Origin of the sequence: Plantimonas leprariae (assembly GCF_008802405.1) — a bacterium.
Taxonomy (GTDB): domain Bacteria; phylum Pseudomonadota; class Alphaproteobacteria; order Rhizobiales; family Rhizobiaceae; genus Plantimonas; species Plantimonas leprariae.
Genome location: NZ_VZDO01000002.1, coordinates 168739 through 224180 on the forward strand (window position 1 = coordinate 168739; position 55442 = coordinate 224180).

Sequence of the window (55442 nt, forward strand, 5' to 3'; positions counted from 1 at the left end):
GTCGACGGCCGGACGGCGGGTCCGGCCGCAGCGGTGGTGCTGCTCCGCGAGGTGCTGAAGCACTGCGAAGCGGAAGGCTTCACCCGCATCGTCGGCCGCACCGCCAGCTCGAACGCCGCGATGCGCTCGCTCTACGAGCTTGCCGGCTTTTCGGAGCGACACATCGTCTACGAGCTCGATATCGGCGCGGGACGGAAGCTCGGTTGAGGCGTCAGATCGAGCCGGCTTCGACCATGTAGTTGTTGGCCGTGCACATCGCGGCATCGTCGGATGCGAGGAACAGCACCATCCGCGCGAGATAGACCGGCTCGATCTCGACCGGGATGCACTGGCGTTCGAGATTGGCGGCGATGGCCTCCGGGGTGACCCATAGTTCCCGCTGCCGCTCGGTCATCACCCAGCCGGGCACGACCGTGTTGACCCGGATGCGGTGCCTGCCGAGATCGCGTGCGAAGGAGCGCGTCAGCCCGTGCACGGCGGATTTGGCCGTGGCGTAGACCGGCATGTTGCCGACAGCCTGCCACCACGAATTCGAGCCGAAGTTGACGATCGAACCCTTTCTGGCGGCGATCATTCCCGGTGCGACCGCCTGGATCGCGAAGAACATATGGCGGAGATTCGTGGCGATCCGCTCGTCGTAGTAGTCCGGCGTCACATCCTCCCAGCCGTGCCGGTCGTCGCGCGCCGCGTTGTTGACGAGCACCAGCGCGTCGCCATGCGCCGCTCCGAGCCGCGCGAAGGCGTTGCGCAGCGCGTCGATGTCTCGCAGATCGCACGCCTCGAACCTGACGTTCGCTTCGCCGCCGCCGAGTTCCGCCGCCAGCGCTTCGCCGCGCGCTGCGTCGAGATCGACGAATCCGACCTTGGAGCCCTGCGCCGCGAAGGCGCGAACGACATCCGCGCCGATCCCCGACGCGCCGCCGGTGACGATCACCGGCACGCCCTTCAGGCTTGGGTAGATTGCGAAGCTCATGAGTCCCTCACCGCCGTTCGGTGCGAGTGCTGCCTTCTGCGCGATCGGCGGTCAAGAGATCGGGCGTTCACGCCGCATCCGTCCGATGCCGAAAATCGTGACGCGACCGGCGCACCCTCCCCGTTTGAAAATTCGCGCGCGACGCGCTAGCCGCTTCGCCGGACGAACCGCTCGGATCCGCCATGCAGCAACCCATCGCCTTCATCGATCTCGGGCCGCAACGCGACCGCGTGCGCGAGCGGATCGAGGCGCGCTTCAAGCGCATCTTCGATACCGGCGCCTTCATCATGGGCCCGGACGTCGAGGAGCTGGAAACGGCCCTTTGCGAATTCGGCGGCATGCGCGAGACGATCTCCTGCGGCTCCGGCACCGATGCGCTGCTGCTGCCGCTGGCCGCCTGGGGCATCCGGCCGGGCGACGCGGTGTTCGTGCCGAGCTTCACGTTCGCTGCATCGGCGGAAGTGGTCGCGATGCTCGGCGCAACGCCGGTCTTCGTGGATTGCCTGCCGCACACCTTCAACCTCGATCTGGACAGCCTGCAGGCGGCGCTCGACGACGTGCGGCGAGAGGGCAAGCTGCGGCCGGCCTGCGTCATGCCGGTCGATCTGTTCGGACAGGCCGCCGACTACGAAAGCGTGCGGCGGATCGCCGACGCGCACGGGATGAAGGTGCTCTCGGACGCGGCACAGGGCTTCGGCGCGACGACGCAGGGACACATGGCCGGGCACTGGGCCGACGCGGTGGCGACGAGCTTCTACCCGGCAAAGCCGCTCGGCTGCTACGGCGACGGCGGGATGGTGCAGACGAACGACGCGGATCTCGCGGCGGTCATGCGCTCGCTGCGCGTCCACGGCTCCGGCGCCGATCGCTACGACAACGTCCGGATCGGCATGAACGCCCGCATGGATACGCTGCAGGCGGCGGTGGTGATCGAGAAGCTGCAGATTTTCCCGGACGAGATCGAGGCGCGGATGCGCATCGCGCGCCGCTATACCGCCGCGCTATCCGGCGCGGTGACGCCGCAGGCGCTGCCGAACGGCATGGTATCCACCTGGGCGCAGTATACGGTGCGCGTTCCGGACGGTCGCCGCGATGCGTTCATGACCGAGATGAAGCGGCAAGGCGTGCCGACCGTCATCTACTACGGCAAGCCGCTGCACCGGCAGTCCGCCTACCAGCATTTTCCGGCGGCCGGCGGCGACCTCCCCGTTTCCGATGAGCTGAGCCGGGAGGTCGTCAGCCTGCCGATGCACGCCTATCTCGACGAGGCGACGCAAAATCGCATCATCGAGGCGGTGCACGCCTCGATGAGGGCCGTTTCCTGAACCTGCCAGCTCGCGTTCAGCGGTCCTGCATGATCAGCCGAACCTCGCGCTCGGCGCGTTTCAGCACCTCGTAGGCTGCGAATTTCTTCGCATGGAAGTCGGCCATCGCGCCGGCGGCCGGCGCGATCTCCTCGCCGATCCGGCACATCGCGGCGGCCGCTTCCTTCAGGTTCGCATAAGTGCCGCCGGCCACCGCGCCGAGCATCGCGCCGCCGAGCAGGACCGGCTCCGGCGTCACCGGCAGCGCCACCTTCGAGCCGGTGGCATCGGCGAGGATGCGCCGCAGCAGCGCGCTGCGCGCCGCGCCGCCGCTGACGACCACCGTGTCGATCGCGATGCCCTTGGCGCGCGTCGCCTCCAAAATCTGGCGGGTGCCGTAGCAGAGGCCGCACAGAGCCGCGACGAACAGGCGCACGAGGCTGTCGGTGCTGGTCTGAAGCGTCAGGCCGGCGAGCACAGCCGTCGCCCTCGGATCGGCTTCGGGCGCGCGGTTGCCGAGGAACTCCGGCACGATCTGGATGCCTTCCGCCAGCCGCGCCGCCTCCTCGACCGAGCCGGCGAGCGCGACCGCGCGCCGCTCCAGAAAGTCGAGCACGGACGCGCCTTCCGCGGCGGCCGCATCGCGCGCGGCCGGAAAGGCCGGATGCATCGCGACGACGTAGTCGAGCGCCGCGCCGTAGGCCGACTGCCCACCTTCGAGCAGCCAGTAACCCGGCAGCATCGCCCCGTGATATGGCCCCCATACGCCGTCGACGAAGGCCGCGTCGCGGGTGAGCGCCATCGCGCAGGACGAGGTGCCCATGATCATCGCGAGTTCGCCGGACGGGTCTTCGGCATGGCCGTTCGGCCGGCTGGCGCCGAGCGTGCCGACGCCGCCGGAATGGGCGTCGATCAGCGACGCGCCGACCGGCACGCCTGGCGGCAGCCCGAGTTCGTCCGCCGCCTGCTGCGTCAGTCCCTGCCCGAGCGGCGTCGCGATATCGACGATCTCCGTGCCGATGCGCTCGAAGCCCTCGTCGGCGAGTTCGCCGAGGCCGATGGTGCGGAAGTAGTCGGCGTCCCAGCGGCCCTCGTGCGCGAGGTACGTCCACTTGCAGGTCACGGTGCAGACCGAGCGCTGCAGGCTACCCGTCGCGCGCCACGACAGGAAATCGGCGAGGTCGAAGAAGTGTCCCGCCGCGGCGAACGTCTCGGGCCGATGCTCCTTCAACCAGAGCAGCTTCGGCGTCTCCATCTCCGGCGAGATGGCGCCGCCGACATATTTCAGGACGGGATGGCCGGTCGCGTTGATCCGGCGCGTCTGGTCGATGGCGCGATGGTCCATCCAGACCACGACATCGCGCTCGGCATCCTCCGACGGACCGACGGCGAGCGGGCGCCCTTGGGGATCGAGAACGACGAGCGAGCAGGTGGCATCGAAGCCCATGCCGCGCACGGCGCGCGGCTCGGCCCCGGAAAGTTGCATCGCCTCGCGCACCGAAGCGACGATGGCCGCCCAAATGTCGGCGGAGGACTGCTCGACGATCGAGCCATCCTCGCGCCAGATGCGGATCGGCCGCTTCGCGGTTCCGAGCAGGTTGCCGCCCGCGTCGAACACGCCGGCGCGGGCGCTGCCGGTGCCGACATCGACGCCGATGAACACGCTATCCATGGAACCTCCCGAGTTCTGCTCGAGAAGTCAGGTAGCGGTTTTTCAGCGGCTGCGAAACGGCGACCGCATCCGGAAATGCGGTCGCAGGCTCACGAGGGATCGTACAGCCGGCAGCCTCAGGCCGCGAGAGCCGATCCGGCCTGATCGAAACGATGGATGCGGTTCGTTTCCGGCGTGAGATAGACCGGATCGCCATGGCTTACGCGGTAATCGCCGAGGCCGCGCGCCGTCACCTGCTCGCCGTTGTCGAGCTTGACGTGGACGAAGGTATCCGAGCCGAGATGCTCCGACACGCCGGCCGTGCCCTTCAGCTCGCCGCCATCCTTCGAGATGGCGAGGTGCTCCGGCCGGACGCCGATCGTGTTGGCGCGGTACTTCTCCGCCGCGGCGCCGCTGAGGAAGTTCATCTTCGGCGAGCCGATGAAGCCGGCGACGAAGAGGTTCCGCGGATTCTCGTAAAGCTCCAGCGGCGAGCCGACCTGCTCGACGTTGCCGCGGTTGAGAACCACGATCTTGTCGGCCATCGTCATCGCCTCGACCTGGTCGTGCGTGACATAGATCATCGTCGTCTTGAGCTGCGCGTGCAGTTCGGAAATCTCGAGGCGCATGTTGACGCGCAGCGCCGCATCGAGGTTCGACAACGGCTCGTCGAACAGGAAGCCCTTCGGCGAGCGCACGATGGCACGGCCGATGGCGACGCGCTGGCGCTGGCCGCCGGAAAGCTCGCGCGGCTTCCTGTGGAGATAATCGGTGAGGTTCAGCGTCCCCGCCGCACCCTTCACCTTCTTGTCGATCGTCTCCTTGCTCTCGCCCGCCATCTTCAGCGGGAAGGCGATGTTCTGCTCCACCGTCATGTGCGGATAGAGCGCGTAGCTCTGGAACACCATCGCGAGCTGCCGACCGGCCGGCGGAACGTTGGTCACGTCCTTGCCGTCGATCGAGATCGTACCCCCCGATACGTCCTCCAGGCCGGCGATCAGCCGCAAGAGCGTGGACTTGCCGCAGCCGGACGGCCCGACGAACACGACGAACTCGCCGTGCTGGATGTCCAGATTGATGTTCGGAATGATGTTGGCGTCGCCGAACCGCTTCTGAACGTCCTTGAGGTTGATGGAAGCCATCGAGTTTTCCTCCTTACTTGACGGCGCCGAAGGTCAGGCCGCGCACCAACTGCTTCTGCGAGAACCAACCTATGATGAGAATCGGGGCGATGGCCAGCGTCGAAGCCGCCGAGAGCTTCGCGTAGAACAGACCCTGCGGACTGGAGAACGACGCGATGAAGGCGGTGAGCGGCGCGGCGTTCGTGGTGGTGAGGTAGAGCGTCCAGAACGCCTCGTTCCAGGCAAGGATGACGTTGAGAAGGATGGTCGAGGCGATGCCGGGGACCGCCATCGGCGCGAGCACCTTGAAGAGCTCCTGCCGAAGGTTCGCCCCGTCCATGCGCGACGCCTCGAGGATCTCGCCCGGGATCTCCTTAAAGTAGGTGTAGAGCATCCACACCACGATCGGCAGGTTGATCACGAACAGGACGACGATCAGGCCGATGCGGCTGTCCAGCAGGCCGAACCGCACGAACAGGAGGTAGATCGGAACGAGCGCGCCGACCGCCGGCATCATCTTGGTCGACAGCATCCAGAGCAGCACGTCCTTCGTCCGCTTCGTCGGCGAGAAGGCCATCGCCCACGCCGCCGGGATGGCGAAGATCAAGCCGAGCAGCGTCGAGCCGAGCGAGAGGTAGACCGAATTCATCAGGAACGCGAAGTAGTTCCGCTGTTCCTGGATCGCGACGTAGTTCTCTCCGGTCCAGGTGAAGCCGAGGAACTTCGAGGGGTCGATCGCATCGTTCTCCGTCTTGAACGACGTCAGGATCGTCCAGAGGATCGGAAAGAAGATCAGGAAGCCGACGGCCCATGCCAGGATCGTCATCCCGGTCTTCCATTGCGGTGTTACGCGGCGCGCCATGGCTCAGGCCTCCAGGTTCTTGCCGACGAGGCGGACGAGAAAGAACGCGACGATGTTGGCGAGCACCACCGCCACGATCCCGCCGGCGGACGCGGTGCCGACGTCACCGCTCTGCTGGATGAGATTCGCGACGAGGAACGGGATGTTGGTGGATTGGGCGCCCGGTCCGCCGCCGGTGGTGACGAATATCTCCGCGTAGACCGACAGGAGGAAGATCGTCTGGATCAGGATGACGACCGTGATCGCGCGCTTCATGTGCGGCAGCGTGATGTACCAGAAGATCGAGAGCGCCCCGGCGCCGTCCATCTCCGCCGCCTCCTTCTGGTCCTCGGCGAGCGACTGCAGCGAGGTGAGGAGGATCAGCGTCGAGAAGGGCAGCCATTGCCAGGCGACGATGATGACGACCGACAGCAGCGGCGCGGTGGTGAGCCAGTCGATCGCGCCGATCCCGACCGAGTTCAGAACGTAGCCGATCACCCCGTAGACCGGGTTCATCATCATGTTCTTCCACACGAGCGCAGCGACCGTGGGCATGACGAAGAATGGGGCCAGGACCAGCAGCCGTACGACCGTCTGGCCGTAGAATTCCTGATCCATCAGGAGTGCGACGAGAATGCCGCCCAGAATGGTGATCAGCAGGACACCGCCGACCAGAAGCAGCGTATTCTTGAACGATTCGAGGAACGTCGGATCGCTGAGAAAGTACGTGTAGTTCTCGAAGCCGATAAACGGCGCGTCGATAGGATTGTAGAGGCTGTAGTTGAGCGTCGAGAAGTAGAGGGTCAGGACGAGCGGAACGATCATCCACGCGAAAAGCGCGATCACCGACGGCGCCAACATCGCGCGTGCGGCGGACTTCGTATGAGTTGTCGCCATTGAAATCATCCGACTTCAGGCCGCGCGCTCTCCCCTGGGGCGGCCGAACACCAGTCTTCGGGTCGGACGCGGCGGCCTCCCGTCGCGGCGATCTGCTTCGAGGATCGACGTATGACCGCCGCGGAACCGCGTCGGATGGTGCTCCCCTCCCTTCGAAACCCGGCCGGCGCGAAGGCGCCGGCCGGGTTCGTTCATGCGGCTACTTGATGTAGCCGGCGCGGGTCATCTCGCGCGTCGCCTGGCTCTGCGCGGCCTTCAGCGCCTGATCGACGGTCGCCGAACCCGACAGGGCCGCCGCCATTTGCTGCCCGACCGCGGTGCCGAGACCCTGGAATTCCGGGATCGCGGCGAACTGCAGGCCGACATAGGGCTTGTCGCCCGATGCGGACGGATCGGCGTTGTTGATCGAGTCGATCGTCTGCTGCGCGAAAGGCGCGGCCTTCAGGTAGTCGGCGTTCTTGTAGAGCGACTGACGCGTGCCCGGAGGAACGTTCGACAGGCCCTTCTCCTTCGCCACGAGGTCGATATACGCCTTCGAGGTCGCCCAGGAGATGAACTGCTCCGCCGCTTCCTTCTTCTGCGAGGATGCGGGGATCGCGAGCGACCAAGCCCAGAGCCAGTTGGCGCCCTGATTCGGGCAGTTCTCGGTGCCGCAGGGAGCCGGCGCGAAGCCGACCTTGTCCGGAACCTGGCTCTGCTTCGGGTCGGTGACGAAGGAAGCCGCGACGGTGGCGTCCATCCACATGCCGCACTTGCCCTGGCCGAACAGCGACAGGTTCTCGTTGAAGCCGTTCGAGGCGGCGCCCGGAGGACCGTACTTGGTCATCAGGTCGACGTAGAGGGTGACGGCCTTCTTCCAGCCTTCCGACTCGAACTGGGGCTTCCAGGAAGCGTCGAAGTAGTTCGACCCGAACTCGCGCGCCATATTGCCGAGGAAGGCCATGTTCTCGCCCCAGCCCGGCTTGCCGCGCAGGCAGATGCCGTAGACGCCCGCCGACTTGTCGGTCATCTTCTCGGCGGCCTGGGCGATGAAGTCCCAGGTCGGCTTCTCGGGCATCTTGAGACCAGCCTTCTCGAGCAGGTCCTTGCGATACATCGTCATGACGCTTTCGGCGTAGAACGGCGCGGCGTAGAGCTTGCCGTCGGTCGAGAGCGCGTTCTTGATCGGCGGCAGCAGGTCGTCGGCGTCGTAGTCCGAGCCGAGGTTGTCGAGCGGCGACAGCCACGCCTGCTTCGACCAGATCGGAACCTCGTAGGTGCCGATGGTCATGATGTCGAACTGGCCGCCCTTGGTGGCGATGTCCGTCGTAACCCGCTGGCGGAGAACGTTCTCCTCGAGCGTCACCCAGTTCACCTGGATGTCCGGGTGCTGCTTGGTGAATTCGCCCGTCAGGCTCTGCATGACGATCATGTCGTTGTTGTTGACGGTGCCGATCGTCAGCGTGGTCGACTGCGCCTGCGCAGCCGCCGTCAGCGCGAGAAGCGACAGCGCGCCCATCGCGGTTTGCATTACTTTCATTCCTAGCCTCCCAGCCCCATTGATGAGCAAATGATCAGTGGTAGGGCAAATTCTCACCGCCGAATTTCCCTGTCAAACGAATCTCGTACCGCAGCGCAGCAAATCGTTCATCGCACCCCCATCGCATGGTCGGCTTTCCACGCAGTCCCGGCTTTGCGGGTCGCCGGATTGCGCAGGAGCACGTCGGCGGTCGCCTCATCGGTGATGAGACCGTTGGCCAAGCGGCCCTTCAGCGCCGCGCGGATGCCGGGCGCCTTCAGCGGTCCCATGCCGACGACGATCACCTCGGTGTTCGCCGTATCGGGGATCGGCGCGCTGGCGACCCGTTCGTTGTAGGCGCAGGGAATGATTCGGCCGTCGCGGTCGAAGGCCCAGCCGACGATCTCGCCGACCGCACCGAGCGCATCCAGTTCGTCGCGATCCTCCGCCGTGATGAAGTTGTCGGCGACGAGCGGAGCGTTGGCGCCCAGCTCGCCGAGCCCGACGAAGGTCACCTCCGCGACGGCGGCGAGTTTCAGCGTCGACTGCACCACCTTCTGCTCGTGCAGGAGCGCGCGCTCCTCCGCGCTCGACACCACGACCGGCAGCGACATCGGGTAGTGCCGCGCCTGCACCACGTCGGCCATGGTGAAGATCGTGTTGTAGACCGAAACGGCCCCGTCGAGCGCGATGTTGCCGGTGAGAGAAACGATCCGGTGCTGGCTCGCGACCATCGCCGGCAACCGCTCCACGGCGGCCTTCAGGGTGCGGCCGGTGCCGATCGCGATGACGAGCGGGTCCGGCTGGCGCAGACGCCGTTCCATTTCCGCGGCGCAGGCTTCCGCGACGCCGAGCGTCGTCGAGGCCGATTCGGGATCGCTCGGCACCACCGTGCAGTGCCGGAGGCCGTAGCGGTCCTTCAGCGCCAGCGCCGCTTCGAGGCAGGTCGCGATGGGGTGGTCGATGCGGACCTTAACTAGGCCGGCCGACATCGACAGCGACACGAGCCGCTGTGCCGATTGCCGGGAAATGCCGAGCTTCGAGGCGATCTGGTCCTGCGTGTTGCCCGCGACGTAGTAGAGCCAGCCCGCGCGGGCGGCATCGTCCAATCGCGTCAGATCCTCTCCCCGAACCTTGGGCAACGTCGGTCTCTCCCCGCCGGAATGATTACGGCGAGATCGGCGGACTCGGCAACCACCACCGCGAAACAATCGGCGGATTTCGCCGCTTCCCATCGGTGCTGTGCGGAAGGCCGCCCCGCGGCGAAGACCCTGCCGAACAAACGGGCACACGGATACGCTTGCTTTTCGCGCGGGCAGCTTCTTCTCTGTCCGGGCGGGAAGAAGGAGCGTGCCTAGGTGAAACCCTTCGACGAGATGCTGGTCGCCGACAGCGGGGTGAGGTCGCCCTACGAGCGCTTCCACGGCTGGTTCCGGCAGCAGGATCCCGAATCGCTCGTCGAGAAAGCCGGCGAGGCCGAAGGTTTCTTCCGCCGCACCGGCATCACCTTCGCGGTCTACGGTCAGGCCGATGCGTCGGAGCGGCTCATCCCCTTCGATCTGGTGCCGCGCATCATCGCCGGCCGCGAATGGGAGCGGCTCGCCGAAGGCATCGAGCAGCGCGTGCGGGCGCTGAACGCCTTTCTGCACGACATCTACCACGACCAGGAGATCGTCCGTGCCGGCAAGGTGCCGCGATCGCTGATCGAAGGGAACGAGGCCTTCCTGCCGCAGATGGCCGGCTTCTCGCCGCCGGGCGGCGTCTACACCCACATCATCGGTGTCGATCTCGTGCGGGTCGGCGAGGACGAGTTCTTCGTGCTCGAAGACAATGCACGCACGCCGTCCGGCGTCTCGTACATGATCGAGAACCGGGAAACGATGATGCAGATGTTCCCGGAGCTCTTCGCGCAGAACCGAGTGCGACCGGTGGAAACCTATCCGCGGCACCTCCGCCGCTCGCTCGAAGCCGTTGCGCCACCGGCTTGCAACGGCGACCCGGTGATTGCGGTCCTCACCCCCGGCATCCACAACTCGGCCTTCTACGAACACGCCTTCCTTGCAGACCAGATGGGCGTCGAACTGGTGGAGGGGCAGGACCTGAAGCTGGCGGACGGGCGTATCGCCATGCGCACGACGGAAGGCTTCAAGCCGATCGACGTCCTCTATCGCCGCGTCGACGACGCCTTCCTGGACCCCCTCGCCTTCCGCCCGGACAGCATGCTCGGCGTTCCCGGCATCATGGACGTCTACCGGAACGGCGGCATCACGCTCGCCAACGCGCCGGGCACCGGCATCGCTGACGACAAGGCGATCTACTCCTACATGCCGGACATCGTGGAGTTCTACACCGGCGAGAAGGCGAAGCTCGCGAACGTTCCGACGTTCCGCTGCGCCGAGCCGGACAGCCTCGCCTACGTGCTGGACCGCCTCGGCGAACTCGTCGTCAAGGAAGTGCACGGCTCCGGCGGCTACGGCATGCTCGTCGGCCCGACCGCGACGAGGGACGAGCGGGAGCTGTTCGCGGCCAAGCTGAAGGAGAACCCCGGCAACTACATCGCCCAGCCGACGCTGGCGCTTTCGACAGTCCCTATTCTCGTGGAGAAGGGATTGGCACCCCGACACGTCGATCTTCGCCCCTTCGTGCTCGTCTCGGACGAGGTGAAGATCATTCCGGGCGGGCTGACCCGCGTCGCGCTGAAGGAGGGATCGCTCGTCGTGAATTCGAGCCAGGGCGGCGGGACGAAGGATACCTGGGTGCTGGAGGACTGATCGATGGCACTCCTCGGACGCACCGCCCAAGGCCTCTTCTGGATGCAGCGCTACATCGAGCGAGCCGAGAACATGGCCCGCCTGATGGATGCCGGGCTGCGCCTGTCGCTGACCAATCTCGTTTCCGACGGCGACGAGTGGCATTCGGTGCTGACCAGCGCCGGCGTCGAGCAGCTCTACCGCGCGAAATACCCGGACTTCGATCCGCACAACATCATCTCGTTCCTGCTGAGCGACCTCGACAATCCGTCGAGCATCCTGTCGTCGATCGAGACGGCGCGCACCAACGGGCGCATGGTCCGCACGGCGCTGACGCGCGACGTGTGGGAAGCGTTGAACGAGGGCTGGATGGTGCTGAAGCGCCGGTTGCAGATGCCGCTGCGCGACGGACAGCTTCCGACCGTGCTCGAGATGGTGAAGAAGCACACCTCCAACATGCGCGGCGCGTTCTACGGCACGATGCTGCGCAACGAGATCTTCGACTTCTGCAACCTCGGCACCTTCGTGGAACGGGCCGACAACACGGCCCGCATCCTCGACGTGAAGTACTGGCTGCTCCTGCCCGAGCACTCCTCGGTCGGATCGTCCTTCGACAACCTGCAGTGGGGCTCGATCCTGCGCTCGGTCTCGGCGCACCGCTCGTACACCTGGGTCTACAACGCCGAGTACCGGCCGATCGACATCATCGATTTCCTGATCTTCAACAAGCGGATGCCTCGCTCGCTGGCCTATTGCTACAAGTGCATCGCCGATAGCCTCGACTACCTGAACGAGGCCTATGGCACGCGTCACGATTGTCACGCGACGGCGGACGCGATCCGCGGCGACCTGATGGACGGAAACGTCAGGACCGTCATCGAGCGCGGCCTCCACGAATTCCTCACCGGCTTCATCGCCGATCACAACCGCATGGCGATCGAGATCGCGCGGAGCTATCGCTTCTACGCTTGAGAGATCGTGCCGTCCGGAACGGTTCCGGCCCTTGTCCGCGCGGCGTATCCTTCGTTAAGCGTTCGCCGACGGCTGCCGGATCGGGAAGCGCGGACCGGCCGTCTGGAGGATGCGCCCCATGACGTACTGCGTCGGACTGCTCGTCGACCGAGGTCTGGTGTTCATGTCCGATACGAGGACGAATGCCGGCGTCGACAACATCTCGGTGGTCTCGAAGATGCATACGTTCGAGGTGCCGGGCGAGCGCTTCCTGTGCCTCCTTTCCGCCGGCAACCTCGCGACCACGCAATCGACGATCTCGCTCCTCAAGCAGCGCGAGGTCGAGCCGGACAAGCGCAAGCCGCCCATCCTCAGCCAGCCGTCGATGTTCGCCACCGCCAAGCTCGTCGGCGATACGTTGAAGGAGGTCATCGCCCGCTCGAAGCCGACGGGCAGCGAATCGTCCGAGCCGCGCTTCACGGGCTCGTTCATCCTGGGCGGCCAGATCAAGGGCGGCCGCCCGCGCCTGTTCATGGTCTATCCGGAAGGCAACTTCATCGAGGCCGGCGCCGACAATCCGTTCTTCCAGATCGGCGAGCACAAGTACGGCCGCCCGATCATCATCCGGACCTACGACCCGAAGATGGAACTGGCCGACGTCGCCAAGCTGCTCGTGGTCTCGTTCGACTCGACGATCCGTTCCAATCTTTCGGTCGGCCTGCCGATCGACATGCAGTTCTACGAGGCGGGCCACCTGACGGCGGGTTACCGCCATCGCTTCGACCACCGCGACGCCTATTACCGGCAGGTTTCGGAAGGCTGGTCGGAAGCGTTGAAGACGGCGTTCGACCGCCTGCCGCCATTCGAGTTCACCTCGACCGAGCGAGCGGGATAACCCCGTCCCGATCGTCAGCCTTAAGCGCATCGAAAGCTATTCGGGTTAGCTTCCCTGAAAAAGGTGGGAAGCGTCCATGGGGGAAGAGGCGGCACAGGAATCGCGGGGCAAGCGCGATGCCTGGAAGCTCGTGTCGATCAACGTCGCCGGCGTGACGCTCTGCGTCCTGGTATCGCTGGCGTTCAATGCCGTGCTGTTCTGGCACTCGGACGCCGCCGTCTTCGCCAAGGGGATGATCTCGGCGGTCGCGCTGCCGCTCCTGCTCGGCATCCCGCTGTTTCTCTACCTCTCGCTGCAGATGCGCAATCTGTCGAAGTTGAATGCCCACCTGACCGATTCCGCGGCTCGCGACGGGCTGACGCGCTTGCTGAACCGCGGCGCCTTCGTCTCGCAGGTGACCGCCAAGCTCGCCGAGATGGAGCAGCTCGACGCGCCGCGCGGCGCACTCCTCGTGATCGACGCGGATTTCTTCAAGCTGATCAACGACCGCCACGGCCACGCGAAAGGCGACGAGGCGCTGTGTCAGATCGCGGCCGCGATCGGCCGGCTGACGCGTGGCGGCGACCTTGCGGGTCGTCTGGGCGGCGAAGAGTTCGCCGTGTTCCTCTACGGATCCAGTCCGACCGCCGCGCGTGCCGCCGCCGAGCGGCTGCGGAGCACGGTCGAGGGGATCGAGCTCTTCTCGGGCGAGGAACGCGTTTCCCTCACGATCAGCGTCGGCGCGGTGCATTTCCGTGAGGTTCTGCCGTTCAGCACCTTCTACCAGCTCGCCGACCGCATGCTCTACGAAGCCAAGGGTAACGGCCGGAACCGCGTGGAATTCGAGCATCTTAGCGCGGATGCGTCGGTGGAGGTCGCCGCCTAACGGTCCCGCGACAGACCCTTCGCCGCGAGGTCGGCTAGGTAGCCTTCCCACCGCTCGCCCTGCCGCCGCCCGAGTTCGGCCAGGAAAACCCAAGTGAAGATGCCCGTATCGTGCCCGTCGTCGAAGACGATCCGGACCGCGTAGTGGCCGGTCGGGACGAGGTCGGCGATCGCGACCTGACGCTTTCCACTCACCGTCACGCGCTGTTCCGGCGAATGTCCCTGTACCTCCGCCGAGGGCGAGACCACCCGCAGAAGCTCGGCCGGAAACACGTCGGTCGCATCGTCGGCATAGCGGACGGTAAGCTGGCGGCGATCCTTCGAAACCCGAAGTTCGCGCGGTGCGGCCTCTGCGCTCATGCTGTCGATTCCTGTTTTGCCGACTGACGCCCCGGCTTGACCCTGCCGGTGCGCCCTTCCACATTCCGGCGCATGGATAATGCCCTCATCGAGCGACCGGAAGACGTCAGCGCGACGGACGCTCCTTCATCGTTCCGCAGCATGCCTTCGACAGGACGGATGATCGATCCGTTCGGCCGCCGGATCACCTATCTGCGCGTCTCGGTAACGGACCGGTGCGACTTTCGCTGCGTCTACTGCATGGCGGAGAACATGACGTTCCTGCCGAAGAACGATCTTCTGACCCTGGAGGAGCTGGACCGCCTGGCCAGCGCCTTCGTCGCGAAGGGCGTTCGCAAGCTACGGCTGACCGGCGGCGAACCGTTGGTGCGCCGCAACGTGATGAGCCTCGTTCGCTCGCTGTCGCGGCATCTGGCGAGCGGCGCGCTGGAGGAGCTCACGCTGACCACCAACGGCTCGCAGCTCGGGCGCTTCGCGGCCGAACTCGCCGACTGCGGCGTCGAGCGCATCAACGTGTCCATCGACACGCTCGACCGCGACAAGTTCCGGGCGATCACGCGGCGCGGCGACCTCGATCAGGTTCTGGCCGGCATCCGGGCCGCGCAGGACGCCGGCCTGCGGATCAAGCTCAACGCCGTCGCGCTGAAGGGCGTCAACGACCGGGAAATCCCGGAGATGGTGCGCTGGGCGCACGGCGAGGGCATGGAGCTGACGCTCATCGAGACCATGCCGCTCGGCGAGATCGAGGAGGATCGGACGGATCGTTACCTGCCGCTCACCGAGGTCCGCCGCGATCTCGAAAGCCGCATGACGCTGCGCGACGTGCCGTTCCGCACCGGCGGCCCGGCGCGCTACGTCACCGTGGCGGAGACCGGCGGGCGGCTCGGCTTCATCACCCCGATGACGCACAACTTCTGCGAAAGCTGCAATCGCGTGCGGGTCACCTGCACCGGGACGCTCTTCATGTGTCTCGGCCAGGAGGATGCGGTGGACTTGCGCGCGCCGCTGCGCGCCTCTCCGGACGACGCGCTGCTGATGCGGGCCATCGACGGCGCGATCGCGCATAAGCCGAAAGGGCACGACTTCATCATCGATCGCGCGACACGGCAGCCCGCCGTTTCCCGTCACATGAGCATGACAGGCGGTTAAGAGAAGCGAACGGGCCGGCGCGACTGCGGGATCGTATTCCGCGCCTCTGAGAGATATGAAGACGCGACCCGCAGCAGCCTCCGCTTTCCGTATTGTCGACCCTTTCGCTCTCGGCCGTTTCTGGCAACACCCGCGCCTGTCTTTTCATGATCGGCGCGATGGCGGCCTTCGCGGTGAACGACGCGTGCACCAAGCTCGCGATCGCGGACGTTCCGGCACCGCAGATCATGGCGCTGCGCGGCGTGATGGCGACCGTCCTCCTCGTCGCGCTCGCCGGCATTCGAGGCGCGCTGCGCCAGCCGCACCGGCTCGTGCAGCCGGTGCTGGCCTTCCGCACCGTGGCCGATATCCTGGCGACGATCACCTACGTCGCCGCTCTCCGCTACATGCCCATCGCCAACGCTTCCGCGATCTTTCAGGCCTTGCCGCTGGTCGTGACGCTCGGCGCGGCGCTGTTTCTGGCGGAGCCGGTCGGCTGGCGGCGCTGGACGGCCATATCGATCGGCTTCGTCGGCGTGGTGGTGATCGTGCGGCCCGGAACCGAGGGCTTCTCGGTATTCTCCCTCCTCATTCTCGCATCCGTCCTGTGCTCGGCGGCGCGCGACCTCGCGACCCGCCGCATGCCGGCCGACATCCCGTCCTTCGCGGTCTCCGCCGTTACCTCCGCGTCGGTGATGCTTGCCGGCTTCCTGCTCGTGCCGTTCTGGGGCTGGTCGCCGGTGCGATCCGCCGACCTTCTCATCTTCGCGGTCGCATCCGTGATGCTCGCGCTCGGCTACATCTGCATCGTCGAAGCGATGCGCAGCGGCGACATGGGTTTCGTCGCGCCGTTCCGCTACACGATCCTGCTCTTCGCGATCGTTCTCGGCTTCGCGATCTTCGGCGACGTTCCGGACGCGACGACGCTCGTCGGCTCGGCGATCGTTATCGGCAGCGGGGCCTACTCTCTCTACCGCGAGCGGATGCGTGGCCGGCGTCCGAAGCTCGCGCCGGCCTCCACGCATTGACCGCGCCGCGCATCGCCGGTCTGGTACTGGCCGGCGGCCGCGGCTCGCGGCTCGGCGCGGCGGTCCCGAAGCCTATGGTCGAGATCGGCGGGCGGCCGATGATCGCCCATGTGCTCGACCGCTTCCCGCCAGCTGTTTCGCCGATCCTGATCGGGGTTAACGACAGGGAGGCTTTCGCCCCCCTCCCTTACCCGATCGTCCGGGATCGGATCGATGGCCATCCCGGCCCCCTCGCCGCCCTTGACGCTGCGACGCATTGGTTGCGCGAGCGACGCGACGCGGCGACTCACCTCATATGCCTGCCAGGCGATACGCCTTTCCTGCCGGCCGATGTCTGCGCTCGGCTGGCAGACGATCCGGGCCGTCGCCCCCGCATCGCGAGGTGCGGCGGGCGACTGCATCCGACGGTCGCCCTCTGGCCGCTGGCCTGCCTCGAAGACCTCCGGACTCACATCGAAGCGAGCGGGAACCTCTCCGTCGTCGCATTCGCCGAAAGAACCGGATTCGACGCTGTCGACTTCGATGCGTCCACCGCGGTCGATCCGTTCTTCAACGTCAACACCCCGGACGACCTGATCCTCGCCCGGGCAACGTTCGACGCGTTAGGAATATGATATCGCCGCAGTTGCGCTTTTCGCAAAAACCGGCTGTTTATCGCCTCTGAATGAGGCATGCATTTTATTGCATCGATTTTTCGCATGCCTTCGGCAGTGGAGAGAAGCATGAGCATCAAGCGGGTTCTCGGAGCGGCCGTCGCGGCCATCGGCATCCTCGCGGCCGGAGCCGGCGCGGCGAGCGCCGACGATTCGGGCAAGGACTGGTCGACGATCAGGATCGGCTCGGAAGGCGCCTATCCGCCGTTCAACATCCTGTCGCCCTCGGGCGAGTTGGAAGGATTCGACATCGACATCGCAAAGGCCCTCTGCGACCAGATGAAGGCGAAATGCACCTTCGTCGCGCAGGATTGGGACGGCGCGATCCCCGCCTTGCAGAACGGTAAGTTCGACGCCTTCGTGGCGTCCATGTCGATCACCGAGGAACGGCTCAAGCAGATCGACTTCACCAACAAGTACTACAACACGCCCGGCGCCGTCGCGGTCGCCAAGGACAGCGACATCAAAGATACGTCGGCCGCTTCGCTCGAAGGCAAGACCATCGGCGTGCAGGGATCGACGACGCACGCGCAGGCGGTGACGAAGTACTTCCCCGGCGCGGAAGAGAAGGTCTACCCGACTTCGGAGGAGTACAAGCTCGACATGGCGAATGGCCGTCTCGACGCCGTTTCCGACGACATCGTCGTGCTTTCGCAATGGCTGGAAACCCCGGACGGGGCCTGCTGCAAGATTCTCGGCACGTTGCCGCCGGACGAATCGATCTACGGCAAGGGTGCCGGCATCGGCATTCGCAAAGGCGACGCCAAGCTGAAGAAGATGTTCGACGACGCTATCGTCGCCATCCGCCAGAACGGCACCTACAAGAAGATCCAAGACAAGTACTTCAAGTTCGACGTCTACGGCGGCTGACGCCTCCGTTCGGGCCGGCGCGTGTCGCGTCGGCCCGTCCGCGTTCCGACCGGCGATGCCGACCTGCCCTCCGTGAGTGCCCCGACGCGTGATGCCGAACAGCCTGACCCTTATCGGCTTCGGCCCGAACGGATGGGGGTTGTCGATCCTCGGCGGCGTGCTCGTGACGATCGCCCTGACGATCGCCACCCTGCCGCTCGGCTTGGCCTTCGGCTTCCTCCTGGCGCTCGGCAAGCAGTCGTCCGACCGCTACATGCGCCTTTCCTCGGACATCTACACCACGATCTTTCGCGGATTGCCGGAACTGGTGACGCTGTTCCTGGTCTATTTCGGCGCACAGCGGCTCCTCAATGCCGCGACGGATGCACTTGGCATTGCGAACCTGGAGATATCGCCGTTCCTGTCCGGCATGATCGCGCTCGGCTTCGTGTTCTCGGCCTATGCGAGCGAGGTGTTCCTTTCCGCCTTCCGCGCGATCCCGATCGGGCAGCGGGAGGGTGCGGCGGCACTCGGGCTGCACCGCTTCCAGGCGATGCGCCTCGTCGTTTGGCCGCAGCTCATCCGGCTCGCCCTACCCGGCCTCTCGAACCTCTACATGAACCTCATCAAGGACACGTCGCTGGTTTCCGTGGTGGGGCTCGCCGACACGATGCGGCAGACGGGCGTCGCGGCCCGCGTGACGCGTGAGCCGTTCCTGTTCTTCGCGGTGGCGGTCGCGATCTACCTCGTGCTGACCATCCTTTCCTCCGTCGCCATCGGCCGGATCGAGGCTTGGACGCAGCGCGGCGAGGCTGCCCGATGAGCGCGCTCGCGCCTCCCGCCCCGCCGCGCCCGCGGCCGCGGCCGAGGATCGCCGGCATCATCGTGCTCGGCCTCTGGCTGCTCCTCGGCCTCGGCCTCGTCTGGACGCTGATCCAGGCTTACGATCCCGAGTTGATGGCTCGCTACGCGCCGCTCTACATGAGCGGCCTGAGGACGACGATCACGCTCGTGCTGATCTCGTTCGTCGTCGGCGCGATCCTCTCGATCCCGATCGCGCTGGGGCGGACATCCGCCAACGGCCTCGCTCGCGGTCTCACCTTCTCCTACGTCTACTTCTTTCGCGGCACGCCGCTGATCGCGCAGATCTTCCTCGTCTACTACGGCATCGGCCAGTTCCGCGGCGCGTTCGAGACGGTCGGGCTCTGGTGGTTCTTCCGCGATGCCTGGTACTGCGCACTGTTCTCGCTGTCGCTGAACACGGCCGCCTACCAGGCCGAGATTTTGCGCGGCTCGATCATGAGCGTGCCGAGGGGGCAGTGGGAGGGGGCGCGATCGCTCGGCCTGCCCGGCTACGTCACCTTCTCGCGCGTCATCCTGCCTCAGGCGATGATCGTCGCGCTGCGGCCCTACGCCAACGAGATCATCCTGATGGTCAAGGCGTCGGCGATCGTCGCGATCATCACAGTGCTCGACCTGTTTGGCGAGACGCGCCGGGCCTATTCACGGACCTTCGATTTCCAGACCTATCTCTGGGCCGCGGTGCTCTACCTCGCGATCGTCGAGATCCTCCGCCACGCGACGAACTTCGCCGAGCGCCGCCTCATCCGCCACCTGAAACGCTGAGCGCGGCCGCAGCTTCCCCGCCCTACCCCTCGCGCGGCTCCTTCTCGAGGACGAGGTAATCCAGCGGCAATTCGGTCGTGTACTTGATCTGCTCCATCGCGAAGGACGACGACACGTCGCGGATCTCGATGCGCGCGATGAGCCGCTTGTAGAAGGCGTCGTAGGCGGCGATGTCGGGCACGACGACGCGGAGCAGGTAGTCCACCTCGCCGCTCATCCGATAGAACTCGACCACCTCCGGGAAGTCGCCGACCACCTCCGAGAAGCGCCGCAGCCATTCGGTCGAGTGCGAGTTCGTGCGGATCGCGACGAAGACGGTGACGCCGAGATTGACGCGCGTCGGGTCGAGCACCGCGACACGGCGGCGAATCACACCGTCCTCCTCCAGCTTCTGGATGCGTCGCCAGCACGGCGTGGTCGACAGGCCGACGCGCTTGGCGACGTCGGCCACCGCCAGCGTCGCATCCTCCTGCAGGAGCCGCAGGATCTTCTTGTCCAGCCGATCCATCGAAGCCTTCCGCGATCCCGAGCTGCATGCGAGGGTCTCGGCGACAGGGCCGGCCCGAACTTTTGAGAGCTTCTTAAGCCAAATTTTTAAGCTTGGCGAAAGACAATGCGGCCAACGGCACTTCGCCGCCGGAGCCCATTCCCGAAACGCATGACCGCCGCCGCAACATCCGATCTCCAGAAGAGCGCGGCGTATCGCCAACCCGACTCGCGGCGCACCGACCTCGCGCGAACGCTTCGCATCGCGCGGGACCGGCTGCAGTCGCCGACGGGTCTCGCCGCGCCGTTCGGCGCCGAACTCCTGGCCCTGCACGTGCAGGCGCAGCAGACGGCGGCCGCCGTCATGCCGCTGCCGATCATGCTGACCGCCTTCGGCCTTTCGGCCTTCACCGATACGCTGAACGCGCTGCTCTGGATGGCGACGGCGCTGTTCGGCTTCGCCGTGCAGTTCGCGGTCCGGCGCCGCTTCGAGAGCGTGCCGGCGGATTCGGTCGACCGGAAACGCTGGACGATGCTGTTCCAGGGCGGCCATTTCGCCAGCGGCATCGCCTGGGCCTATCTAGCCGCCTTCGGCTGCGAAGCCTGCGGTCCGCTGCGATTCGAGATTTTCCAGTTCGCGGTGCTGTTCCTCGCCATCGCCCTCACCGCGATGGTGTCGTGGACGATGCGGCACGTCGTGGCGGTGACCTTCATGCCGGCGAGCGCGATCCTGTTCTGGAAGCTCACCGGCACATCGGACCCTGTCGCGGGCGCGATGTACGCCATGCTGATCGGCGCCGTGCCATTCTTCTCGGTCGTCGCCGCGAAACTCCGCCAAAACACCGTCGAGCGCATGAAGTACCGCGCGGAGAAGGACGAGCTCATCGCGGAACTCGATACTGCCCGCGTCATCTCGGACGAGGCGCGGCGGCGCGCCGAGGAAGCGAACCTCGCCAAGTCGCGTTTCCTCGCGACCATGAGCCACGAGCTCCGCACTCCGCTGAACGCGATTCTCGGGTTCTCGGAGGTGATCTCCAGCGAGATCCTCGGTCCGATCGGCAATGCCTCCTACAAGGAGTATGTCAACGACATCCACTCGTCGGGTCAGCATCTTCTCGGCCTGATCAACGAGATCCTCGACCTCTCCCGCGTCGAAGCCGGGCGCTACGATATGCACGAAGAGGCCGTCGCTCTCGTCGCGGTCACGCGAGACTGCATCGGCTACGTCAAGCTGAAGAGCGAGACCAAGGGCATCCGCCTGAAGGTGCAGGTCGAAAAGAACCTGCCGCAGCTCTGGGCGGACGAGCGGGCGGTGCGCCAGATCATCCTGAACCTCCTGTCCAATGCGGTGAAGTTCACGCCGAGCGGCGGCACGATCACCGTCCGCGTCGGCTGGACGGCGGGCGGCGGGCAATACGTTTCGGTTAAGGACACCGGCCCCGGCATTCCGGAAGAAGAGATGCCGGTCGTGCTCTCGAACTTCGGCCAGGGCTCGACCGCCATCAAGGCGGCCGAACAGGGCACGGGACTCGGCCTGCCGATCGTCCGGGCGCTGCTGCACCTGCATGAAGGCGACTTCGTGCTGACGTCGAAGCTCCGAGAAGGAACCGAGGCGGTCGCGGTGTTCCCGCATTCGCGCGTGCTGGAAGTCATGCCGGCCTTCAACGACTTCGACTGAGGGAGCTTCCCCTCGCCTCCGCCGTGCGGCATATCGACGGGCGAAGGAGTGGTCCGTCCCTTTGGTCGTCACCCACCAAACCCCCGTCGAAACGCCCTGCATCGGGATTTGCCGGCTCGATGCCGCGCAAAGCCTCTGCGTCGGCTGCGGCCGCACGCTCGGCGAGATCGGAAACTGGCTGGCGTTCGAGCCGCAGGAGCGTCGGCGCGTCGTCGCGCTGTTGCCGGAACGGCTGGCATCGCTCGCCGTCGAGCGAGGTCAGGCTTGATTCGCGACAACGCCGGCCTCGTCGTCATCCTCACCATCATCGTCGTGGTGGTGGCGGCGCTGATGCTGAACGACGGCGGAGCGATCGGATCGCTCGATCCCGGCGAGTTCGCCCGCGGCAGCTACCTCTCGATCATCGCCGTCGTGCTCGGCGGCAGCGTCCTCGCGGCGGCACGGCACAACATCCCCGCCGCGATGCGGGCCTTCGGCTTCTGGGCGCTCGCCTTCGTCGGATTGATCGGCCTCTACGCCTATCGCGACGAGTTCCGCGAGATCGGCGACCGTGTCTTGGCGGAAGTGATCCCGGGCCATGCTATAGAGGTCGCCGGCGGCGATGGTCGCACCGTCATGGTCGCGCGCTCCGACGACGACCATTTCCACGTCGATGCGAAGGTCGACGGCGAAACCGTGCGCTTCCTCGTCGATACGGGCGCGACCACCGTCGCGATCGATCGCGCCACGGCCTCGCGCCTCGGCTACGACATTTCGGACGAATCCTTCACCGACTGGGTGCAGACCGCGAACGGTGTCGCACGGTCGGCGCCGGTGACGATCGCCTCGCTGAAGATCGGCGGCATCGAGCGGCGGAACGTCCGCGCGGCCGTGATGGGCGAAGGCGGCAGCGGCTCCAACCTCCTCGGCATGAGCTTCCTCGGCACGCTCTCGTCCTTCGACTTCCAGGGCTCGAAGCTGGTGCTGACGGACTGATCAGGCGGCGGCACGTTCCGGCGAGCCGGTATCGACTTCCGCGAAGGCGTGCCGGATGAGATCCGCAGTCGCATCCGATCGCGTGCCCGCCTCGGAAAGCATCTGCCGCCAGCGCCGCGCGCCGGGCAGGCCGGCGAAGAGGCCGACCATATGCCGCGTGACGTGGTGCAGCTTCCCGCCGCCCGCGACATGGCGCGCGGCGTAGTCGCACATCGCGTCGATGATCGCGCTCCAATCCGACGCTTCCGGTGTCCGTCCTGCAAGGCTCGCATCCACCAGCGCGAGTTCGCCCGGCGTCTGGTAGGCGCCGCGTCCCATCATCACGCCGTTCAGGCTTTCAAGATGCGGCATGGCCTCCGCGACGGTCTTCAAGCCGCCGTTCAACCCGACGAAGACATCCGGCAACCGCTCCTTCAGCCGATGGACGCGATCGTAATCGAGCGGCGGGATCTCGCGGTTCTCCTTCGGGCTGAGCCCTTGCAGCCAGGCCTTCCGAGCGTGAACCCAGATCGCGACGACCCCCGCGGCAACGGCTGTGTCGGCAAGGCGATCCAGCGCCTCTTCAGGGTCCTGCTCGTCGACACCGAGCCGGCACTTCACCGTCACCGGCACGTCGACCGCGCTGCGCATCGCCGCGAGGCATTCGCCGACGAGCTCGGGCGTCCGCATAAGGCAAGCCCCGAACGTGCCGGACTGGACGCGATCCGACGGACAGCCGACATTGAGGTTGATCTCGTCGTAGCCGAAGTCCTGCCCGATCCGTGCCGCTTCGGCGAGCTTCGCCGGATCGGAGCCGCCGAGCTGCAGCGCCACCGGATGCTCGACGGCGTCGAAGCCGAGCAGTCGGTCCCGGTCACCGCGCAGCACCGCATCCGCCACGATCATCTCGGTATAGAGCAGCGCCCGGCGCGACAGCACGCGATGGAAGACGCGGCAGTGCCGGTCCGTCCAGTCGATCATCGGCGCGACGGCGAAGACCGGCCGCCGGTAGAGTTCGTGTCTCATCCCGCTCCTCTGGACGAAGCAAGCGTTCTTGTCGAACTGCAACACCGGCGCGGCCGATCGCGCGCGGGATCCGGGCTGCTTTGCTTTTCGCGACGACTTGCCTATAGGCTTGCCCGGATCGGGCCGCCTTTCGCGCGGACGCCGCACCCATTCGCATGAGGTAAGTCTTTTGTCCTCGACCTTCGACAAGGTAGCCGACATCATCGCCGAAACCAGCGAGATCGACCGCGACCAGATCACGCCGGAAAGCCACGCCATCGACGACCTCGGCATCGACTCGCTCGACTTCCTCGACATCGTCTTCGCGATCGACAAGGAGTTCGGCATCAAGATTCCGCTGGAGAAGTGGACGCAGCGGGTCAACGACGGCGAAGCGGCGACGGAGGAATACTTCGTCCTGAAGAACCTCTGCGCCAAGATCGACGAACTGCGCGCCGCGAAGGCGGCCTGACGCGGCGGCCAGGCAAGCGCGGCGCACCCCTCGTGGACGACGCATGATGCAGACCCCTCGCGACGTTCTCGTCACCGGCATCGGCCTTGTCTCGTCGCTGGGCGAGGGCATCGAAGCGCATCTCGATCGCCTCGCGGGCCAGGCCAGCCCGCAGCCGGTGATCGAGACGGAACGCTTCGCCCCCTATTTCGTGCATCCCCTGCCCGCCATCGACTGGTCGCAGCAGATCCCCAAGAAGGGCGACCAGCGGCAGATGGAGACGTGGCAGAGGCTCGGCACCTACGCCGCAGGGCTGGCGCTCGCCGATGCGAATGTCGCGCCGGACGAGGCGACGCGCTCGACCGTCGACATGATCGTGGCGGCGGGTGGCGGCGAGCGGGACCTCGCGGTCGACGCGCTGGTGATGGAACGTGCCCGGAGCGGCGACGACGCTCTCGTCAACGAGACGCTGATGACCGAACTGCGGCCGACGCTGTTCCTGGCGCAGCTTTCGAACCTTCTCGCCGGCAACATCTCGATCGTCCATAAAGTTACCGGCTCGTCGCGCACCTTCATGGGTGAGGAAGGCGCCGGCGTTTCCGCCGTGATGACGGCGGCGGCGCGCATCGCGCACGGCCAGAGCGAAATCTGTCTCGTCGGCGGCGCGTTTTCCGCCGAGCGCAAGGACCTGCTGTTCAACTACGAGATGGGCGGCTTCCTTATGAAGGATGAATGGCGACCTGTCTTCGGCCGCACGCCGGATCATGATGGCCTCGCGGTCGGCAGCGTCGGCGCTTTTCTCGTGCTGGAAGCGGCAGATCACGCCCGCGAGCGCGGCGCGACGGCCTATGCCAGCATCAGTCATGTCGTCGGCGATCGTGGAAGGCGCGACCCGGAAAGTCTGCGCCATCGTCTGGAGCGGCTCGTGGCCGCAAGCGGCGCGGAGGACGACGACTTGATCGTGCTCTCCGGCGCGAGCGGCATCGCGGAACTTTCCATGACGGAGCGGGAGATTTTGCGCTCGCGCTTTCCCGGCGCCGCCCTCCGCAGCTTCGGGACGGTGCTCGGCCATTCCTTCGAGGCGCAGTTCCCGGCCGGCATCGCGCTGGCCGCGGCCGCGCTGGCGCGGGGCGTCGCCTTCCCGCCCTTCGACGGTCGGGTGGAGAACGATGCCGTGTCCGCACCCAACTGGGCGCTGGTGACCGCGGTCGGCCACGTCCAAGCCGAAGGGGTCTGCCTGCTTCAGTCCGTCGGCGGACATCGGGAGGAACGGCGATGAGCGAGGCCGACAGGGACGTGAAAGGCCGCCCGATCGTCGCCGTCACCGGCGTCGGCGTTGTCTCGTCGCTCGGGAGCGGCGTCGCCGAGAACTGGGACGCTTTGCTTGCCGGAAAATCCGGCATCCACCGCATCACGCGCTTCCCGATCGAGAACCTGCGGACCACCATCGCCGGCACGGTCGACTTCCTCGACGCCGACAACTCCACCGACCGCTCCTTCGTCATGGCCGAGAGCGCCGGCGCGGAGGCGGTCGCGATGGCGGGCTTCGGCGAGGCCTTCCCCGGCCCGCTGTTCCTGGCCGCGCCGCCGATCGAGATCGAATGGAAGCACCGCTTTGCTCTGGACCGCCGCGACGGGACCGCGCGCGACGAGGCCGGCTACGACCGGCTGATCGAGCTGGTGCGGGAGCGGAACGACCCGGAACTCTATCGACAGACGCTGTTCGGCGAGATTTCCGATCGGCTGGCGGATCGTTTCGAGACGCAAGGGCTGCCGGTCACGCTGTCGACCGCCTGCGCCTCCGGCGCGACGGCGATACAGCTCGGCGTCGAGGCGATCCGGCGCGGCGAGACGGAACGCGCGCTCGCCATCGGCACGGACGGCTCGGTGACCGGCGAATCGCTGATCCGGTTCTCGCTGCTCTCCGCCCTTTCCACCGCCAACGACGACCCGGCGAAGGCCTCGAAGCCGTTCTCCAAGGATCGCGACGGCTTCGTCATCGCGGAAGGGGCCGGCGCGCTGGTGCTGGAATCGCTCGCGTCGGCGCGGGCACGCGGCGCGACGGTGCTCGCGATCGTCGCCGGTGTCGGCGAGAAAGCAGACGACTTCCACCGCACGCGCTCGAAACCGGACGGCTCGCCGATCATCGCGACGATCCGCGCCTGCCTCGCGGATGCGGACATGGTGCCGGAGGACATCGGCTACATCAACGCGCACGGCACCTCGACGCCAGAAAACGATCGGATGGAAGCCGGGGGCCTCGGCGCGGTGTTCGGCGAGGCGCTGGCGCGGACGCCGATCTCTTCGAACAAGTCGATGATCGGCCATACGCTGACGGCGGCCGGCGCGATCGAGGCGGTGTTCTCGATCCTGACGATCCGCGACGGCGTCCTGCCGCCGACGATCAACTACGACATGCCCGATCCGGCGATCGCGCTGGACACGGTGCCGAACGCGGCGCGGCGCGCGGACGTTGCCGCCGTCCTGTCGAACTCGTTCGGCTTCGGCGGGCAGAACGTCAGCCTCGTCCTGGCGCGCGCGCCGGGCTGAGCACAGGACGAAGATCGACCCCATGCGCGCACTCCAGCTCTTCGGCGACCGCGATCTCCGGCAGGTCGACATCGCCGAGCCGCCGCCGCCTGGACCGGGCGAGGCACGACTGCGCATCGCCGTCGTCGCGCTGAACCATATCGACGTCTGGGGCTGGCGCGGCATGGCCTTCGCCAAGCGCAAGCTGCCGCTGACGATCGGCGCGGAAGCGTCCGGCGTAGTCGAGGCAATCGGACCGGGCGTCGCCAACGTGCTGCCGGGCCAGCTCGTCTCGATCTACGGCGCGCGGACCTGCGGCCGCTGCCGCCCCTGCCGCGAGGGCCGCGACAATCTCTGCGAGCATGTCGGCGGCGTCCACGGCTTCCATCTTGACGGCTTCGCGCAGGAGGTCTCGAACGTGCCGGCGCGCCAGCTCGTGCCCGCCCCGCCCGGCTGCGACGCGGTCGGCGCGGCGCTCGCGCCGGTGACCTTCGGCACCGTCGAGCACATGCTCTTCGACAACGCGAAACTGGAGCCGGGCGAGACGATCCTCGTCCATGCTGGCGGCTCGGGCATCGGCACGGCCGCGATCCAGCTCGCCAAGCGACATGGCACGAACGTCATCACGACGGTTGGTTCCGACGAGAAGATCGAACCGGCGAAGTCGCTCGGCGCGGACCACGTGATCAACTACCGGACCGACCGTTTCGAGGGGGCGGTGCGCAAGTTGACGAAGAAGCGCGGCGTCGACGTGGTCTTCGAGCATGTCGGCGCGGAGACCTGGGCGGGCTCGATGCTCTGCCTGAAGCGCGGCGGCCGGCTGGTCACCTGCGGCTCGACCTCCGGTCCGTCGGCGCCGACGAACCTGATGATGCTGTTCCAGCAGCAGTTGCGCCTCATCGGCTCCTTCGGCTGCCGGATGGAGAACATGGCCGACGCGATGCGCAAGATGGCCGAAGGGCTGGTTCGCCCCGTCGTCGATACGGAAGTCGGCTTCGGCGATATCGACGTCGCGCTCGACCGCATGGAAAGCCGCCGCGTGTTCGGCAAGATCGTGCTCGATCTGCGGGATAAGCGCGAAGCCTCGGATTCCGTCCGGGCCGCATGAACCCGGCCGCCGCGAGAGCCTGGAAGGCGTGGCGCAAGTCACGCGATTTCGCCATCGCCGCCACCGTCGCGGGCGCCGTGGCGGTGCTACGGCTGCTTCCAGTTCGTGTCGCCCTCGAAGGCGCGGATCGCTTGGGCCGGCTGATCGGCCCGCGCACGCCGTTCCATGCGACCGCGCTGAAGCACCTGCGACGCTCCTTCCCGGACCGGAGCGAGGTGTGGATCGAGGCGACGGCGCGCGCGCATTGGGGACAGCTTGCGCGCCTCGGCGCCGAATACGTCTTCCTCGACGAGCTCTTCGATTTCGACCCGGCCAACCCGTCCGCAGGGCGGGTCGAGGTCGAAGGCGTCGAGATTTTCGAGGAACTGCGCGACCGCAAGGGTCCGTTCGTCTTCTTCACCGGTCATCTCGGCCCATTCGAGCTTCTGCCCGTCGCCGCCGCGACCTTCGACCTGCAGGTGACCGCTCTCTTCCAGCCGCCGCCGAACCGCTACCTTGCCAAGCGCCTGCTTGCGGCCCGGCGTACGCGCGGCGGCCATCTGGTGCCCTCCAAGGCGGGCGCGGCCTGGGCGCTGATGGAGCGCTTGCAGCAAGGCGGCTCGGTCGGCATCCTCGTCGACCAGAAGTTCAAGCGCGGCGTGCAGACCACCTTCTTCGGCAGGAAATGCTGGACGAATCCGCTCGTGCCGAAGCTCGCCCGGCAGTTCGGCTGCGAGGTCTATCCGGCACGTTCCATCCGCCTGCCGGACGGGCGCTACCGCCTAGAGCTGAAGCCGCGGCTCGACCTGCCGCGGGACGCCGGCGGCGAGATCGACGTCGCGGCGAGCTGTCAGGTCCTCAACGATATGGTCGAGGCCTGGGTGCGCGAGCAGCCGGAGCAATGGACGTGGTTCTACCGCCGCTGGTGACGCGGCGGCAGGATGGCGCGCACGAATCAGCGCGTGATGACGATCGCGGTGTTGCCCGGTCCGACATCCCGCACCATCGCGTAGAGCGCCGCAGCATCGCTCGGATGCAGGCGGACGCAGCCGTGCGAAGCGGGGCGCCCGAGACTGCGGACGGCGCCCGTGCCGTGGATCGCGTAACCGCCGCGGAAGAAGATCGAGTGCGGCATCGGCGAGTTGTCGTACTTTCGCGAGTACCACATGCGGCTCAACCGTGTCGGGCGATAGCGTCCCATCGGGGTGACAAAGCCCTTCCGCGCGGTGGACACCGGCCATTCCTCGATGATCTCGCCGTTGTAGGAGACCGTCATCATCTGGCTGGAAATGTTGACCCTCGCAACGAGGCGCGGCCCGGCCTCGGCTTCCCCAACGACGAGCAGGCACAAGACTGTCGCCAGCGCCGCGATTATTTGCCGCATGACTTCATACTCCAGCGGATGTCGATACTTTTTCCGACGATGACCTTAGATCGCGATCGCTGGCAAGACGTCGCAGAGCTGTCCGATCGCTTTTCAACGAGTTGTGCTAGCTCGTGTGCGAAAGGTCTGACGACTTCCGCTGCCTGTCGCCATCGGTGAGCGCGAATAGGTAAGATGTTTACGGAATTGGCTTAGAACTCCGCAGAACGGGGGTTCGAAATCGGCGATGCGGCAGCTTCTCGAGCGATACTGGGCGACGGTGGCGGGTTTCTCCGTGATCGCCGGCTGCGTCGTGCTCGGCGTCGGCTACATCGGCAACACCACCGTCCACGACATTCTTGCGACATCGATGGAGAAGCGCGGCCAGCGATTCGCCGATGTCCTGAGCGATCTTCCCCGGGCCGCCGACGCGTTGTTGACGGGTCTGTCGCGCGATCCGGACCAGGAAACCGACATCCGCCGCGCCGCCTCGCTGGCCGGCATAGACAGCTTTGCTGTCTTCGCCGCGGACGGGCGCGAGACGTTCCGCTCGCGCTCGGACCAGTACGAATGGCTGCTGCGGGACCGGCCCGGCGGCGTCACCTCCGGCAGCCGCCTCGCGGCCTCCGTGGTCGGACGCGAAGGCGACTTCCGCATCGTCGGCTCGGATCGGAACGGCAAGTCGTCGGTGCTCGTGACGCTGGATCGCGCTGGGAAGCGCATCGGCTTCGTGTCGATCTGGGCCGATCCGGCCTTCGAGCGCCGGGGCTTCGCCGTCACGCTCGCGGCGGCTTCGTTGAAGGTCCTGGGCCTGCTGCTGACGGCGGCCGGAGTGCCGCTCCTCGTCTATGTCCGTCGCAAGAACAAAATCGCGGAAGCGGCCGAGCGGATCGACTTCCTCGCCAACCGCGATCCGCTGACGCGACTGCTGAACCGGCGCCGGATGCAGGAGGAGGTCGACCGGGCCGTCACCACGGCGCGTGCGACCCGGGCAGAGTTCCTCTACTGCTGCATCGATATCGACGGCCTGTCGGAGATTAACGACACGCTTGGACAGGCGCATGGCGACGAACTGCTGAAGGTCGTCGCGAACCGTCTCGCCTCGGCCATCGATTCGAACGACCTCCTCGCGCGGATCGCGGCGGACGACTTCGCGCTGCTGGTCCGGCGCGCCGGCAAGCCGGAAGACCTTGCCGCGCTGGCGCAGAAGCTGCGCGCCTCCGTGGCGGAGCCGATCGAACTCAAGGGCAAGACCGTTCGTCCGCAGATATCGATCGGCGTTTCCCGCATGCCGCGCGACGGCCGCACGCAGAACGATCTCGTCAAGCACGCGCAGCTCGCCCTTTCGCATCACAAGGCTTCGCGGATGGGCGACTTCGTCGAGTTCGAATCGTCCATGGACGCCGAATCGGATCGCCGGCGGCTGATCGAGACGCTGGTTCGGAACGCCGTGGAGAACGACGGTTTCGAACTCGCCTACCAGCCGCTGGTCAGCGGCGACGGCAACGCGCTGATCGGTTTCGAGGCCCTGCTGCGGCTGCGCGACGAGGAGCACCGCTACGTTTCGCCCTCGGTCTTCGTGCCGGTCGCGGAAGCGCGGGGCTACATCAAGGACATCGGCACCTGGGTGATCCGCGAGGCGGCGCGGCAGGTGGCGCAATGGCCGGAGCACGTCACGGTCTCGGTGAACCTTTCGGCCGTGCAGTTCCGGGACGGCGATCTCGTCGACATCGTCGCGGACGCGCTCGCCAGCGCCGGCATCGCCGGCCATCGGCTGGAAGTCGAGGTGGTCGAATCGCTGATCCTCGAGCGCACCGACAGCGTCCTCTCGCAGCTTCGCGAGCTGAAGGCGCTCGGCGTGTCGATCGCGATGGACGATTTCGGCACCGGCTACTCGTCGCTCGGTTACCTCTGGAAGTTCCCGTTCGACAAGTTGAAGATCGACCGTTCGTTCATGGTTGCGCTCGACGAGGGCGAGGCGAACGTCCCGGAGATCCTCGGCACGATCATCTCGATGGCGCATCTCATGCGGATGCGCGTCACGACGGAAGGAGTCGAGACCGAGGCGCAGGCCGAGCTGCTTCAGGCGCTCGGCTGCGACATCCTGCAGGGCTATCGCTTCGGCAAGCCGATGCGGCCGACCGAGGTCGCCGCCGACGTGCTGACGCGGTTCGCCGATCGCAGGGTCCGGCCGCTGCCGGAACCGGAGCCGGTCGCCCGCGAGGACGAAGCCTCCGTCGCCTGACGCCGGGGCTGCCGCCCGCAGGCGAACCGGAAGCCGGTTTCGAAAACTCGAAAGCCGCGCCTTTCGGAAGAAAGGTCGCGGCTTCGCCGTTGCGAGCTACGGATACGTTCCGTCGGACGACGAGGTATCCGGTACGCGAGACCTGATCCGGAAAACGACCCTCGTCGTCTGACAAGCGATATTAGAAGCGGACGGATTACCGCCGCGCTAATGCCGCGTCACGACAAGCTGATTTCTGCGGCGAACGATGCTCGCAGACGGACGCGGCTCCGCCGCGGCGCGCTCGCAACCAGTCTCGGATGATCGATGCTTCAGGCGAAGCGGCGCGCGGAACGGCTGCCGTCGTCGTTGAGGTTTCCGGCCTTCGGCACGTTGCGGACGATCTTGTCCGGGCGCGAGGTCTTCGTGATCATCGCATCGATGCGGGCACGGTCGATGCCCATGCCGCTCAGCATGGCGACCAAAGCCGCAACGGTCTCCTCGTCGCTGCGCGACGCCGGAACGCTGGGCGTATGATTGGAGTAACTGGACACGCGGGCCTCGCAAACCTTGCGATTCGCAGTCTCGGCAATCACGGCTAAAAGGTCGTTAACGACCGCCAAAAAGACGAAAGCCGGCGAGGCCGGCTTTCCTTCCTGCAAACAGTTCGGGTGGCGCCGTGATCAGCGGCGCGCCACGTCGTTCACCGCGCCCTTCGTGCCGGTGACGGTGTTGCCGATGTCCCGACCCGCACCGCGGATCGTGTTCGCGCAAGCCGAAAGCGAGAGAACGGCGGCGAGAGCGAGGGAAACTGCGGCGATACGCGAGGACATGCGGAAACTCCGGTCGTTCGTTCTGGCGACAAAACGGCGCAACTGAGACAACGTTCCAGCCAGCTCCGCCCCGTTCGCGCGATTTTTCGAGGCGCCGAAACCCGCATTCCCGACGCTTCGAGACCGTTCTCTCGAACGATTCCGGATTGTCGCGGTAAGTTCTTGATTGTGGTGGTTGAACGCGGCAATCTCGGTAGGCGGACATTGACACACGGCTGAGGGCCATGCTGCACGATCCATCCCGCCAGCCTGTCCAGAAGCGCGAGCTGAAGCGCACGATCGTCTTCCTGCTGACTCCCAACTTCTCGATGATCGCGTTCGCGACCGCCATCGAGCCGCTGCGCATCGCGAACCGCATGCTCGGCTACGAAGCCTATCGCTGGCGTCTCGTCTCGCCGGACGGCAACGGCGTGAAGGCATCCAACGGCTGCGAGATCGCGGTGGGCGGCTCGGTGGACAGCGAGCGCCGCGCGCTGCTCGGCGAGAGCCGGCCGTCGATGGTCTTCGTGTGCTCCGGCATCTACGTCGAGGAATTCAACGACCGGACGAGCTTCTCCTACCTGCGAGAGGCGCACCAGCGCGGCATCAGCGTTGGCGGACTTTGCACGGGTGCCTGGGTCTTGGCCCGCGCCGGCCTCCTGGCGGACCGCCGCTGCGCGATCCACTGGGAGAACCTTCCGGGCTTTTCGGAAGCGTTCCCGCGCGCCGACGTGCGGGCGGACCTCTACGAGGTCGACCACAACATCTTCACCTGCGCCGGAGGCACCGCCTCGCTCGACATGATGCTGGCGCTGATCGGCGACGACGTCGGCGAGGAGATCGTCAACCGCGTCTGCGAGCAGGCACTGATGGACCGGGTGCGCTCGTCCGGCGACCGGCAGCGCTTGCCGCTCAGGGCGCGCCTCGGCGTGCAGCATGCGAAGGTGCTGGCGATCATCGAGATCATGGAGGCCAATCTGCACGAGCCGCTGTCGCTCGTCGAAATCTCGAAGAACGTCTCGCTGTCCCGGCGACAGGTCGAGCGGCTGTTCGACAAGGAGATGGGACGCTCGCCCGCGCGCTATTACCTCGAAATCCGCCTCGACCGCGCTCGCCAGCTCCTTTTGCAGTCGTCGCTGCCGATCATCGAGATCGCGGTGGCGGCCGGCTTCGTGTCGGCGTCGCATTTCTCCAAGTGTTATCGCGAACTCTATGGTCGCTCGCCGCAGCAGGAACGTGCCTTACGGCTGGCGGCGACGGCCGCCAACGCCGCCTGAAGGCCTGCTATCAGCGGTTCCACATGTTCTCGCGCTGGTTCCACTGGTTCTCGCCGACCATGCAATCCGCGCTGCCGGCCGCCACCGGCACGACGAGACCGGCGGTCGCGTCCCGGGACGGCCAGTCGCCGGCAAGCTCCAGCACGAGCTTGCGCCGGATCGCTTCGGGGAACTGCGGCCAGTCGTTGACGGGGATCATGAAGGCGCCCGGCCCACCGATGACGCAGTCCGAATAGTACCGATCGAGGTTCGGGATCGAGCCCCAGTTGGCGTAGCCGCCGTCCGACAGGTTCGACGTCATCAGCGGCAGGCCGTTGATGGTGATGCCCTTGGCGATCGCCTCGGCGCGGGCTTCAAGCACCGGGCGCCCCTGATTGTTCGGGCCGTCGCCCGACACGTCGATGACGCGGCGCAGCCCGACGAAGCCGTTGTCGGCGAACATCGGCGCGGCGAAATCGAGCGCGCCGGATATCGACGTCCGCCGTTCGCGGTCGGGCTCCTCGACCGACAGTCGGTAGGCGAAGGCGTCGGCCGTCGCCTTGGAGTCGATCAGCGTCCAGGGAACGACGACGTTCTGCGTGAAGCTGCCGGCCCACTCGACGAAGGTCACCGCGACCTTGCCGTAGTTGCCGCGCGCGATCGCCTCCTGCACCTCGGGGTTGCGGAAGGCGGCGACGTAGCCATTGCGCTGGATCTCCTGCTCGCCGCGATCCATCGACCAGGAGACGTCGACCGCGAGCACGAGCTCGACATCCACCGGCTCGCCGGTTTCGCGAGGGCCGCCCTGCTCGGCACCGAACTTGCCGAGCCCGCGCGGCGCCTGCTGCGCGCCGGCTCCCGAGACGAGCCCGAGGAACAGCAGCACAGCGATACTCGTCCGCATCATCGGCTCGGCTCTCAGCATTCGAAACGAAAGCGTCGGACCGCAGCGGCGATGCGGCAACTCACTTTGGCGTGACGGCCGGCAGGCAGGCGCCATGCCGTATGGTCAAGCCTTCCTTAACGCCGGAGCGGTTAAGGTCGCCGCATATTTCCGCATCGGACTCAGGTCATGAGCGACTTCACCGCCGGTCGACAGGTCGGACGTGCCGGCACGCACCCCGCGGCAGGCACCCTGCCCGTCATGGTCCTGCTTGCGGCCCTCGCTGCGCTGCCGGCCGGTCTGGCGATGATCCGCACCGTTCCGATCGGTGCGATGTACTGGGATCTCCTCATCTATTTCGACGCGGCCAACCGCATCTTCGACGGGCAGGTGCCGAACCGCGACTTCTTTCCGCCGGTCGGACCGCTCGGCTACTGGCTCTTCGCCGGCGGTCTGAAGCTCTTCCCGAACGCTCAACCGTTGCTGCTCGTCGACTGGTCGCTGCTGGCCGTGACCGGACCGCTGATGGCGCTGGTCGTGGCCGATGTGGGCGCGCGTTCTCGCGCCGCCGCATTCGCGCTGCTGTTGCCGTTCCTGTTCTTCTCGCTGCTGCCGTTCGATGTCGAGAACTTCTCGGCGTTCCCCGGTGTCGACGGCTTCGGCATCTACAATCGGCAGGCCGCGCGCATCCTCTACGTCCTGGCGAGCGCTCTCGTCTTCTGCGAGGGCACGCGACGGATGGGCGTCGTGGTCGCCGGCGCGATGCTGGCGCTGTTCCTGACGAAGATCACCGGCTTCATCGCCGGCGGCCTGCTCTGCGCCCTCGCCTTCGTCGCGGGACGGGTACGGCTCTCGACGACGGTCGCCGCCGTTCTCGCCTTCGCCGGTGCGCTGATGCTGCTGGAAGCGCAGACGGGTGTGGTCGGCGCCTATCTTCGCGACATCGAGATGCTTGTCGTGATGAACCAGGGAGGCATTCTCGGCCGCTTCCTGCAGGCGGCTTCCGTCCATTTCGGCGTGCTGCTGCCCTGCCTTCTTCTAACGGGGACGCTCGCCGCCTTGGGGGCCCGTCCGCTCATCGGTGAAACGCTCGCACTTGCTCGCCGCCCCTCGCTGCCTGCGCTAGCCGCCCTTCTCGACCAGCCGATATGCTGGCTCGCCGTCTCCGCCTTCGCGGCGCTGTTCTACGAAACGCAGAACACCGGCAGCCAGGCGTTCATCTTCGCCTGGCCGGCATTGCTCCTCACGCTTTCGCGCGCCGGGGTCTGGCAGGGCTGGCGCACCGCCGTTGTCATCGCGCTCGTCGCGGCCTGCTCGCTGCCGACGCTGATGAATCTCGTCGAGCGCTGTGGCCGCTCCGCCGTCGGGGCGCTGAAATACGAGCGGCTCGAAACGGCCAATCTCGGGACGGTCGGCGCGGTGACGCAGCGCGGCGAACTGATGCGGCACGCCGACACGCTGCTCGACGCCTACGTCCGCAACCCCGGCTTCTACCGCGGCTTCGCCGAAATGGGGCAGTTGCCGAGCTTCCAGATGTTCGCGGAGCCGGACTACCAGATCGCGTTCCTGAAGACGCTCGACGAGGCGGTAGGAGCGATCGACCTCTACGAGACGGCGAACGGGACCCGGTTCGAGACGGTGATGAATCTCGGCTTCGTGAACCCCTTCCCGTTCCTGCTGGATCGCCATGCGCCGAAGGCGATTTCGATCGGCGCCGATCCGTTCCGCACGGTGCCGCCCCCGAACGAGGCGGTGGCCGCCGCGGTGCGCGCGACCGATCTCGCGCTCTACTCGAAATGCCCGGAGACGGCGGCGAACCGCGATCTCCTGAAGCTCTACGAGCCTTTCCTCACGGACCATAGCCGCGTTTCTCTCGGCCGCTGCTGGGACGGTTTCGTGCGCAACGGCCTCCTGCGCACGGTGGGGAACTGAAACGAAGAAGGCCGGGCTTCCGCCCGGCCTCCGCTGTCTTCCAGCCTTTGCGGCTCAGCCGATCTGCGTCTTGATGAAGTCCTTGACGATCCCGACGATGCCGCGTCCGAGCAGGTTGTCGAGGGCGTCGCAGAACTGGTCGACGTTTTCGTGCGTGCAGATCAGCGGCGGCTCCAGGCGGATGACGTTGCGGTTGTACTCCGTGAACGCCACCAGGCAGTCGTAGTCGCGCAGCAGCAGCGCGCCGACGAACCCGGACAGTGAGCCCTTCAGCTTGTCGTCGAGGATCGCGACCATCGGGCGAAGCGCCAGCGGCAGAGTGCGCGAGAAGTCGTGGAACTCCAGCCCCACCATCAGGCCACGCCCCCTCACCTCCTTCACGATGGTCGGATATTTCTCGCGGATGTCGTTCAGCCGCTCGATCAGGTAGCTGCCGACGAGACCGGAATTGCCGATCAGGTCCTCGTCGTAGAGCGTGTTCAGCGCTTCGATCGCGGTGACCGACGCTTCGCCGATGCCGCCGAAGGTGGCATGCGCGTGGATCATCGCGGTCTTCGGCGTGCCGTAGGCCTTCATGTAGACGTCGCGCCGCGCGACCATTGCGCCGATCGCCGCCTTGCCGCCGCCGAAGCTCTTCGCCAGCGCTGTGACGTCCGGGATCACGCCGTGCCGCTCGAAGGCGTAGAACGTGCCGGTCCGGCCATAGCCGCACTGCACCTCGTCAGCGACCCAGACGACCTTGTGCCGGTCGCAGAGCGCCCGCACCCCGCGCCAGTAGTCGGTCGAGGCTTCGATGATGCCGCCGCCGCCCTGCACGGTCTCCAGCACCACGACGCCGATGTCCGGATGGCTCTGGACGCAGCGCGTCAGGGCTTCGAGGTCACCGAACGGCACCTTGTAGCTGTTGCCGACGAGCTTGAACTCGCCCTGGTAAAGCGTTGAGTCCGTGATCGAAAGTACGCCCTTCGTCTTGCCGTGGAACGAGTTCTCGGCATGGACGATCTTGCAGTTCTTCCGGCCGGACGCGCGCTCGGCGACCTTGATCGCGGCTTCCATCACCTCCGAGCCGGAGGAGCCGAGGAACACCATGTCGAGGTCGCCGGGGCTGACGAGCGCGAGATTCTTCGCCAGCGCCGCGGCGTATTGCGACAGGAAGGCGATGGCGATCTCGTGCCGCTTCTCGTCCTGGAACTCCTTCCGCGCCTTGAGGATGCGCGGATGGTTGTGGCCGAAGGCCAGCGAGCCGAAGCCGCCGAAGAAGTCGAGGATGCGCCGGCCGTTCTGGTCGACGTAGAACATGCCCTCGGCGCGCTCGACCTTCACCTTATGGAAGCCGAGCAGCTTCATGAAGTGGAACTGGCCGGGGTTGATGTGATCCTTGAACAGGTCCGCCATGGTGCGGATGTCCATCGCCTTGGCATCGGCGACGGTCAGCATGTTGGCGGGCTTGTCGGGGCCGTGGCGGAACGCCTCGTCGAGAAACGGCGCGTCGATGGTCGGACGGTCGAGCATGGTGGCTTCTCCTCTTACTCGGCCGGAACGGCGGCGACGCGGGCGGCCGGACGGAACGCGTTCTGCTTCGAGCGGTATTCGCTGTAGGCGGCGATCAGCATGTCCTCGTCGCGGTACTGCGGCACCCAGCCGAGGTCGCGGCCGCCCTTCGACACGTCGAGCACGCATTCCTCGTCGGCGATAAGGTACTGTTCGGGGTCCATGATCGGCATGTTCAGCCGGTCGAGGGCGTCGAGCGTGCGCTTCACCGCCCAGGCCGGCGTCGGCAGCAGCACCGAGCGCGAGCCGGCATGGCGGACGAGGTCGCGGAGGAGCTTCCGCACCGGCGGCGGGTTCAGCGAGCCGAGGTTGTAGGCCTCGTTCGGCACGCCCGCCTTCCAGGCGAGACGAGCCGCCTCCGCGCAGTCGAAGACCGAGATGAACTGGTACGGGTTGCGGCCCGAACCGATCATCGGAACCGGCAGGTTCGCGTCGATCAGCTTGAACAGCTTCTCCAAGATGCCGAGCCGCCCCGGCCCGATGATCAGGCGCGGACGGAACAGCGAGACGCGCATGCCGCGCCGGCGGAAGTCGGCGGCGAGGTGCTCGGTTTCCAGCTTCGACATGCCGTACTCGCCGAGCGGCGCGACCGGATGCTCCTCCGTCATCGGCGTCACCACCGTGTGGCCGTAGATCATGTCGGTGGTGAAGTGGACGAGCCGTCCGGCGCCGGCGGCTTCCATCGCCTCCATGATGTGCTTCGTGCCGTGGTAGTTCACGGGGTAGAAGAACTCGTGCCGCTTCGCCCGCACCTGGATCGGCGACAGCATCTTGGCCGACAGGTTGTAGACCATGTCCTCCGCCGCCATCGGCACGCTGCGCACGGCGGCCGGATCGGTGACGTCGGTGTGGAGGAAGCGCGCCTGCCCGTAGTGCGGCAGGTCGGACCTGACGATGTCCGCCACCACGACTTCCTCGCCGTCGGCGACGAGGCGCGCCGCCAAGTGGCGGCCGACGAAACCGTCGCCCCCGAAAATGATGTGCTTCATCGTGCGACCTCGGAGATCTGGTTGTCGGATTGGGCGATTGCGACGGCATCCGCCTCGCCGTGCGGCTTCGAGCCGCCTCCCGCGATGAAGACGGTGCCGAGGCAGATGAAGGCGATGCCGGCGACGCGGGAGGCGCTCATCGCCTCGCCGAAGAGCTGCCAGGTGGCGACGGCGACGACGACGTAGGCGAGCGACAGGAAGGGATAGGCGTAGGAGAGCTCGACCTTCGACAGGACGAAGAGATGCGAGGCCATCGACACGACGAAGGTGCAGAGTCCGAGGAAGACCCAGGGGCTGAACACGATGCCGAGGAGCTTCAGTACGATGTTCGAATGCGCGAACGCGGCCGAGCCGATGTTCATCATGCCGTATTTCAGGAGAAGCTGGGCGGCGGCATTGGTGAACACCGTGAAGAGGATGAACGGCAGATACTTGGCCATCCGCGGATGTCCTTCGGGGTTCGAGCGGGTTCGGGGAAGCGTCAGATGTACGCGGCGGCGACGAACAGCGCCGCGCCGAGGCCGATCATGATCTGCGAGCGCCAGTCGCGCAGGATGAACACGACCGGGTCGTCGTGCATCTGGTTGCGACGGGCGAGGATCCAGATCCGGACGATGATGTAGAGGACCAGCGGGCAGAGCGGCCACAAGATCCAGGGCACGGAGTTGATGCTCTGGACCGTCGGCGAGTCGATGTAGAGGGCGAGCACCAGCGTCGCCGCGAAGCCGGAGGCGATGCCGGCCTGCCCGATCATCTCGAGGTCGCAGTCGACGTAGCCGCGCCCGGTCTTCGAGCGCTCGGCGCCCGTGCCGAAGTCGAGCAGTTCCGTGTAGCGCTTCACTAAGGCGAGCGAGAGGAAGAAGAAGATCGAGAAGGCCATCAGCCAGAACGACAGGCTGATCTCGGTCGCCGCGCTGCCGGCGAGGATGCGCACCGTGTAGAGGCCGGCAAGCGCCAGCACGTCGAGAAGCAGCATCCGCTTCAGCGCGACCGAATAGAGCGTCGTCAGCGTGAGATAGCCGGCCAGGACGAGCTGGAATTGCCAGGTGAGCATCGAGGCGATCAGCACCGATGTTCCGACGAGCCCGGCCGCGAGTATCAGGCCGGTCGGGATCGGTACCGCGCCGCTGGCGAACGGCCGGTTCCGCTTGGTCTTGTGGCGGCGGTCTGAGGCGAGGTCGAGAAGGTCGTTGACGATATAGACCGACGAGGCCGCCAGCGAGAACGCCATGAAGGCCGCGAAAGCCGCGAGCATCGATCCGAATTCGAGGTAGCGGTGCTCCAACGCCACGGGCACGAAGATCAGGACGTTCTTCGTCCACTGGTGCGGCCGCATCGCTTTCACGAGACCGCGCAGGCGCTCGCTCAAGTCCGCGCCCGGCAGGACGTGCGCGCCGGTGCGGCGCTGCCAGCCCGCCGCCGGCCGGTCCGGCGCGACGACCGTCGCCTCGGCCGCGGCATCGAACAGGCAGATGTCCTCGTGGCTGTTGCCGATATAGTCGAAGCCGTCGACGTCGGCGGCGACGACGATGCGTTCGAGCTTGCGGTGCGCGGTGAGGTTCACCTGTTCGTCGCTCGCCATCACCGCGTCGAAGACGCCGAGATGTTCGGCGACTGCTTCGGCAAGCTTGCGGTTCGCGCCGGTGGCGAGAACGACGCGGCGACCGCGCGCCTGGCTCTTCGCCAGTTCCGCGACCAGCTCGTCGCGATACGGCAGCAGCGACGGGTCGAAATCGATGCGGTTCGCGAGTTCCGCCTTCAGGCGGGCCTTGCCGGACGCCAGCCAGAAAGGCACGAGCGGTAGGAGGTGAGGTTTCTGTCGGGCAAGGGTGAACAGCGACTCCCAGAGCAGATCGGTCTTCGCGACCGTGCCGTCGAGGTCGACATAGATCGGTCGATCCGCTTGCGGTGCACGGATGTCCATCGTTGCCCCTGATCGCATTCGACACGGCAAAGTCCCGTGCGTTCCGCGTGGTAAGTTCCACGGAAGCCGTTTCCTGGTCGTGAACGGAACGCCTTCCGGGGCCTGTCGGCGCGGTCGTTCTGCGCGGCTGGTTAGCGCCGGCTTCAGCGAATCGTGAAAATGCGACGAAACCGCTGCCGCCGCTCCTCGTTCGCAGCGCATGGGCAGATGGATACCATGGAGGATCGCGATGGTGGCGGCCACCGTTCTCGGCATGGCGGGCGCGGCTTCCGGCGAACCGCTGGAGGGGCTTCGCTGGCAGAAGCGGCTGCTGCTCGTGTTCACTCAGGGCGACACCGAACGGGAGCGCCGGCAGCGCGACGCTCTGCCGGACGAAGGGTTGAGGGAGCGCGACATGCTGCTGATCCGCGTTCCGCAAGACGGCGAGGTCAGCGTGCCCGGGGTGGGGGCGGTGCCGAGTGCCGACATCCGTTCCGCCTACGGTGTCGCCGACGCCGCATCGTTCACGGTGATCCTCGTCGGCAAGGACGGCGGCATCAAACGCCGCTCGTCGGAACCGATCGCCGCGCGCGACCTCTTCGGCACAGTCGACGCCATGCCGATGCGGCGCCAGGAAACGCGCGGAAACTGACAAGAGGCGTCGCCTTGCATCCCGCCGGTTCGCAGGCGACAAGGCTGGCGGTTCGCTAGTCCTTCGGAGATCCTGCGCGCGTGGATGGGTCGAAGCTCGGTTGGGCGATCGCCGGCACCGGCGCCATCGCGCGACGATTCGCAGCCGACATGCGGCATGCGAAGCGAGGCCGTGTCGTGGCCGTCGCCTCGGCAACGCCGGAGCGTGCGGCGAGACTGGCGGCGGCCATCGATCCGGCTGCGGCTTCCGGCGACCTCGACGCCGTGCTTCGCGACCCGCGCGTGGGTGCGGTCTATGTCGCCGGCCGCAACGAGGACCACCTTCCCCAAACGCTCCGCTGCCTCGCCGCCGGCAAGCCCGTGCTGATCGAGAAGCCGCTCGCGACGACCGCGGCCGACGCGGAGCGCATCCGACACGCGGCGGACGACACCCGGTTGCTGGCGATGGAGGCGATGTGGATGCGCTTCACCCCCGGCATGCGCCGCCTGAAATCGCTCGTCGATGAGGGCTCGGTCGGCACGGTGCGCGCGGTGGATGCGAGCCTGGCGTTCCGCAACGACGCTCCGCAGGCAAGCCCCCTTCTGGACCTCGGCGTCTATCCGCTGTCGCTGGCGGTGCAACTGCTCGGTTCGCCCGAAAGGATCGCGGCCGCCGGCAACGTAATGGATGCGGGCGTCGCGCTGTCATACAGGAACGCGATAGCGTCGATCCGCTGCGGCTTCGGGTCGACCGGGCCGAACGTCCTCGCGATCACCGGCGACCGCGGAACGCTCGCCACCGACGCGCCCTTCCTGTCGCCTTCCCTCCTGAGCTTGCGTCCCGCGCCGCCGCACGGCACGGAACGCCTGGAAGAGGACGAAGGCATGCCGCCCCTCGGCCGTCTTCCCTGGCTTGCATCGGCCAAGTCCATACTGCGTCCGCTCCGCGCCCGCCGGATACAGACGCTCTTTCTCGGCACCGGCCTGCAGTATCAGGCCGACCATTTCGCCGAGTGCCTGGCCGCCGGCCATGCGGACAGTCCGGTCATGCCGCTGGCCGAGAGCATCGAAGTCATCCGCATCGTGGAAGCGGCGGAGGCCGCGATGGCGAACTCAGCTTTGTTCGAAAAACGGCAGCGGCTCGAAGCTTGAGACGGGCCGATACGGCATCGGATAGCGGTCGGCCGCCTGCGCCACCAGCGAGAGCTCGGTGACATGCAGGGAAAAGTCGGCGGTGATCGGCGGCGTCCGACCCGCCTTCACCGCCGCCGCGACCGCCGCCGGGCCGCGCGCGAAGTCGATGCGCGAGGCGGGCGGCGGCGTCACCGGCCGGGCAGGCCCGAGCGGCAGACGCTGTCCGAACCATTGCCGGAACGGCAGCCGGCGCTCGGCGACGGCCAGCGCCTTGCCGAGCTTCGGCAGGCGGCTCGTCGCGCGTCCGTGCCGGTCGCGCCGGAACACCGGCGACCGGTTGTTCCAACCGTCCGAAAGCGACAGCATCCCCTCGTCGCCGACGATGTGCAGCGACCGGTCGACCGGAGCGGCCAGGCCGCAGGTCAGGCGGGCGACGGTGCCCGAGCGGAACTTGAAGCAAGCGACGGACAGGTCGTTGGCGAGGCTTTCCGGCTGCTGGCCGGTCCCCTTGTCGTCGAAAAGGCGCGTCGCGAAGGCGGTCATCTCCGCGACCGGGCCGAAGAAGGCGCAGAGCCAGGTCAGGTAGTAGCCGGCATGTTCGAGCGTGCAGCCGACCGCGAACTCGTCCTCGGCCGGCCAAGGCAGTCCCGAACGACTGCGCCATTGCCGGTGATTCTCGCGGAAGACCATCGAGTCCTCCATTTCCGCATAGGCCAGCCGAACGCGGCCGAACTCGCCGTCGCGAAGCGCCTTGCGGATCGCCGTCGCCGATTCGCCGAGAAGCGTCGCCGGAGCCGACGCGATCGCAAGGCCCCGCTCCGACGCCTGATCGACGAGGCGCTGCGCGTCGCCGATGTCCATCGCCAGCGGCTTCTCGCTCCAGACATGCTTGCCGGCCGCGAGGGCCGCCGACGACACCGCGTGATGGCTGGCAGGATTCGTCAGGTTCAGCACCATCTCGACTGACGGATCGGCGAGCAGCTCGTCGAGGCTCGCGAACGCGCGCGTTCGATGGAAGGACGCGAAATGCGCGGCCCTGTCGCCGTCGCGATCGAAGACGCCGACCAGCGCGAGGTCCGGGTGGTTCACGAGCGTCGTCATGTAATAATCGGCGACGAAGCCGCACCCGACGATGGCGATGCGCAAACGCGGAACCTCCGGCGGCGGCGACGATGCTGCAGCCTACGATGCCGGTGCTGCGAAAGTGCTAAGAGACTTTCGAGCACGCGGCGGCGGAGGTCCGGCGAGGGCTTTTTGCTGCGGCGAAGCTTGCGAGGACGAAGATTTCGTCGGCAGGCGAAACAAAAAACGCCGTTCGGCGGTTTCGCGACGCGCGCGACGGCTTGGCAAATCGGCGGCTTTGGGTCATAAGGCTGCATGCGGTGCTGTAGCGACGCTCAGCCGCCGCTTCCCCACGCGCAAGGTCGATATCTGCTCGCCCGATCCGTCGGGGGCAGAGAATGCATGCTTTCGAAAGGACGGTCCATGGCAACCGGCACCGTGAAGTGGTTCAACTCGCAGAAGGGCTACGGCTTCGTAACCCCCGATGCCGGCGGTGCGGATGTGTTCGTCCACATCTCGGCGGTCGAGCGGGCGGGTCTGAACGGCCTCAACGATGGTCAGAAGATTTCCTACGAGCTGGTCACCGATCGCCGCAGCGGCAAGACGTCCGCCGGCAATCTCCAGCTCGTCGGCTGACGATACGATAGACTAGCGCCCGCGACCGACTTGGCCGCGGGCGACAGAACAACTGCCGGCGCTGCCGGCCCCCTCCAAGGAGAGATCGTTGCAGGTACTGGTTCGCGACAACAACGTCGAGCAGGCGCTCCGGGCGTTGAAGCGTAAGCTGCAGAGGGAAGGCGTGTTCCGCGAGATGCGGTCCCGCCAGGCATACGAGAAGCCGTCCGAGCGCCGCGCGCGTGAGAAGCAGGAAGCCGTTCGCCGCGCCCGCAAGGCTGCGCGCAAGCAGGCTCAGCGCGAAGGCCTCCTCCCGCAGGCGAAGCCGAAGGCTCGCGGCTGACCGCGACTGCCTGACGCTCCCTCGCCTGCCCTTCCCGCTTCGCGGGACGGCGGGTCGGGAAGAACCGGAAACTACTCGAAACCGCTGCAGGCACCGCCGCAGCGGTTCGCGTTTGCGCGTCTGAGGTCCATCACTCGGAAGGGTTAGAGCGACCTCACAGCTGTTGCGACGCGGCTTCCACCGTGCAGATCGCTTGGCGTCACGGCGGTCGACCTTTCACTCTCCTATCGGCTTTTTCAGCGCGTCCTGTCGACCGGGCGTAGCTATCGTGCGCGGCATTTCTGCCTCGTCTCGGCGCGCTCGCCGAGGATGGGGTCGCTGGCCTCGCTTCTCCGTGAACGCTCGCGGCATCATCGATGCGTGCAAGGCCATCGAACCGTTCCTACATTCGCGGCAGCCCTTTGCACGAATGGATCGACCGAATTGCGCGCTTTTGCCATCATAGCTCTCGCCAGTCTCGCGGGCTGTACGAGCGGTCCGATGACGGATGTGAGCCAGCTTGCGGTCCATGTAAATCGTGGGCCGAACACCGCGCCGCGCGGTTCCGAGGAATTCTGCCGGACCTACGCCCAGCAGACCGCCGTCAGCCGGATCGAGGCTGCTAGGAACGGCAACGGCGGCGGCGCGAACGGCTTCGACCGGCTTCGGGCCGAGCAGGAAGGCGATCGTGCCTACGAGCGCTGCCGTTCGGGTCGGACGAACTGATCGACGGCGTCACGCATCTCGCCGTCCCGCGAAAAATCGGCGATTGCCTAGAATTCGATGCAAATGATTCGCGGGCTCGAAGGTCGTCGCCCTCTAAGAAGAGGCACGCAGACGCAACGACCGGAGACGATCCCGCCGATGATCACTCTCGCCACCCCTCTCATCGCCAGCGCAGTCGCGATCGCCTTCATGGCGACATGGATGATCGAACTCGTTCGGGAGCACGCCTCAACTCGCGAATTCGGCGGACTTGACGACTGACATTACCTCGCGGGCGCTGCGGAAGGTCGGGTTTACGTCCGATCCGCGAGCTGCCCCGATGCAACACTCTTGATCGGCTGCGCCGGACCGAGCAACCAGGCGACGACCGCCAGCAGGCCGGCGACGACGGCGGCGATCCACAGGGCGGCCGCCCCGGTGAGGGTATAGAGCTTCGCTCCCCCGACCGCGCCGGTGACGAGCCCACTCCACAGCAGCAGGTAGGGCACCCAGCCGAGGCGATCCCTGCCGAGTAGTACCGCGGCGAGATGCTGGCCCAGTTTGACCAGCGTCCCGGTGATGTACGTGACCCCGACGCTGACCTCCCCGTCGCGCTGGAACACGCAGTTCGCGCATCCCATTGCCGCCGCCATCAGAGCCGTCACGCGAAAATCGCCAGGCGAGCCGTCGAAAGCGGCCGCGCCGGCGAGAAGGCAAGTCGTCAGCACGAGAACCGCGGGCTTTCGTATCGCTCCCGCGATCGCCGCAACCAGCGATCCGGCGATCACGCCGCCGAGGAACGCCGTGATCAGCCCGCCGGCGACGACCACCTCCGGCGAGCGCAGGCCGAGAGCAACGGCCAATCGCGTCGAGTTGCCGCTCATGAAGGACACGAAAAGCCCGCCGAGCTTCAGAAAGCCGATGGCGTCGACATAGCCCGCCAGCGCCGCCAGGAAGGCGGCCAAAGCCCAGAAGCGCTTACGATACCTGGTCATGGCGATGCCGACGCGCAGAACTCATCACGGCGATCAGAACCGACGAGGCTCGGCTGGAGCTGTTGCGCCGTCCGAGCGGCGAAACGGCGCCGCACTGCGGCGACGCCGGGTCCCGACCGAAGTGCCGAGCGGCGGATCAGCGTCGTCCACCGGCCGCGAACGCCTGCACGACCTCGCTCTGCAACCCGTGCACGGCCGAGCCGGAGCGATGCCTCGCGGCGCCTGTCGCCGGCGAGCCGACCTTGAACTTCTGCACCAGCGTGTTGAGTGCGCTCGCCTCGTAAGCGAGCTCGTTGCTCGCCGCCGTGGACTGCTCGACCATCGCGGCGTTCTGCTGCGTTCCCTGGTCCAGAGTTCCGACGGCGACGTTGATCTCCGAGAAGCCGGTGGCCTGACCGCGCGACGTCTCGACGATCGACGCGACATGCCGGTTGACCTCGACGATCTTCGCCACGATCGCGTTCAGCGCTTCGCCGGTCTGTCCGACCAGATCGACGCCGGTTTCGACCTGCGCATGCGATGTCGAGATCAGTTGCTTGATTTCCTTGGCGGCTTCCGCCGAGCGTTGCGCGAGGCTTCGGACTTCCTGCGCCACCACTGCGAAACCACGGCCGGACTCGCCGGCCCGCGCCGCCTCGACGCCGGCGTTCAGCGCCAGCAGGTTCGTCTGGAAGGCGATCTCGTCGATCACCCCGATGATCTTGCCGATCTCGTCCGACGACGTTTCGATCTGCTTCATCGCGGCGACGGCGTTGCCGACGATCGCGCCGGAGCGCTCGGCATCGCCCTTCGTCTGCGAAACGAGGTTCCCGGCTTCCTCGGCGCGCTTGCTCGCCTGCGCAACGCCGCCGGTGAGTTCGGACAACGCGGCGGAGGTTTCCTCGAGTGCTGCAGCCTGCTGCTCCGTGCGCCGGGCCAGATCGTCGGCGGCCATGCGGATCTGGTTGGCGTTGCTTTCCATGGCATGAGCCTTCTCGCCCACCGCCCGCATGGCATCCCGCAGCGTCTCGACCGAGGTGTTGAAGCTTTCGCGCAAGGGTTCCAGTCCGGAACCGAAGCTTTTCTCGATGCGCTGCTCGAGGTCCCCGTGAGCGAGGTTCTCGAGCGCGGATCCAAGCCGGCGAACCGCCGCGACCCGCTCGGTCACGTCGGTCGCGTACTTGATGACCTTCACGGCGCGTCCGTCAGGGCCGAAGATCGGGTTGTAGGAAGCCTGGATATGGACCTCGCGTCCGCCCTTCCCAACGCGCTGGAACTCGGCCGCGACGAATTCGCCGGCGCGAAGCTTGGCCCAGAACTCCCCATAGCTCGGCGAGTTGGCCTCCTCCAGCGGCACGAACATGCGATGGTGTTGACCGACGATCTCGTGCAGATCGTAGCCGACCGTCGAAAGGAAGTTCTGGTTCGCTCCGAGGATGTGGCCGTCCAGCGTGAAGGAGATCACGGCCTGCGCCCTGCCGATCGCGTCGATCTGGCTCTTGTTGTCGGCGGATACCAGTTTCGCGGCCGTGATGTCCGAGGCGAACTTCACGATCTTGTAGACCTTGCCGGATCTCGTGGAGACACCGTTGTAGGAAGCCTGAATCCAGACCTCGCGGCCGTTCTTGGCGAGGCGTTTGAACTCTCCCGAAACGAATTCGCCGGCGGCGAGCCGTGCCCAGAATTCCTTATAGTCGGCGCTCTGGCGATATTCCGAATCGAGAAACATTCCATGCGGCTGGCCAACGATCTCGGATCGGTCGTAGCCCATCGCCGCGCAAAAATTCTCGTTCGCGGTAATGACCTTGCCGGCGAGATCGAACTCGATTACGGCCAGGGATTTGTTTATCGCAGTGAGTACATTCTCCGGGTCGGACGACGACAATCCAAGCATACGCAACACCCAAGGACAGATTGGAGAAAACCTCAGCAGCGTTAACAGTAACGTGAATTTATTAATGATGCTTTCATAGAGATCAACTTTTGGTTGCAATGATAGTCGGACCCGAAGTTTTTCTTCGACTGACATTAGGGCAGTTCGGCTAGCGCCGGAAACATGTGAAGTGACGGATTCGGTTTCGGCACATTCTCGCTAAGGCAACGAAGCAGGCGAAACTTGCGAACGTTGTGGGCGACGTCTGGACCGACGACCGGAATTACATCGCCAAGCGAGGCGACGCGCATTCCACAACGACAATCCAGATCTTTACGTACGCGAGATTCACGATCAAGCGTCGGCGGACAATGAGTGCGTCGACAGGCCGTGAAAACGGTGAGCGTACACGTATCTAGTGTTTCGAAGTATAATTGCTCCGGATACCCAAGGGTAGTTGCTCGCGCCAGCGGCCAGAAAGTCTGCCCGCATCCCTCGAGGCGCTGGCAAAACATGAATGATTGAGTCAAGAAACGGCGCATCAAGGGGGTGATCCGCTCGGCGCCGTATGCACGGTCGAGCACGTCGCGCCATCGAAGTGTCGGCGGGGCTGCGTCCCCGTCCCCGGACGGACTTGGATCGTTGGAACTCATCTCCTCTCGCTGCCCCATCGAAATGGAGGCGGTCCGTCGCTCCGATGCGGAGACGCCCGATGGTCCTTGCCCGCGGCAGCTCTTCCGCGGCTGGACGCGTCGCGCCTTCCTCGCAGGAGCAGCAGCGACTTTCGCCCGGCCTGGGCGGTCCGCAGCCGAGGCCCCGGCGCGCATCGTCTCGATGGACTACGCTCTCACGGAAATCCTCTTCTCGCTCGACGTTCCGGTCGCCGGCCTTGCCGAACGGGAGGGTTGGCAGGAATGGGTCGTGGAACCGGCGTTGCCGGCCGAGATCGTCGATGTCGGGCTCCCGCAGGCACCGAATCTCGAGCTTATTTCGGAGCTGCGGCCCGATCTCATCCTGACGACGCCCTGGCTCGATCCCGTCCTTTCCTCCCTTCAGCGCGTCGCGCCGACGCTTCGGGTCTCGATCTACGAGGAGGGCGCGACACCGTTCGCGCGGTCGTACGACGCGACGCGCCTCCTTGGCGAACGGCTGGGGCGCCCCGACCGTGCGGCCCGTTTCATCGCGGAGGCGGACAGGGAGTTCGATGCCATCGCGGCACGGATGCGCAGACTCGCACCGCCGCCGCTTCTCCTGGTGAACTTCGTGGATGCCAGGCATGTCCGCGTCTATGGCGGTGATGGGCTGTACCAGTCGGTTCTCGACCGTATCGGCTTGAAGAACGCCTTCCAAGGGGAGGCGAACTACTGGGGTTTCGCGACCGTCGGCGTGGAAAATCTCGCCGCGAGCCCCGGCGCCCGCTTGATCGCCTTCGAGCCGATACCGCCCGATGCGCTGCCGACGCTGGCCCGCAGCCCGATCTGGCGCGAGCTTCCCTTCGTGCGGGATGGACGGATGTCGACGCTGCCCCCGGTCCTCACCTTCGGCGCGATGCTGTCGTCGTTGCGCTGCGCCCGCCTCCTTGCGGATGAGCTCGAGCGGGTGGCCACGTGAGCGCGAGCCTCGCTGCCGTGGCAGACAAGCGGCTGACTCTTCTTGCCACAGCGCTGGCGCTGCTCGCGGCGCTGGCGGCAGCGGCGGTCGTCGGCGATCCTCTTCTGCATGTGCTGTCCCCGGAAGGCGCCGCCGGCTACGACGCCGAACGCATCGTTTTCCTGAACGCGACCCTGCCGCGTTTGGCGATGGCGCTGCTCTGCGGTAGTGCGCTCGGGGTTTCCGGGGCCATCCTGCAGCAGGTGCTGCGCAACCCCCTCGCCTCGCCGACGACGATCGGCCTCGACGCTGGCGCGCGGCTGGCCTTGACGATCGCGACGCTCTATTCGCCCGCGCTGATCGGCGTCGGGCGCGACGTGGTTGCGATCGTCGGCAGCGTCGCGTCGGCGCTGTTGACCTTCATGCTCGCCCGCCGCCGTGGCTTCGCGCCTCTGGCGCTTGTCCTTGCGGGGCTCGTCGTCACCCTTTACTGCGGCGCACTCGCGGGAACCCTGACGCTGCTCGACAGCCGCTGGCTCGCCAGCCTGTTCATCTGGGGCAGCGGCTCGCTGGCGCAGCAGAGCTGGCAGCCGGCAATCGATCTCGCCTTGCGGCTGGCATTGACGCTGGTTCCGCTGTTCCTTCTGCTCCGGCCGCTTCGTCTGCTCGACCTCGGCGAGGACGCGGCGCGGGGCTTGGGGCTTTCCATCGTCACCATCCGCGTCGCCTCCCTCGGCGTGGCGCTCGCCCTGGCGGCCTTCGTCACTGCTGCGGTCGGCGTCATCGGCTTCGTCGGCCTGGTAGCGCCGTTGGCGGCTCGGCTCGGCGGCGCGCGCGGCCTCGGCGCCCGCCTCGGCTGGTCGGCGATCATCGGGTCGCTTCTCCTGCTTCTCACGGATCTCGCCGTGCAACTCGCCGCAGGCAGCTATGGCGACTTGCTGCCGACGGGCGTCGTCACGGCGGTGCTCGGCTCGCCGATCCTCCTCTGGCTCCTGCCGCGCCTTCGCCTCCTCTCCGCGCCTCACGCGGGCAGGATGGTGCCCCGGTACGACGTGCCTCGAACGCGTGCGGGCGTTGCCGCGGCGATCCTCCTGCTGGGCGTCCTCGTCGCGGTCGCGCTACTGTTCGGGCGGGCGCCGAACGGCGACTGGCAGTGGCTTGCGGCAGATCGCTGGGCGGAAATCCTTCCCTGGCGCTGGCCGCGCCTCGTTGCTGCTGCGGCGGCAGGCGCGCTTCTCGGCGCGGCCGGCCTCGCGCTTCAGCGCCTCAGCGGCAACGAGATGGCGAGCCCCGAACTGCTCGGCGTGAGCGGCGGCGCGATCCTGGCCGTCGCGCTCGCGATACTGACGTCGATGCCCGCATTGCCGGGCGGCAACTTCCTGCCGGCAGCCGTCGGCGCGTTCGTCGTGCTGGTCGCCATCCTCGCCTTCGCCCGGCGGTCCGGTTTCGCGCCCGAGCGGGTTCTGCTGGCGGGCGTTGCCATCAACGCGCTGCTCGATGCCTTCATCGGGTTCCTCTCGGCGGCCGGCGATCCGCGCGCGATCATGCTTCTCGCCATGCTCGGTGGCTCGACGAGCACCGTCACCGAAGCGGAGGCTTTCCGAACCGTGGCGTTGGCCGCCTTGTTCTGCGCCGGCACGGTCGCCGCGGCACGCTGGCTTGCCGTCCTGCCGCTTGGCGAGGCTTCGGCGCGCTCTCTCGGAGTGCCGGTCCCGCGGGTGCGCTTCGCTCTCCTCGTGCTCGTCGCGGGAGCCACCGCCGCAGCGACGCCGATCGTCGGCCCCCTCACCTTCGTCGGCCTGCTCGCGCCCCGCATCGCCGGCCTGATGGGCGTGGTGCGACCGGTGCCGGCGGTGATCGCGAGCGTCACGGTCGGCGCGGCGCTCCTCGTCGTCGCGGACTGGCTCGGACGCGTCTTGGCTTTCCCGTTCCAGCTTCCGACCGGGATCATGGCGTCGCTTGTCGGCGCGCCGCTGATGTTCTGGTTGCTCCAACGCCGCGAGGCATGATCTTGCTATCGACCGAATCCGATAACGACTCGCATGGTTTCGCGACAGCCGAACTGAGCTTCGCCGTCGCGGGCCGAACGCTCCTCCACCCGCTGACGCTGGACGTCCCTCCCGGCCGGATCGTCGCGCTTCTCGGCAAGAACGGCTCAGGCAAGTCGACGCTGTTGAAGCTGCTTGCCCGCCAGACGAAGCCGAGCGCGGGAAGCGTCCGGTTCGGCGACCGGCCGCTCGGCGACTGGAGCGAGCGCGAGTTCGCGCGCCGTGTCGCCTATCTGCCGCAGGAGACGCCGTCAGCAACAGGCCTTCTCGTCCGCGAACTCGTATCGCTCGGCCGCTATCCTTGGCATGGCGCGCTCGGCCGCTTCACAGACAACGACCGGCGGAAGGTCGAGGAGGCGATGGCGCTCGCCGACGTCGTTTCGCTCGCCGAGCGCGAGGTCGACACGCTGTCGGGCGGCGAGCTCCAGCGCGTGTGGATCGCGATGCTGGTGGCGCAGGACGCACGGTGGCTGCTGCTCGACGAGCCGATCTCCGCGCTCGACATCGCGCACCAGCTCGAAGTGCTCGGACTGCTGCGGCGTCTTGCCCGCGAGCGCGGCCTCGGCGTCTTCGTGGTGCTGCACGAGGTCAACATGGCCGCGCGGTTCTGCGACCGGGTCATCGCGTTGAAGGCCGGCCGTCTCGTCGCCTCGGAAGAAACGGAGGCGTTCATGGCGCCGAAGCGTCTTCACGACGTCTATGGCGTCGCGATGAACGTCGTGCGGCATCCGGTCAGCGGCGCACCGGTCGCGCTCGCCGACTGATCGCTGCTTCACCGGCGTGGAGGCACTGAGGCCTCGCGGTTATTGCGTCGGCGCGATCTGGGTCTGGGAGGGCGGCGGCACCGAGTTGCCCGACCCCGACGGTGCCGGTTGCTGCCCGGTCAACTGCTCGTCCGAAGAGGCCGACGGAGCCGGACTGCCGCTCGGCGGCGCGCTGGCGACGACCGCCGGCTGAGCAATCGGCGCCGATGAATACGCGCTGATGGCGGCCTGCGAAACCGTGTCGGTCGCGACCGGCTTCGGGGTCACCGAACCATCGGCAGCCGCCACGCGCCAGACCACATTGCCGGCATCGTCCGCGACGAGGAGAGCGCCGGTGCCGTCGATCCCGACGCCGACCGGTCGTCCCCGGGCGTCGTCGCCATCAAGGAAGCCGGTGACGAAATCCTGCGCCTTGCCGGTAGGCTTGCCGTTCTCGAACGGCACGAAGACGACCTTATAGCCGTTGTAGGCGTCGCGATTCCAGCTTCCATGCTCGCCGATGAACGCGCCGTTCGCGTACGGACCGGGCAATGCCGAACCGTTCGAAAAGGTCAGCCCGAGAGCGGCGACGTGACTGGACAGGGCGTAATCCGGCGGGATCGCCTTCGCCACCATATCGGGTCTCGGCGGATGCACCCGCTCGTCGACATGTTGGCCGTAGTAGCTCCACGGCCAACCGTAGAATGCTCCGTCCTTCACGGATGTCATGTAGTCCGGCACGAGGTTCGGACCGAGTTCGTCCCGCTCGTTCGCCACCGTCCACAGCACGCCGGTATCCGGATGGAAGGTCAGGCCGTTCGGGTTGCGAAGCCCGGACGCATAGACGCGCGCCGCGCCGGTCTGGCGATCGACCTGCCAGATGGCGGCCCGCCCCTTCTCCGCTTCCAGCCCGTTCTCGGTGATGTTGGAGTTCGATCCGACCGAGGCATAGAGATACTTGCCATCGGGGCTGAGGGCGAGATCCTTGGTCCAGTGATGGTCGATCGGACCGCCGGGAAGCGGCGTCAGCACACGCGGCTGCGCGCTGATCGACGTCTCGCCGAGCTGATACGGATAGGCGAGTATCGCGTCCGTCGCGGCGACATAGAGCGTGCCATCGGCCCAGGCGACGCCGAAAGGCGAATGAAGGTCGTGCAGCAGGTCGAACCGCTCGTCCACCTTCCCGTCGCGGTTGGTGTCGCGCAGCAGCGTGATCGCGTTGCTCTTCTTCGGCGTCTGGCCGCCATCGCCATGGGCGATCGACATGATCCAGCCGCGGATCATGTCCTTCGGCCGGCTCAGCGGCTCGCTTTCCGGCCCTCGCGACTGGATCACCAGCACGTCCCCGTTCGGCAGCGTATGAACCGTTCGCGGGTTGGCGAGGTCGGTCGCATAGGGCGTGATGATCAATCCATCAGGCACCTTCGGCATCGCACCGTTTTGCCAGCCGACGACCTCGGCAACCTTGAGGTCCGGCGCGAGCGACGGGCTCGGCGGCGGCAGTTGCGGGTCGGGTCCGATCTGCGTCGAGACGTCGAAGTCGCCGCTACCACCGCCGTTGCAGCCCGCGGCCGCCAGCAGGAACAGGCTGCAGCCGGCGAGCAGCAGCGGCCGGGAGCGGATGAAGCGGCTAACCATAGACGTTGCCCATTTCGAATGCGCGCGAAACCATGGCCCGCCGAAGCACGGCCGCGACCAGCATCAGGACGACGGTGACGGCAGAGAGTGCCAGACCGTATGGAACGACCGCCGTCCAGCCATCGCCGGCATGGACGAAGCTGTTGACGATCGCGAGGATGAGGACGACCGCGCCGACGATCGCATGCGCCCAGGCCGCCCCGATGGCGCGGACCTCGCGCCGCAGAATGAAGTCGAACAGCCGAACCAGAGCTGCCAGCACCCCGAAGACGAGACCGGCGCACAGCAGCCAGGCCGAGAAGTACTGCCACATGAGGTTGGACGTGCGCCAGAAAGCGATGTCGGTCGCAAGCGTCAGGGTGAAACAGGCGATCGGAAACGCCGCCAGGATCGCATAAAGCGATCGACCGACGACGGCCGCGGCGATGGGTCGGTGCGAATAGGCCATCGAACTACTCCATACGCCGCGATCGGATCCGTCGTCCCTGTAAGAACGGCGGCGACATCGGGTTCCATCGAGCGCCGAGCACAAGCGCCGAACGTGCGTCGCCTGCCATTGCCGCGGCCCATCAGCGGCTTCGCGCTCGTCGATCCAGGCGTCAGGCGCAAGCTGCCCAAGATTTCGCGCGACACACCTCAAAGGTGTGATAAAGCTTACGCTTCGACACATGCTGTGCCGTCGAACGAGCGCTTTCTGCCCAACGCGGAAACCACGATGCGGCCTTTGACCGGCGACGATACGCTGCTGATGCTGCTGGACGGCCTCTGCCAGTCCATCGCGCGCCTCGTCGAAGCGGCTCGCGAGCTCGCGGCCATCGATCCCGACGCTTCGGAGGAAGAAGATGCCACGAGGAGGGAGGCGATGGCGGCTGAGCACCCGTCTCCCTCACCTACGAGCGACGACGAACCAGACCGTGCGGAAAGACAAGCTTACGACGTAGCGTCGCGTTAGCTCTAAATGCGATGAAGCTACGGAGTGTTGGTGGGTGCACTAGGGATCGAACCTAGGACAAGCTGATTAAGAGTCAGCTGCTCTACCAACTGAGCTATGCACCCGAACCGTACCGTCAGCACCTGAGCACCGCCAGCGAGGAGCCGCTATATATGCGGCGGTTCGTCGTCTGTCTACCTCGAAAACGCGGCAAACGAACCCCCGCTGCAGGCGGAACGCGACTTCGTTCAGAACCAACGGACGTTGCGGATCAATGCCAGCGGCAGGGCGCGCGGCACGATCCGCAGGATGTCTTCCGATCTCGGTTCGGCATGGCTCGGCAACGGCTTCGGCTCGTCATGCACGTACGGCGAAGGCGCCTCTTCGTGCTCCGCCGAATCGAGAAAGTGGATGCCGGCCAGCATGCCGCGTCGATAGACGAGGCGAGCCGGACGCAGTTCCTTGGTTTCGCCGATCCGCACGCCGAACTCGCGCGGCAGGTGCGCCGACTCGTCGAGCGTCAGCAGAGCGCCGGTCGACGATATGTTGCGGACGATGCAGTCGAACGTCGAGTTCATGTTGTTGAAGTACACTTTCGCGCGCTTCAACGTCTTGATGCGCGGCGCGATCCGGCGCTCCGGGTCGTCGTCCTCGAGTACTTCCGGCGGTACGTTGCTCAGCAGGC

At 66.6% G+C, this 55442-nt stretch carries 56 protein-coding genes and 1 tRNA gene (2 of these 57 only partly in view); 32 read left to right on the forward strand and 25 right to left on the reverse strand.

What is annotated here, in order from left to right; all coding sequences use genetic code 11:
* Nucleotides 1–207: the final stretch of a GNAT family N-acetyltransferase gene (locus F6X38_RS03360; protein WP_150968133.1), read on the forward strand. The gene continues 300 nt to the left of window position 1, outside the view; only the last 207 of its 507 coding nucleotides appear in the window; its start codon lies off the left edge, out of view; its stop codon occupies nucleotides 205–207.
* 4 nt (nucleotides 208–211) lie between these two features.
* Here F6X38_RS03360 and F6X38_RS03365 read toward each other — a convergent pair whose 3' ends face one another.
* Nucleotides 212–973 (reverse strand): SDR family NAD(P)-dependent oxidoreductase, encoded by a 762-nt coding sequence (locus F6X38_RS03365; protein ID WP_150968134.1) that lies wholly within the window; start codon nucleotides 971–973, stop codon nucleotides 212–214.
* Nucleotides 974–1155: 182 nt separating this feature from the next.
* On the opposite strand from F6X38_RS03365, the gene F6X38_RS03370 reads away from it, so the two are divergent.
* Complete coding sequence (locus F6X38_RS03370) at nucleotides 1156–2298, forward strand: DegT/DnrJ/EryC1/StrS family aminotransferase (protein WP_150968135.1); 1143 nt, start codon at nucleotides 1156–1158, stop codon at nucleotides 2296–2298.
* Between the two features lie 16 nt (nucleotides 2299–2314).
* On the opposite strand, the gene F6X38_RS03375 is transcribed toward F6X38_RS03370, so the two are convergent.
* The 6 genes from F6X38_RS03375 to F6X38_RS03400 all read right to left on the reverse strand — a co-directional run bounded on the left by F6X38_RS03375 (nucleotide 2315) and on the right by F6X38_RS03400 (nucleotide 9427).
* Complete coding sequence (locus F6X38_RS03375; protein WP_150968136.1) at nucleotides 2315–3949, reverse strand: FGGY-family carbohydrate kinase; 1635 nt, start codon at nucleotides 3947–3949, stop codon at nucleotides 2315–2317.
* 116 nt (nucleotides 3950–4065) lie between these two features.
* Nucleotides 4066–5070 carry an ABC transporter ATP-binding protein gene (locus tag F6X38_RS03380; protein ID WP_150968137.1) on the reverse strand — a complete coding sequence of 335 codons (1005 nt, stop codon included), beginning with the start codon at nucleotides 5068–5070 and terminating at the stop codon, nucleotides 4066–4068.
* A gap of 13 nt (nucleotides 5071–5083) precedes the next feature.
* A complete protein-coding gene (locus tag F6X38_RS03385) occupies nucleotides 5084–5911 on the reverse strand; it encodes a carbohydrate ABC transporter permease (protein WP_150968138.1) in 828 nt (275 codons plus the stop codon).
* A gap of 3 nt (nucleotides 5912–5914) precedes the next feature.
* Nucleotides 5915–6787 carry a carbohydrate ABC transporter permease gene (locus F6X38_RS03390; RefSeq protein ID WP_150968139.1) on the reverse strand — a complete coding sequence of 291 codons (873 nt, stop codon included), beginning with the start codon at nucleotides 6785–6787 and terminating at the stop codon, nucleotides 5915–5917.
* A gap of 199 nt (nucleotides 6788–6986) precedes the next feature.
* A complete protein-coding gene (locus tag F6X38_RS03395; protein WP_150968140.1) occupies nucleotides 6987–8306 on the reverse strand; it encodes an ABC transporter substrate-binding protein in 1320 nt (439 codons plus the stop codon).
* A 107-nt stretch (nucleotides 8307–8413) separates the two neighbouring features.
* On the reverse strand, nucleotides 8414–9427 hold the full coding sequence (locus tag F6X38_RS03400) for a sugar-binding transcriptional regulator (RefSeq protein WP_246191172.1): 1014 nt from the start codon (nucleotides 9425–9427) through the stop codon (nucleotides 8414–8416).
* 234 nt (nucleotides 9428–9661) lie between these two features.
* Between F6X38_RS03400 and F6X38_RS03405 the strand changes: the two genes are divergently transcribed.
* The 4 genes from F6X38_RS03405 (at nucleotide 9662) to F6X38_RS03420 (ending at nucleotide 13746) form a co-directional block, all read left to right on the forward strand.
* Complete coding sequence (locus tag F6X38_RS03405; protein WP_150968357.1) at nucleotides 9662–11056, forward strand: circularly permuted type 2 ATP-grasp protein; 1395 nt, start codon at nucleotides 9662–9664, stop codon at nucleotides 11054–11056.
* 3 nt (nucleotides 11057–11059) lie between these two features.
* Nucleotides 11060–12007 (forward strand): alpha-E domain-containing protein, encoded by a 948-nt coding sequence (locus tag F6X38_RS03410; protein WP_150968142.1) that lies wholly within the window; start codon nucleotides 11060–11062, stop codon nucleotides 12005–12007.
* 118 nt (nucleotides 12008–12125) lie between these two features.
* On the forward strand, nucleotides 12126–12881 hold the full coding sequence (locus F6X38_RS03415) for a proteasome-type protease (RefSeq protein ID WP_150968143.1): 756 nt from the start codon (nucleotides 12126–12128) through the stop codon (nucleotides 12879–12881).
* A 76-nt stretch (nucleotides 12882–12957) separates the two neighbouring features.
* Entirely contained in the window at nucleotides 12958–13746 is a 789-nt protein-coding gene (locus tag F6X38_RS03420) for a GGDEF domain-containing protein (protein ID WP_150968144.1), read from the forward strand.
* Here F6X38_RS03420 and F6X38_RS03425 read toward each other — a convergent pair.
* The gene (locus F6X38_RS03425) at nucleotides 13743–14105 is read right to left on the reverse strand and encodes a gamma-butyrobetaine hydroxylase family protein (RefSeq protein WP_150968145.1); all 363 of its coding nucleotides are present in this window, start codon (nucleotides 14103–14105) and stop codon (nucleotides 13743–13745) included. The two genes, F6X38_RS03420 and F6X38_RS03425, sit on opposite strands and share 4 nt — an antisense overlap.
* Nucleotides 14106–14264: 159 nt before the next feature.
* Between F6X38_RS03425 and moaA the strand changes: the two genes are divergently transcribed.
* The 6 genes from moaA to F6X38_RS03455 all read left to right on the forward strand — a co-directional run bounded on the left by moaA (nucleotide 14265) and on the right by F6X38_RS03455 (nucleotide 19389).
* Nucleotides 14265–15254 (forward strand): GTP 3',8-cyclase MoaA, encoded by a 990-nt coding sequence (gene moaA, locus F6X38_RS03430; RefSeq protein ID WP_150968146.1) that lies wholly within the window; start codon nucleotides 14265–14267, stop codon nucleotides 15252–15254.
* Nucleotides 15255–15346: 92 nt separating this feature from the next.
* The gene (locus tag F6X38_RS03435) at nucleotides 15347–16261 is read left to right on the forward strand and encodes a DMT family transporter (RefSeq protein WP_246191173.1); all 915 of its coding nucleotides are present in this window, start codon (nucleotides 15347–15349) and stop codon (nucleotides 16259–16261) included.
* Nucleotides 16258–16875 (forward strand): molybdenum cofactor guanylyltransferase, encoded by a 618-nt coding sequence (gene mobA / locus F6X38_RS03440; RefSeq protein ID WP_150968147.1) that lies wholly within the window; start codon nucleotides 16258–16260, stop codon nucleotides 16873–16875. The genes F6X38_RS03435 and mobA overlap by 4 nt, the downstream gene beginning before the upstream one ends.
* Nucleotides 16876–16983: 108 nt before the next feature.
* Nucleotides 16984–17784: an ABC transporter substrate-binding protein gene (locus F6X38_RS03445; RefSeq protein ID WP_150968148.1), complete on the forward strand. Its 801-nt coding sequence runs from the start codon at nucleotides 16984–16986 to the stop codon at nucleotides 17782–17784.
* 91 nt (nucleotides 17785–17875) lie between these two features.
* Nucleotides 17876–18586 carry an ABC transporter permease gene (locus F6X38_RS03450; protein WP_150968149.1) on the forward strand — a complete coding sequence of 237 codons (711 nt, stop codon included), beginning with the start codon at nucleotides 17876–17878 and terminating at the stop codon, nucleotides 18584–18586.
* Entirely contained in the window at nucleotides 18583–19389 is an 807-nt protein-coding gene (locus tag F6X38_RS03455; RefSeq protein ID WP_150968150.1) for an ABC transporter permease, read from the forward strand. Before F6X38_RS03450 ends, F6X38_RS03455 begins: the two co-directional genes overlap by 4 nt.
* A 22-nt stretch (nucleotides 19390–19411) precedes the next feature.
* On the opposite strand, the gene F6X38_RS03460 is transcribed toward F6X38_RS03455, so the two are convergent.
* Entirely contained in the window at nucleotides 19412–19897 is a 486-nt protein-coding gene (locus F6X38_RS03460) for an Lrp/AsnC family transcriptional regulator (RefSeq protein WP_150968151.1), read from the reverse strand.
* 150 nt (nucleotides 19898–20047) lie between these two features.
* On the opposite strand from F6X38_RS03460, the gene F6X38_RS03465 reads away from it, so the two are divergent.
* The 3 genes from F6X38_RS03465 to F6X38_RS03475 all read left to right on the forward strand — a co-directional run bounded on the left by F6X38_RS03465 (nucleotide 20048) and on the right by F6X38_RS03475 (nucleotide 22528).
* Nucleotides 20048–21553: a sensor histidine kinase gene (locus F6X38_RS03465; RefSeq protein WP_150968152.1), complete on the forward strand. Its 1506-nt coding sequence runs from the start codon at nucleotides 20048–20050 to the stop codon at nucleotides 21551–21553.
* A gap of 61 nt (nucleotides 21554–21614) precedes the next feature.
* On the forward strand, nucleotides 21615–21821 hold the full coding sequence (locus F6X38_RS03470) for a DUF1289 domain-containing protein (protein ID WP_150968153.1): 207 nt from the start codon (nucleotides 21615–21617) through the stop codon (nucleotides 21819–21821).
* Entirely contained in the window at nucleotides 21818–22528 is a 711-nt protein-coding gene (locus F6X38_RS03475) for a retropepsin-like aspartic protease family protein (protein WP_150968154.1), read from the forward strand. Before F6X38_RS03470 ends, F6X38_RS03475 begins: the two co-directional genes overlap by 4 nt.
* On the opposite strand, the gene dusA is transcribed toward F6X38_RS03475, so the two are convergent.
* Nucleotides 22529–23533 (reverse strand): tRNA dihydrouridine(20/20a) synthase DusA, encoded by a 1005-nt coding sequence (gene dusA / locus F6X38_RS03480; protein WP_150968155.1) that lies wholly within the window; start codon nucleotides 23531–23533, stop codon nucleotides 22529–22531. It lies immediately after the preceding gene.
* 169 nt (nucleotides 23534–23702) lie between these two features.
* Here dusA and F6X38_RS03485 point away from each other — a divergent pair, with 169 nt between their 5' ends.
* From F6X38_RS03485 to F6X38_RS03505, 5 genes are read left to right on the forward strand one after another with little or no spacing between them, the layout of a single operon-like run.
* A complete protein-coding gene (locus F6X38_RS03485) occupies nucleotides 23703–23984 on the forward strand; it encodes an acyl carrier protein (RefSeq protein ID WP_150968156.1) in 282 nt (93 codons plus the stop codon).
* Between the two features lie 46 nt (nucleotides 23985–24030).
* Nucleotides 24031–25242, forward strand: a complete 1212-nt coding sequence (locus F6X38_RS03490) for a beta-ketoacyl-ACP synthase (RefSeq protein WP_161992620.1) — start codon at nucleotides 24031–24033, stop codon at nucleotides 25240–25242.
* A complete protein-coding gene (locus tag F6X38_RS03495) occupies nucleotides 25239–26513 on the forward strand; it encodes a beta-ketoacyl-ACP synthase (RefSeq protein ID WP_150968158.1) in 1275 nt (424 codons plus the stop codon). The genes F6X38_RS03490 and F6X38_RS03495 overlap by 4 nt, the downstream gene beginning before the upstream one ends.
* A gap of 22 nt (nucleotides 26514–26535) precedes the next feature.
* The gene (locus F6X38_RS03500; protein ID WP_150968159.1) at nucleotides 26536–27600 is read left to right on the forward strand and encodes a zinc-binding dehydrogenase; all 1065 of its coding nucleotides are present in this window, start codon (nucleotides 26536–26538) and stop codon (nucleotides 27598–27600) included.
* Nucleotides 27597–28508 carry a lipid A biosynthesis lauroyl acyltransferase gene (locus tag F6X38_RS03505; protein ID WP_150968160.1) on the forward strand — a complete coding sequence of 304 codons (912 nt, stop codon included), beginning with the start codon at nucleotides 27597–27599 and terminating at the stop codon, nucleotides 28506–28508. The genes F6X38_RS03500 and F6X38_RS03505 overlap by 4 nt, the downstream gene beginning before the upstream one ends.
* Nucleotides 28509–28534: 26 nt before the next feature.
* Here the strand turns inward: F6X38_RS03505 and F6X38_RS03510 are convergent, their stop codons facing one another.
* Complete coding sequence (locus tag F6X38_RS03510; protein WP_150968161.1) at nucleotides 28535–28963, reverse strand: L,D-transpeptidase; 429 nt, start codon at nucleotides 28961–28963, stop codon at nucleotides 28535–28537.
* Nucleotides 28964–29189: 226 nt separating this feature from the next.
* Between F6X38_RS03510 and F6X38_RS03515 the strand changes: the two genes are divergently transcribed.
* Nucleotides 29190–31187, forward strand: a complete 1998-nt coding sequence (locus F6X38_RS03515) for a putative bifunctional diguanylate cyclase/phosphodiesterase (protein ID WP_246191174.1) — start codon at nucleotides 29190–29192, stop codon at nucleotides 31185–31187.
* 311 nt (nucleotides 31188–31498) lie between these two features.
* On the opposite strand, the gene F6X38_RS03520 is transcribed toward F6X38_RS03515, so the two are convergent.
* Together F6X38_RS03520 and F6X38_RS23615 are read right to left on the reverse strand one after the other, a co-directional pair.
* Entirely contained in the window at nucleotides 31499–31828 is a 330-nt protein-coding gene (locus F6X38_RS03520; protein WP_150968162.1) for a hypothetical protein, read from the reverse strand.
* Between the two features lie 21 nt (nucleotides 31829–31849).
* Nucleotides 31850–31999: an entericidin domain-containing protein gene (locus F6X38_RS23615; protein ID WP_202617921.1), complete on the reverse strand. Its 150-nt coding sequence runs from the start codon at nucleotides 31997–31999 to the stop codon at nucleotides 31850–31852.
* A 224-nt stretch (nucleotides 32000–32223) separates the two neighbouring features.
* Between F6X38_RS23615 and F6X38_RS03525 the strand changes: the two genes are divergently transcribed.
* On the forward strand, nucleotides 32224–33255 hold the full coding sequence (locus F6X38_RS03525) for a GlxA family transcriptional regulator (protein ID WP_150968163.1): 1032 nt from the start codon (nucleotides 32224–32226) through the stop codon (nucleotides 33253–33255).
* Nucleotides 33256–33265: 10 nt separating this feature from the next.
* Here F6X38_RS03525 and F6X38_RS03530 read toward each other — a convergent pair whose 3' ends face one another.
* Entirely contained in the window at nucleotides 33266–34138 is an 873-nt protein-coding gene (locus F6X38_RS03530; RefSeq protein WP_150968164.1) for a DUF1194 domain-containing protein, read from the reverse strand.
* 168 nt (nucleotides 34139–34306) lie between these two features.
* Between F6X38_RS03530 and F6X38_RS03535 the strand changes: the two genes are divergently transcribed.
* Nucleotides 34307–36049, forward strand: coding sequence for a hypothetical protein (locus F6X38_RS03535; RefSeq protein ID WP_150968165.1), 1743 nt, complete (start codon nucleotides 34307–34309; stop codon nucleotides 36047–36049).
* A gap of 54 nt (nucleotides 36050–36103) precedes the next feature.
* Here F6X38_RS03535 and F6X38_RS03540 read toward each other — a convergent pair whose 3' ends face one another.
* The 4 genes from F6X38_RS03540 to F6X38_RS03555 all read right to left on the reverse strand — a co-directional run bounded on the left by F6X38_RS03540 (nucleotide 36104) and on the right by F6X38_RS03555 (nucleotide 40513).
* Nucleotides 36104–37486 carry an aspartate aminotransferase family protein gene (locus F6X38_RS03540; protein ID WP_246191197.1) on the reverse strand — a complete coding sequence of 461 codons (1383 nt, stop codon included), beginning with the start codon at nucleotides 37484–37486 and terminating at the stop codon, nucleotides 36104–36106.
* An 89-nt stretch (nucleotides 37487–37575) separates the two neighbouring features.
* Nucleotides 37576–38589, reverse strand: coding sequence for an NAD-dependent epimerase/dehydratase family protein (locus tag F6X38_RS03545; RefSeq protein WP_150968167.1), 1014 nt, complete (start codon nucleotides 38587–38589; stop codon nucleotides 37576–37578).
* The gene (locus F6X38_RS03550) at nucleotides 38586–39029 is read right to left on the reverse strand and encodes a DMT family transporter (RefSeq protein WP_150968168.1); all 444 of its coding nucleotides are present in this window, start codon (nucleotides 39027–39029) and stop codon (nucleotides 38586–38588) included. The genes F6X38_RS03545 and F6X38_RS03550 overlap by 4 nt, the downstream gene beginning before the upstream one ends.
* A 41-nt stretch (nucleotides 39030–39070) precedes the next feature.
* Entirely contained in the window at nucleotides 39071–40513 is a 1443-nt protein-coding gene (locus tag F6X38_RS03555; protein WP_150968169.1) for a UbiA family prenyltransferase, read from the reverse strand.
* Between the two features lie 229 nt (nucleotides 40514–40742).
* Between F6X38_RS03555 and F6X38_RS03560 the strand changes: the two genes are divergently transcribed.
* Both F6X38_RS03560 and F6X38_RS03565 read left to right on the forward strand, forming a co-directional pair.
* The gene (locus tag F6X38_RS03560) at nucleotides 40743–41144 is read left to right on the forward strand and encodes a DUF4174 domain-containing protein (RefSeq protein WP_161992601.1); all 402 of its coding nucleotides are present in this window, start codon (nucleotides 40743–40745) and stop codon (nucleotides 41142–41144) included.
* Nucleotides 41145–41224: 80 nt separating this feature from the next.
* The gene (locus F6X38_RS03565) at nucleotides 41225–42274 is read left to right on the forward strand and encodes a Gfo/Idh/MocA family protein (protein WP_150968171.1); all 1050 of its coding nucleotides are present in this window, start codon (nucleotides 41225–41227) and stop codon (nucleotides 42272–42274) included.
* Here F6X38_RS03565 and F6X38_RS03570 read toward each other — a convergent pair.
* Nucleotides 42236–43402 carry a Gfo/Idh/MocA family protein gene (locus tag F6X38_RS03570; RefSeq protein ID WP_246191175.1) on the reverse strand — a complete coding sequence of 389 codons (1167 nt, stop codon included), beginning with the start codon at nucleotides 43400–43402 and terminating at the stop codon, nucleotides 42236–42238. The two genes, F6X38_RS03565 and F6X38_RS03570, sit on opposite strands and share 39 nt — an antisense overlap.
* Before the next feature lie 339 nt (nucleotides 43403–43741).
* Between F6X38_RS03570 and F6X38_RS03575 the strand changes: the two genes are divergently transcribed.
* The 4 genes from F6X38_RS03575 (at nucleotide 43742) to F6X38_RS24055 (ending at nucleotide 45242) form a co-directional block, all read left to right on the forward strand.
* Nucleotides 43742–43954: a cold-shock protein gene (locus tag F6X38_RS03575; protein WP_150968172.1), complete on the forward strand. Its 213-nt coding sequence runs from the start codon at nucleotides 43742–43744 to the stop codon at nucleotides 43952–43954.
* An 88-nt stretch (nucleotides 43955–44042) separates the two neighbouring features.
* Nucleotides 44043–44276 carry a 30S ribosomal protein S21 gene (rpsU, locus tag F6X38_RS03580; protein WP_150968173.1) on the forward strand — a complete coding sequence of 78 codons (234 nt, stop codon included), beginning with the start codon at nucleotides 44043–44045 and terminating at the stop codon, nucleotides 44274–44276.
* 480 nt (nucleotides 44277–44756) lie between these two features.
* Nucleotides 44757–44981, forward strand: a complete 225-nt coding sequence (locus F6X38_RS03585) for a hypothetical protein (RefSeq protein WP_150968174.1) — start codon at nucleotides 44757–44759, stop codon at nucleotides 44979–44981.
* 138 nt (nucleotides 44982–45119) lie between these two features.
* Nucleotides 45120–45242: a hypothetical protein gene (locus tag F6X38_RS24055; RefSeq protein ID WP_281353044.1), complete on the forward strand. Its 123-nt coding sequence runs from the start codon at nucleotides 45120–45122 to the stop codon at nucleotides 45240–45242.
* Nucleotides 45243–45274: 32 nt separating this feature from the next.
* Here the strand turns inward: F6X38_RS24055 and F6X38_RS03590 are convergent, their stop codons facing one another.
* Nucleotides 45275–45925 carry a YoaK family protein gene (locus F6X38_RS03590; RefSeq protein WP_246191176.1) on the reverse strand — a complete coding sequence of 217 codons (651 nt, stop codon included), beginning with the start codon at nucleotides 45923–45925 and terminating at the stop codon, nucleotides 45275–45277.
* A gap of 166 nt (nucleotides 45926–46091) precedes the next feature.
* Nucleotides 46092–47963, reverse strand: coding sequence for a methyl-accepting chemotaxis protein (locus F6X38_RS24060; RefSeq protein ID WP_281353045.1), 1872 nt, complete (start codon nucleotides 47961–47963; stop codon nucleotides 46092–46094).
* Between the two features lie 678 nt (nucleotides 47964–48641).
* On the opposite strand from F6X38_RS24060, the gene F6X38_RS03600 reads away from it, so the two are divergent.
* From F6X38_RS03600 to F6X38_RS03610, 3 genes are read left to right on the forward strand one after another with little or no spacing between them, the layout of a single operon-like run.
* Nucleotides 48642–49418, forward strand: coding sequence for an ABC transporter substrate-binding protein (locus F6X38_RS03600; protein WP_246191199.1), 777 nt, complete (start codon nucleotides 48642–48644; stop codon nucleotides 49416–49418).
* Nucleotides 49415–51406 (forward strand): Fe(3+)-hydroxamate ABC transporter permease FhuB, encoded by a 1992-nt coding sequence (fhuB, locus tag F6X38_RS03605; RefSeq protein ID WP_246191177.1) that lies wholly within the window; start codon nucleotides 49415–49417, stop codon nucleotides 51404–51406. Before F6X38_RS03600 ends, fhuB begins: the two co-directional genes overlap by 4 nt.
* Entirely contained in the window at nucleotides 51403–52209 is an 807-nt protein-coding gene (locus F6X38_RS03610) for an ABC transporter ATP-binding protein (RefSeq protein ID WP_150968176.1), read from the forward strand. The genes fhuB and F6X38_RS03610 overlap by 4 nt, the downstream gene beginning before the upstream one ends.
* A 39-nt stretch (nucleotides 52210–52248) precedes the next feature.
* Here F6X38_RS03610 and F6X38_RS03615 read toward each other — a convergent pair whose 3' ends face one another.
* The 4 genes from F6X38_RS03615 to F6X38_RS03630 form a co-directional block, all read right to left on the reverse strand.
* On the reverse strand, nucleotides 52249–53826 hold the full coding sequence (locus F6X38_RS03615) for a PQQ-dependent sugar dehydrogenase (RefSeq protein ID WP_150968177.1): 1578 nt from the start codon (nucleotides 53824–53826) through the stop codon (nucleotides 52249–52251).
* Nucleotides 53819–54274, reverse strand: coding sequence for a DUF2231 domain-containing protein (locus F6X38_RS03620; protein ID WP_150968364.1), 456 nt, complete (start codon nucleotides 54272–54274; stop codon nucleotides 53819–53821). Before F6X38_RS03620 ends, F6X38_RS03615 begins: the two co-directional genes overlap by 8 nt.
* 532 nt (nucleotides 54275–54806) lie before the next feature.
* Nucleotides 54807–54882 (reverse strand) — tRNA-Lys (locus F6X38_RS03625).
* A 123-nt stretch (nucleotides 54883–55005) separates the two neighbouring features.
* Nucleotides 55006–55442, reverse strand: the 3' portion of a protein-coding gene (locus tag F6X38_RS03630; RefSeq protein ID WP_150968178.1) for a PilZ domain-containing protein. Its footprint extends 4 nt past the window's final position; the window shows 437 of its 441 coding nt (coding positions 5–441); its start codon lies beyond the right edge, outside the window; the stop codon is at nucleotides 55006–55008.

Coding starts and splice junctions, on each gene's coding strand:
- F6X38_RS03365 (WP_150968134.1), bottom strand. CDS start 973: ATGAGCTTCGCAATCTACCCAAGCCTGAAGGGCGTGCCGGTGATCGTC.
- F6X38_RS03370 (WP_150968135.1), top strand. CDS start 1,156: ATGCAGCAACCCATCGCCTTCATCGATCTCGGGCCGCAACGCGACCGC.
- F6X38_RS03375 (WP_150968136.1), bottom strand. CDS start 3,949: ATGGATAGCGTGTTCATCGGCGTCGATGTCGGCACCGGCAGCGCCCGC.
- F6X38_RS03380 (WP_150968137.1), bottom strand. CDS start 5,070: ATGGCTTCCATCAACCTCAAGGACGTTCAGAAGCGGTTCGGCGACGCC.
- F6X38_RS03385 (WP_150968138.1), bottom strand. CDS start 5,911: ATGGCGCGCCGCGTAACACCGCAATGGAAGACCGGGATGACGATCCTG.
- F6X38_RS03390 (WP_150968139.1), bottom strand. CDS start 6,787: ATGGCGACAACTCATACGAAGTCCGCCGCACGCGCGATGTTGGCGCCG.
- F6X38_RS03395 (WP_150968140.1), bottom strand. CDS start 8,306: ATGAAAGTAATGCAAACCGCGATGGGCGCGCTGTCGCTTCTCGCGCTG.
- F6X38_RS03405 (WP_150968357.1), top strand. CDS start 9,662: ATGCTGGTCGCCGACAGCGGGGTGAGGTCGCCCTACGAGCGCTTCCAC.
- F6X38_RS03410 (WP_150968142.1), top strand. CDS start 11,060: ATGGCACTCCTCGGACGCACCGCCCAAGGCCTCTTCTGGATGCAGCGC.
- F6X38_RS03415 (WP_150968143.1), top strand. CDS start 12,126: ATGACGTACTGCGTCGGACTGCTCGTCGACCGAGGTCTGGTGTTCATG.
- F6X38_RS03420 (WP_150968144.1), top strand. CDS start 12,958: ATGGGGGAAGAGGCGGCACAGGAATCGCGGGGCAAGCGCGATGCCTGG.
- F6X38_RS03425 (WP_150968145.1), bottom strand. CDS start 14,105: ATGAGCGCAGAGGCCGCACCGCGCGAACTTCGGGTTTCGAAGGATCGC.
- moaA (WP_150968146.1), top strand. CDS start 14,265: ATGATCGATCCGTTCGGCCGCCGGATCACCTATCTGCGCGTCTCGGTA.
- F6X38_RS03445 (WP_150968148.1), top strand. CDS start 16,984: ATGAGCATCAAGCGGGTTCTCGGAGCGGCCGTCGCGGCCATCGGCATC.
- F6X38_RS03450 (WP_150968149.1), top strand. CDS start 17,876: ATGCCGAACAGCCTGACCCTTATCGGCTTCGGCCCGAACGGATGGGGG.
- F6X38_RS03455 (WP_150968150.1), top strand. CDS start 18,583: ATGAGCGCGCTCGCGCCTCCCGCCCCGCCGCGCCCGCGGCCGCGGCCG.
- F6X38_RS03460 (WP_150968151.1), bottom strand. CDS start 19,897: ATGGATCGGCTGGACAAGAAGATCCTGCGGCTCCTGCAGGAGGATGCG.
- F6X38_RS03465 (WP_150968152.1), top strand. CDS start 20,048: ATGACCGCCGCCGCAACATCCGATCTCCAGAAGAGCGCGGCGTATCGC.
- dusA (WP_150968155.1), bottom strand. CDS start 23,533: ATGAGACACGAACTCTACCGGCGGCCGGTCTTCGCCGTCGCGCCGATG.
- F6X38_RS03490 (WP_161992620.1), top strand. CDS start 24,031: ATGCAGACCCCTCGCGACGTTCTCGTCACCGGCATCGGCCTTGTCTCG.
- F6X38_RS03495 (WP_150968158.1), top strand. CDS start 25,239: ATGAGCGAGGCCGACAGGGACGTGAAAGGCCGCCCGATCGTCGCCGTC.
- F6X38_RS03500 (WP_150968159.1), top strand. CDS start 26,536: ATGCGCGCACTCCAGCTCTTCGGCGACCGCGATCTCCGGCAGGTCGAC.
- F6X38_RS03505 (WP_150968160.1), top strand. CDS start 27,597: ATGAACCCGGCCGCCGCGAGAGCCTGGAAGGCGTGGCGCAAGTCACGC.
- F6X38_RS03510 (WP_150968161.1), bottom strand. CDS start 28,963: ATGCGGCAAATAATCGCGGCGCTGGCGACAGTCTTGTGCCTGCTCGTC.
- F6X38_RS03515 (WP_246191174.1), top strand. CDS start 29,190: ATGCGGCAGCTTCTCGAGCGATACTGGGCGACGGTGGCGGGTTTCTCC.
- F6X38_RS23615 (WP_202617921.1), bottom strand. CDS start 31,999: ATGTCCTCGCGTATCGCCGCAGTTTCCCTCGCTCTCGCCGCCGTTCTC.
- F6X38_RS03525 (WP_150968163.1), top strand. CDS start 32,224: ATGCTGCACGATCCATCCCGCCAGCCTGTCCAGAAGCGCGAGCTGAAG.
- F6X38_RS03530 (WP_150968164.1), bottom strand. CDS start 34,138: ATGCGGACGAGTATCGCTGTGCTGCTGTTCCTCGGGCTCGTCTCGGGA.
- F6X38_RS03535 (WP_150968165.1), top strand. CDS start 34,307: ATGAGCGACTTCACCGCCGGTCGACAGGTCGGACGTGCCGGCACGCAC.
- F6X38_RS03540 (WP_246191197.1), bottom strand. CDS start 37,486: ATGCTGACCGTCGCCGATGCCAAGGCGATGGACATCCGCACCATGGCG.
- F6X38_RS03545 (WP_150968167.1), bottom strand. CDS start 38,589: ATGAAGCACATCATTTTCGGGGGCGACGGTTTCGTCGGCCGCCACTTG.
- F6X38_RS03550 (WP_150968168.1), bottom strand. CDS start 39,029: ATGGCCAAGTATCTGCCGTTCATCCTCTTCACGGTGTTCACCAATGCC.
- F6X38_RS03555 (WP_150968169.1), bottom strand. CDS start 40,513: ATGGACATCCGTGCACCGCAAGCGGATCGACCGATCTATGTCGACCTC.
- F6X38_RS03560 (WP_161992601.1), top strand. CDS start 40,743: ATGGTGGCGGCCACCGTTCTCGGCATGGCGGGCGCGGCTTCCGGCGAA.
- F6X38_RS03575 (WP_150968172.1), top strand. CDS start 43,742: ATGGCAACCGGCACCGTGAAGTGGTTCAACTCGCAGAAGGGCTACGGC.
- F6X38_RS03585 (WP_150968174.1), top strand. CDS start 44,757: ATGACGGATGTGAGCCAGCTTGCGGTCCATGTAAATCGTGGGCCGAAC.
- F6X38_RS24055 (WP_281353044.1), top strand. CDS start 45,120: ATGATCACTCTCGCCACCCCTCTCATCGCCAGCGCAGTCGCGATCGCC.
- F6X38_RS24060 (WP_281353045.1), bottom strand. CDS start 47,963: ATGTCAGTCGAAGAAAAACTTCGGGTCCGACTATCATTGCAACCAAAA.
- F6X38_RS03600 (WP_246191199.1), top strand. CDS start 48,642: ATGGACTACGCTCTCACGGAAATCCTCTTCTCGCTCGACGTTCCGGTC.
- F6X38_RS03610 (WP_150968176.1), top strand. CDS start 51,403: ATGATCTTGCTATCGACCGAATCCGATAACGACTCGCATGGTTTCGCG.
- F6X38_RS03615 (WP_150968177.1), bottom strand. CDS start 53,826: ATGGTTAGCCGCTTCATCCGCTCCCGGCCGCTGCTGCTCGCCGGCTGC.
- F6X38_RS03620 (WP_150968364.1), bottom strand. CDS start 54,274: ATGGCCTATTCGCACCGACCCATCGCCGCGGCCGTCGTCGGTCGATCG.